The sequence below is a fragment of the Echinicola salinicaeni genome (assembly GCF_014280965.1).
In the GTDB taxonomy this organism is placed as follows: Bacteria; Bacteroidota; Bacteroidia; order Cytophagales; family Cyclobacteriaceae; genus Echinicola; species Echinicola salinicaeni.
On the sequence record NZ_JACODZ010000002.1, the window covers coordinates 1 to 57,671 of the forward strand.

Below are 57,671 nucleotides of genomic sequence, written 5' to 3' on the forward strand. Positions count from 1 at the left end.
TTAACCTGTTGAGATAATGAAAAGCTATTGTCGAGAAATGAATAATTGTTTTGCAAAGAGAAAGCCAAGCGGTAAAATGAAAAAGGTTTTAGTTTATACATTGATATTGCTGCTGTCTGCACCTATGCTGGTACAGGGGCAGTCGAGGAAATATATCAGCCAGTTCAACTTTTTCCAGAGTTATTATAACCCTGGACTGACCGCCTATGAGGGCAGTGCGCTGAGGGGCTTTGTCCGGAACCAGTGGAGCGGTTTTGAGGGGGCACCGCGGACGATGTTCTTCAGTGCGGAGCTGGACTTCGGTGAGATGAAAGGGGAGGAGGACCCGGCCCTGATGGGCAAGAATGCGGCGAGCCTGAACCTATTGTTCGATGAGTACGGTGCCTTCAGGGAAACCTCGCTGGTGCTGGGCTATGCGAGCAGGATCAGGCTGACAGAAAAGCACAACCTGCGCCTGGGAGCAGGGGTAAGCTATACCAATGTCAAGCTGGACGGCACGGCTATGACCGTGGAGCAGCAGAACGACGAACTGCTGGGGCAGTATATCGGAGGTTTTTCCGATATGCAGATCATCGACTTCAATGTAGGCCTGGCGCTGACGCATGAAAAGTACTACCTGTCCTATGCGATGCACCAGGTTAACGGAGGAGGCTTTTCCAGCGGGGATGAGTTCATGGACGGCAGGCCGATCAATTATATTGTACAGGCCGGCTACCGGGAAGCGATCAGCGACAAGGTTGCGGTGATCGGGAATTTCTTTTACCGGAACCAGGAAGATCTTCCGGATAATGTCGAGTTCAACCTGAAGGCCCTGTTGATGGACAAATTATGGTTGGGAGCGGGGCACCGGGTGGACTATGCGAACAACCTGCAGCTGGGCTTTCTGTTGAAGCGGGTGAAGGTGGGCTATGTCTATGAGTTCCCTACCAATGGGAGCTATCTCTTGCCCGGCAATACCCACGAGTTCATGGCCATATTCAGCCTGTTCAGGACCAACGAAAGGAAACATGCCAAGGAGGTATTGATCTGGTAGGGATATGATGGGGTGGAGTTACTTCCCCCTTTAGGGGGCTAGGGGGTGAGGGTAGTTTAATCGGTTAATTGTTGAATTGTTGAATTGTTGAATCGTGGGATTGGGGGATTGAGAATTGGGAGGGGAGTTCGGTAAGGGGGGGGGATTGTGTTGGAAGATGGATGGAAGTAGCTGAGTCGGAGACTCAGTTTTAGGTGGTCCTGCACCTGTGCGCCGTGGCGTAGCACAGCTGACAGGACAACAGGTTGTTATGATGAGGTTTGGGAAAGGGACCTTATAGGGGGCAAAGAGGAGACGTCATGGGAACGTCCATAGAAGATTTCGGTTTTATAGAGTGATATTGAAGGGTAATTTCCAGGGGAATAGTTTTTTTGTAGCGTTTTGAATGGGGATCACGTATTGTGATAGAACAAGCTTTTAGCAAAATGAAAAGACTAGCCCTACTGATATTACTGATCTTTACTTTTTTTTCCTGCAATGATGATGAAATCAAGCCTTTGGGAATGCATTTTAATGGGACTTATGAACAGACCATGTATTCCGAAGAAGTTGAGGTTTGGTATGTACATAGCCTGGTATTCCAGGATAATGGTGATCTGGAGCAACGGATTACTATACGTGAAAGCGAGGAAGGGGATGAATTGGGCTACACAAGCTTAATGCTAGGGACTTATGAGCTTAATGAAGAGGAACTGACTGTGGTATGGGATGAATTTTATGCTTTGGAGGACCCAGAGGAGCTGTATGCTCCCAGAGCTGGATTGAAAGCCGATGAGGAGCCCTCTAATATTACGCAAACAGGCATCCTTGAGCAAATAGATGGTGGTCAGAGAATAGCCATTGAATTTCCTTGTAATGATGTACTCTCAAATTGTACAGGGAAAATAGTCTATACAAAAGTGGACTAATTTCATGTTACCTCCAAGGTTAAAAACCAAATCATAAAATGAATAAATTGTAAAATAGAAAATGGAAAGTATACAACAGATTAATTATATAAAATCCCCAATTTCAACCGTGTTAAAGCATTTACATCAGAAGAAGGCTTAGCTGAGGTTTGGACAAAAAAACTTAAGGTAAAGTCTGAAATTGGATTTGTTAATGAATTTGATTTTGATGAAGGTTATACTACCAAAATGAAAATAACGGAATTACTGGAGAACAATAAAATTGTGTGGGAGTGTATAGATTCTGATGAAGAATGGATTTGAACAAAAATAGCTTTCGAACTTATTGAAAAAGACAATGTGACAACCATTACTCTTAAACACTTTGATTGGAGGGAACTAAGCGACTTTTACCGATGGTATAGCTATAATTAGGCGATGTTCTTATTTAGCTTAAAAACGTATTGCGAAAATCAAAAAGGATTACCTTTTCAGGAACGGGAGTTTTGAAAAAGAAAATCAAAAAAGAAATTTCACTTTTAAATGCAGCCTATGAAAAAGCAAATTATAACTTTTCTGACATTCCAGGATGACAATGCTGAACAAGCAATGAACTTTTATGTGGAGTTATTTGAAAATTCGAAAATTATAGATATCCAACGATATGGGAAAGACGGTCCTGGAAAAGAAGGGACGCTTATTAGAGCGATATTTGAACTAAATGGCAAGCAGTTTATCTGCAGTGACAGTTATATAACACATGAATGGACTTTCACCCCTGCTGTTTCAAATTGGGTAGAATGTGAATCTGAAAAAGAGATTGAAAGTCTTTTTGAAAAGTTATCAGAAGATGGTGATATAAAGATGCCCTTAGATAATTATGGCTTTAGTCAAAGATTTGGTTTTACAGAAGACAAATTTGGAGTTTCGTGGCAACTGAATTTAGAATAAATTGATATTAAACAATAGCCCCAAATAAGCAAGCTGCCAGGTAAAAATGAATATGGGGAATTGGCGAAATTATGAGTGAGGTCAAATCATTTGGTTCGTTTCAAATATTGAACTTAATTGAAATCCAATATTTTAGGTGATTTATTGATTTTCATATACTAGGCATTGTAGAGAAAAAGGCTAAAGTAAAATATAGTTTGAGTTGAGATGAGATATAATAGAATATCCCCTCCCAAATCTATTAGTTGGCTAGTACGCTTTTTTTGGGAATTTGAAGGTGATTTTTCATCTCTGAATCCCTACAAGCAAACTATATCAGCTTCCGTCTGTCCAAAGCTGGCTTTCCAATATGAAGGAGGAATGTTTTTATCTGAAAATGGAAATGAAATTCAACTTTTTAAGAGTGGGTTTCAAAGTCAATCCAATTTATACAGTCAAATTTCAGCGCACCAAAAGATTGGCGTTTTTGGTGCTTACTTTCATCCATACGCGCTGTCTATAATTTTTAATTTGCCTGCGAGTAATTTTACCAATAAAAATATTGAAATATCTGAACTGCTTGGAAATGAGGGGAGAATATTAGAAGAACAAGTATTAGCTGCAACCAATACGCAGCAAAGGGTTAGAATTATAAGCAGGTACATTGAACATAGACTGAGACGTTCTTCTTTGGAGGATATCAATTTAATAGCTGCTGTGCAATCAATAGTTATGCAAAGAGGAGCTGTAAACATTCCTAATCTTAGTGACTCACTCTTTTTGTCCCAACGACATTTAGAAAGAAAGTTTAAGAATTTGACCGGGTTTAACCCAAAAACATTTGCAAGAATAGTCAGATTTGAAGAATGCATATCAAAAGCTATATCACAGTGTACATCATTGACCGAACTCACCTATGAACTGGGCTACTATGATCAATCACATATGATAAAAGATTTTAAGGGGTTTTCAGGATATAGCCCACAAAATCTGTTAAGAGAAGACCTTTCAATTTTTTTTGACTAGAGAACAGAGAAAGTCGATTTTTTACAATTCCTCTTCTTTACGGTACTATAGTTTTGCATAATGAAACATAGACTAATAATAATAGGCCTGATTTGTGGTTTGATAATTGGTAGTTGTAAGGAGAATAGCAAAAAAATGAAAGTAATAAAAACAAATGGGATTGAACTTTATACAGAAAGTTTTGGGATTGAAACCAATCCTGCAATTCTATTAGTAGCAGGAGCAACCGTTTCTATGCTTTACTGGGATGCGGAATTTTGTGAGAGACTGGCAGAAAAAGGTTTTTTTGTTATTCGCTATGATAACAGAGACGTTGGGAAATCAACTTTTTACGAACCAGGAAAAGCACCCTATGACATTGTGGATTTGACTGATGACGCTATTGCAATATTGGATGGTTATAAAATTGGTCAAGCACATTTTGTGGGGATGTCATTGGGTGGGCTAATTACGCAAATAGCAGCAATAAATTATCCTAGTAGAGTCCAGACACTGACACTACTTTCTACAGGACCTTGGGGTGATTCCGATCCAAGTATTCCAGAAATGGACACAAGTATATTAGATTTCCATAGTAAAGCAGGCACGGTCAATTGGACGAATGAAGATAGTGTTGTACACTACTTAATTCAGGGTGCACAATTAATGAGTGGGAGGAAGCAATTTGACAAACAAAGGAGCGAAAACCTAATAAGGGCTGAATTCATAAGAGCCAATAATTTTATAAGTATGTTCAATCATGCTACTTTGGGTGGTGGGGAAGAATTTTGGAATAGATTAGACGAAATCAAACAACCTACTTTAATTATACACGGGACAGAAGATAAAATTTGGCATTACCAGCATGCAGGTGTTTTACTTGAAAAATTAAATGATGCTAAACTTATTACACTTGAAGGAACAGGTCACGAATTACATTTTGATGATTGGGATACGATAATTGAAGGCATAACGAAACTGATAAAAAAATAAATGAACGACTTACTATTCGAGTAGATGGCCGTGAACCATAGGCCCACAGCCTGTCTCCTCTAACGGGAGTACGCCCCTTTCTCAAGGGACAGGTACCTGTTTGCAGAGTAGACAGGTAAGGCTGTTCATCAGATCAAATCTTCACTTTTTGGTAGTAGTCCAACATAATTTATCTCTCCTTTGACTTCTAAAAAGGGTTAGCTTAAAAACCATACATTTCAAACAAATTAGGTATGCGAAGAATTGTTCCAAATATTTATTCGAATGATATAGAAAAAAGTAAGGCGTTCTATATAGATTATTTAGGGATGGAATTGGCAATGGATATGGGGTGGATTTTAACTTTCGCATCCAAGGAAAATGCAACTGCCCAAATATCCATATTCCGAAATGAAAGTAATAAACCTTTAGATAACTCGGCAATTTTTTTATCAATTGAGGTTTCGGATATTGACAATTGGTATGAAAAAGCAAAGGAACAAAAGATCGAGATTATATACCCAATCACAAATGAAGATTGGGGAGTAAGGCGATTTTTTGTTAAAGACCCCAATGGAGTTACCATTAACTTATTAATGCATCATTAGACGAATATCAGTGATTATAATGGATCAATCAATATTTCTGGGGGTAAATAATTTCAAACTTAAATTTAGTCTATCCTTGTCAGATTAAGTGTAGTTGAAGTAACAGACCTGCCTAGACAGTCAATTGCGTAAAAGGAAACACAGATGCATTATAAATAAATATCCGTGTTCATCTTTATCCATCTGTGGTTAATAAATAGCGCATATCAAAGCTAAAATAGACTGTTTTTCCCCGACTTTTAGGCTTGGTCCAACCTTACCCTAAACTAATACCAAAGCTGGGGCAAAGCTGTATCAAAGCTGGGGTAAAGCTGGGGCAAAGCTGGGTTTAGCCCTCTTTTTTGTTCATAAACTCTCTTCCTGATCCAGATTTGAAATTTGGATCCATAAATAAACGGTATTTAATAAATAGCGCATATCAAAGCTAAAATAGACTGTTTTCCCCCAGCTTTTCGGCTTGGTGCATTTTAATAGTAAGAAATAAGTAATTAAAGGAATCATTTGTTATCCAATATAAAATCGTGGTTTATGATTTTCAATACCAATAATTTATACTATTGACGGATAACAAGTGGTTGATTTTCAATTAGAAAGTTGTTGGTTTTATCCTTTAGACTGTTTCTGCTACTTTTTCCCTGTTGGAGAATACTTTTGGACCAAATAGAGAAAGACCAATCAAGAACCCTATCGGAAAGGAGTATAAGAAAAAATCACATAGGGTTTAATCAAGGGAGGGATGTTTTATTTTCATTTTCCGGAAATAAACAGGGCGAAAACTTGTGTAGCCAAATAGCTTCAGTTAAATTGTAGCCAAATAACTACATAATGAAATTAAGAAGAGATATATTTCAAGCTATTTCCGACCCTACAAGACGGGCAATTTTGGTTTTGCTTACCTCACAAGCTATGACTGCAGGAGCCATTGCCGAAAACTTTGATGCGGCAAGACCAACTATTTCAAAGCACATTCAGGTTCTAAACGAATGTGATCTTGTAGAAGCCAACCAAAAAGGGAGAGAAATCTTCTATGAGCTGAAAATTGAAAAAATGAAAGAAATCGATAATTGGTTGGAACAGTTCAGAAAAATATGGGAAAACCGTTTTGACCAACTTGACAATTTATTATCAAATCTTAAAAAATAGAAAAATGAAAAGCAATCTGTTATTCGACTTTACTGTTGATAAAAAAACGAGTACCGTTTTCATAAACCGAGAATTTGATGCGGCACAACCATTGGTTTGGGACGCTTTCACCAAACAAGAACTCCTTGATCAATGGTGGGCACCGCAGCCTTGGAAATCGAAAACAAAGTATATGAACTTTGAAGAAGGCGGACGAAGGTTTTATGCTATGGTGAGTCCCGAAGGGGAGGAACATTGGTCGATTCAGGACTATACTTCAATTTCACCAAAGGACAATTTGCAATTCAAGGATGCTTTTGCCGACAAGGATGAAAACATCAACGAGCAATTTCCATCTGCCAGGTGGAACTTAGACTTTAGTGAAAACAAAGGAACTACAACAGTGAAAATTTCCATTAAACACGAAAAGCTTGAAGACCTTGAAATGCATATAAAAATGGGCTTCAAGGAAGGGGTTACAGCAACTTTAAACCATTTAGCGGAATTATTATCAAATTTTAAAATTTAGGATCATGAAAAGGAATGTAATCATTTTTTGGACAGCTATTATTATCATTGCACTTTGGGAAGCCGTTATGCCAATGACCACTTGGATTTTTGCACCTGAGTATATGACTGTTGGGACAAAAGCCTTAGGTTATCCTGATTATTTTGCTTACTCATTAGCAATAGCAAAAGTCCTTGGGGTTATTGCAATCATTTACCCCAAAACACCTGGAAAGCTAAAAGAATGGGCTTATGCAGGACTTTCGTTTACGCTTATTTTTGCATTCATTAGCCACACACTTGTCGACAAAAACTTAGGATATATGATCATGCCCTTGGTTTTCTTGGGCATACTTGCGCTATCCTACTATTACAAAAGTAAAATTCCCACAATGAACTAAAAATCGAAATAAAATGGTAAAACAAATCTTTATCAACTTAGCGGTAAATGACGTGGGCAAATCTATGGATTTTTACATGGCTAAAGGATTTGCAAATAATCCACACTTTTCAGATGACAATACAAAATGTATGCTTTATAATTCCAATTCAATCTGGTATGATCAAGGTCCTATTGACGAATCCAGTTGACCAATAATGTGCAATTAAATATATAGATGGAAGAAAATAATTTTATGCCAGAAAGAACAAATGTTGGTATACTCATTTTTAATGAGGTGGAAGTACTTGATTTTGCAGGACCATTTGAAGTTTTTTCAATCACAGAAAATGATAACCAAAAATTATTCAACGTAACCACCATAAGTGAAACGGGGGAAATGGTAAGTGCCAAAAACGGACTGAAAATACAACCTGATGCTGATTTTACCCATTGCCCGGAATTAGACATATTAATTGTCCCAGGAGGCTATGGAGCGGAAGAAATTGAGATCAAAAATAAAAATGTCATTGAATGGATTAAGTCCCAAAAAGAAACCGTTAAGATCATTGCCTCTGTCTGCACGGGTGCATTTTTATTAGCGGAATGCGGATTACTCGATCATAAGAAGGCCACTACCCACTGGATGGATCTTCTCAGGCTCGAAAAGGACTACCCAAAAATTGAGGTCGTAAAGAACACTAGGTTCGTTGATGAGAATGATATAATCACATCAGGGGGTATATCATCAGGTATTAATATGTCATTCCATATAATTAAAAGATTATTTGGATTCCAAATTGCAGCGACAACAGCAAAAAGGATGGAGTATGATATTGATATTACCTGATAAATAATGGCGTTTTTTCCTTTCAGTTGAAGCAAACGGGAACTTAGATGGACTAAATGTGCTTGCAACAGAGTGAAGAACATCATTTCAGTCTAGTACCATTGGAATCAGCAATCCTTGGTATGTTAAATGAATTGTAATCTTGATTTCTGATTGGAGTAAAGAGGAGATATAGACGGAACACCGAGGAGACGTCGTGGGAACGTCCAGGGGACGTCCCAATTTTATTTGGTGGATTTTTTTATAGCTATACAAACAACCCATAATGAATTCTGTTTCTTTAAGTATCTGAAGTCAATTTGATCATGGGTCTTGAAGAAATAGGATTTATCTTTCTATATGGAAAGTAAAATAGCAGCTTGAGAAACTGAGCCAGGAGCAAGGAAGAGAAAGAAAAAATTAGAATGACGAAAACCTGTTGGATCGTCAGGGAAGTCAAGGACAATATTTCCCGGCTTAGTTCAATTTTGAAGTTGACAAAAATAATTAGCATACACAGCACGATGGAGGCCCAAACCCATCCATTGGTGATTACATTGTTTTTGAAAAATGAGGGGCTATGGAAAGGAATATTGAAGACATTTAGTAGCTGGGCAAGAATTAGTGTGTAGAAGCCCATATTATTGATAACCGCATCTGATAATTTCAAAACATGGGTGGCATAAAATATAATTCCACTGACAGCACATGTAATTGATAAACCTAATAGGGCAGTAAGCAGCCATAATGGTCGTGTCAGAATAGGCTCATTGGCTTTACGTGGTGGATCCTTCATGAGCGTCTCTTCCCCTTTTCCCAAGCCCAAAGCAAGTGCGGGAAAAACGTCAGTTACTAGGTTGAGGAACAGGATTTGTAAAGGTAAAAGAGGAGTGGCTACATTACTGATATAGGCAATGAATACAGAAAATATTTCTGCTAGGTTACTGGATAGGAGATACACCACAAACTGCCGAATATTATTGAATATTATTCGGCCTTGCTCTATGGCCAATTTTGTAGAGGTAAACTTATCGTCCTTCAAAATGATATCCGATGCATCTCTAGCCGCATCTGTACCCCGTATTCCCATTGCTATCCCTATATCCGCCATTTTTAATGCCGGCACATCATTGATGCCATCTCCTATCATACCCACTACATAATTATGTGTTTGGTAAAACTCAATCAAGTTTAATTTTTGCTCAGGTGTGACCCGGGCAACTACCTTTGCATTCATCAGGATTTTTTCTCCTTTTGAATTTTTACTTGAGCGTTTTTGTAGCACATTTGAATTTACCACTGTTTCGGAATCAGAATTTATTCCCAATAAGCCAATTTCTTCGGCGATTTTTTGTGAAGTAGCCATATGGTCACCCGTTACCATCACAACTTGGACCCCCGCTTTATGGTACTCTTTAATGGTGGGGGATATATCCTTTCGGGGAGGATCCAAAAAACCTATTAAACCGAGAAGTGTCAGGTCATTGAGAAAGTTAAGCGCTGAAGGAGGAGAGTCCACTTGTTTATAGGCAAAAGTCAGGACCCGTAAACCTTGCTCGGCTAAACTTTCGACCTTTTTATTCCAAAGGTCTATATCCAGTTTTTCCTTGCCGTTATGGGCTAAAACGGTAGTACAATGTGCTATTATATTTTCGAAAGCCCCTTTGATAAAAACGAAATAACTGGATTCCTTTTGATGAACAGTGGCCATTAGTTTTGTTCGGTTATCAAATGGAAATTCCTTGATTTCCGGATATTCCTCTTTGATGGCGTTTATGCTTAAACCTGTCTTTTTCACAAGGTTAAGTAGGCTTATTTCCATTGGATCCCAATTTCTGGATTTATCAAGCAAATCAGCATTATTACATAAAGCAGCAGTTTCCATGGTTTTGATGAAAGCACTGTTGGCAAGATGGTCTTTAAAATCATCAGTGCTTAGATTGGGGATAGGGGAAATGTTTTGGTTGTCATAATTGATGGAATAGGTCTCCATTTCATTTTCTGTAAGCGTGCCCGTTTTGTCGGTACATAAAATTCCCACTTCCCCTAAGGTTTGGACTGCCTCCAGTCTTTTGACAATGACATTTTGCTGAGACAGTTTGATCACACCACGGGCAAGGGCAATGGTCGCGACAATGGGAAGCCCTTCGGGAATAGCTGCTACAGAGAGTGCTATTCCTGTTTTTAATGCAAAGACAAGGTCTTTTTGTTGTAAAATTCCTAATAGGATAATCAGTAAAGTAAGCCCAACAGTGAGGATAACCAGGTGCCTGCTTAATTTATTCAGCTTTTTCTCTAAGGGAGTTTTTCTCTGCTTGAGACCTAAGCCTAATTGGCTGATTTTTCCTAGCTCTGTTTGATCTCCAATGGCCGTTACCATTGCTTTGGCACTTCCTCTTGTGACGATGGTTCCTTTAAAAATCATGTTTGAACGATTGGCCAAAACAGTACTTTCAGGCAAAGGCGTTGATTGTTTGGCGATGTGTTCACTTTCTCCAGTAAGAATGGATTCCTTTACACTTAGGTTTTCTGTTGAGCAAATCCGTGCATCTGCAGGAACCTTATTGCCTTCTTCGATAATAAGGATGTCTCCTACGACCAGGTGGCGGGCATCAATTCGATTGGTTTTTCCGTCCCTCAAAATCGTTGCATGTATATAAGATAAAGATTTTAAGGCTTCCATCGATTTGGTGGCCTTAAACTCCATGAAAAAGCCAATTATTGTCGTCAGCAATATTACTGTAATGATCGCCATCCCTTCCAGAAATTCCCCAAAGGATAGGGCCAAAATAGTGGCTGCGAACATCAAATAGATCACAGGATCCAAGAACTGTTCAAGATATATTTTCCAAATGCTTTTAGGTTTTTGAACAGATATCTCATTATAGCCGTGTTGTTGTAGACGCAGTTTTGCCTCACGTGAAGAAAGCCCATTTTCTAAAGAGGTGTTCAATTGTGAAGCTAAAGCATCAATAGATATTTGATAAGGGGCTTTCATGGATAAAAATTAGGGGCTTATATATTGATGATAATTATAGCTTAAGTCTGCATTAAATTGGAGCGAACACTAATGTCAATAATAGCTCAAATTACTCTAGTTTATGGAGTGGTACAATGATGGTTGACATGGGTTGTGCTTTACAATTCCGATTTATACATCACTTTTTGATGATTCTTATCATGGTAGTAATATAATCATATACCTATATTCCATAATCCTTATGAAAATATTGAATGGGTTGATAGAAAAGGACTTCAGGCCGTAAGCTGAAAATGCCATAGCATGTGGGGTGACAGGGAGTAAAATAGTGTTTTGTGTATGGAGCCTTCATTTTATGAATTCGCTTCGGCTGAAAAAGCAAAAAGGGAGGTGTAAAAGAAAATCAGCAAGGGCCCAGTTAAAGATTAAATAATCACCTCAATTTGGAACCTGCCTTTTGAGATTTACAGTGCGGCTTCGGATATTGATTTGAATACGTAAAGGCTAATTGAAAGCATGTTTCCAAACAGGAAAAGAAAATCATCTTATTCCCATTTCAAATGAATAAGCTTTCCAAAAATGCCAATTTAGTGCTTGAGCAAAGATACCTGTTGCGAGGAGGGGATAATCAATTGCTAGAAAGTCCTGATGATATGTTCATGCGGGTAGCAAAAGCTGTAGCCCAGGCTGAGATAATCTGGGGTGATAAAAAAGAAGTTGATCGATATACCGATGCTTATTATAAGTTGATAAGTGATCTGATTTTTTTACCTAATTCCCCCACTTTAATGAATGCAGGTGCTTCACAGCAACAACTAAGTGCTTGTTTTGTCCTTCCTGTGGAGGATAGCTTGGATGAGATTTTCCATACCTTAAAAAGCGCAGCTAAAATCCACCAAAGGGGAGGAGGAACTGGTTTTAATTTTTCCAAAATACGTCCAAAAGGTGATTGGGTCGGTACTAAACGGAATGTAGCATTGGGCCCGGTCGATGTTATTGAGATTTTTGATCGTGCAACTGAAAAAATTAAGCAGGGAGGAAAAAGAAGGGGAGCCAACATGGGTATATTGAACATTGATCATCCAGATATTTTGGAATTTATTCGTTTAAAGGGAGCAGGAGGAAAAGTGAATAATTTCAATTTGTCCCTTGGTATTACAGATCAATTCATGATGGCTGTGGAAGAAGGAAAAGAATGGTCATTGGTCAATCCCCGTGATGCGTCAATTGCAGAGAAAGTGTTAGCCAGGGAGCTTTGGGAAGGCATTGTGGAAAATGCTTGGAAATGCGGTGACCCTGGGTTGATATTTTTGGATACTATTAATGGGATGAACCCTCTTGCTAGGCTGGGGAAAATAATAGCGACTAATCCATGTGGGGAGGTACCTTTATTTCCCAATGAAGCTTGTAATTTGGGCTCAATAAATATATCGAAATGTGTTCGAAAGCATGAAAATAAAATGGTTGTTGATTGGGAGAAATTGGAAGAGGTAGTCATTCTGGCCGTAAGGTTTTTAGATAATGTGATTGAAGTCAATGATTACCCTGATGAGCTTATTGAAAAGGCCACGAAGTCCAACCGTAAAATAGGTTTGGGAGTAATGGCTTGGGCGGATTTGTTGGTGCTGCTGAAAATCCCCTATGCTTCAGAACAAGCCGTCCAATTGGCCGAGAAATTAATGAACTTCATTGCTGAAAAGAGTAGGGCTGCTTCATCAGCACTGGCAAAAGTAAGGGGGAATTTCCCTAATTGGCCTCGAAGTGCTTTTTCACCAAAGGAACCTATGCGAAATGCCACCCGGACCAGTATTGCCCCTACAGGTAGTATTTCTATTATTGCAGATGTTTCCGCTTCCATAGAGCCTATTTATGCGCTGGCTTTTGAAAGGGAAAATGTACTGGGTGGACTGAACTTAAGCAGTTCCCATCAACTGTTCTTAGAATATTTGGATCGAAAAGGTTTGGATAAGCATTCAATTCTTCAAAAAGTTAGACGAACAGGCAGCTGTAAAGATATAGATGAGCTTGGCGAAGATATTCGAGAAATTTTTAAAACCGCCTTAGAGATCGAACCTTATTGGCATTTAAGACACCAGGAAGCTTTTCAGCGCTATACTGATAATGCCGTTTCTAAAACGATCAATTTACCAAACACGGCGACAATAGAAACTGTAGCATCAATTTATAAGGATGCTTGGAAAATGAAATTAAAAGGGATCACCCTTTTCAGAAATAATACAGGGAGTCAACAAGTTTTGATAAGTGGGATAGCAGATGATAGTGCTATCTGCAAAGTATGTATTTAAGGAAATTCGAAATGAGGACAATTGATTAACAGATCAGGTACTTTATTGTTGTTGAGGGCTCTGAGGCGATAACTTTAGCTGACTGTATGATTACACTTTTTTAAATTGAGTGGAGTTCCCTTAAGAAAATATTGATATTTGCTGGTCTCAAGGGAATCAAAATAGAATAGGTTATTAAATACTCTGAAAAATTGCTGTGGCTTCTTGGTCTGTTACAGGACTAAAATCCATATAATAAGGTCCAATCGCGTGAAAGTTTTCGGGTTGCTCTAAAACCAATACTTCACTTACCAGTGGAGATTCTTCAATTTTTAATATTGCAGATAAGGGAGATACCGGTGCTGCAACCAATATATGTTTGGGGCTCTCTTGGTCGATGAGTTTGATGGTGGCCAATAGGGTGTTGCCCGTAGCTATTCCATCATCTACCAATATTACTGTTTTATTCTTAAGTGAGGTAGGCGATTTGTTTTTATAGTAAGCATCACGTCTTTCTTGGAGCAGATGTCTTATGTTTTCTGTCTCCTCCTCAATGTATTCTGGGGATATATCTCTTGCTCCTTCTCCTAGAACGATGCTTTTTAAGCTTACAGCCCCTATAGCATATTCTTTATTGAATGGATGGCCTATTTTTTTTGTCAATGCGATATCCAATGGTAAGTCCAAGGCCTTAGCAATAACAGCACCAATGGGGAGCCCGCCACGGGGAATGGCGATTACTACAGCATCCTTTCCTTTATAGTTAGCTAATTCTTCAGCTAATAGTTTTCCCGCTTCATCTCTATCTGTAAACATTTATTTTCAATTAATCCGTTAAATATTTTTTAAACCAATGAACAGACAAGGCTGTGACTTGTTCGAGTTTGCCCGGCTCTTCAAAAAGGTGGGTAGCTTCAGGTACGATTTCCAGCTTTTTAGTAGTGCTCATTTTATTAAAGACCAATTGGTTTAAGGGAATCACATTACTATCCCAGCCACCTACAATGAAAATTGTAGGCGACACCACTTTTGCTAATTCTCTGTCTCCTGCTAAATCAGGCCTTCCCCCACGGGAAACAATGGCGTTGATTTTATCACCTAAGCTTGCAGCAGCGTTCAGCGCCGAAGCTGCGCCCGTGCTAGCACCAAAATATCCTAATTTTAACTTTGAAATATTTTTTTGGGTATGTGTCCATTTCGATACTTTAATTAACCTTTCGGTCAGTAAGGAGATGTCAAATCTATTTTCATAAACTATATCTTCTTCTTCCGTTAATAGATCAAACAGCAAAGTGGAAAAGCCATTAGTGTTTAAATTATCAGCGACATAATTGTTTCTGGGACTTAATCGACTGCTACCACTTCCATGAGAAAATATGACCAAACTATTTGTATTATTAGGAATGGTTAATATTCCTTTTAAAATCACGGTGTCTATGGGGATATTGATCTCATGTGAAGTAAGGGCCATCTTTTTCTATTCTAAGGTTAAATAAGTCCAAAGAAATCATGCTTTTAAAGGTTTTAAAAGAAATTCTCTCATCAAAAAATATGATGTATGGTATATTGTTCATCCCTGAAAGTAAAGCTGTCTCCACTGTGCTTCCCCCTCATGACCTTGAATAAGGGGCTTTGGGTAGAAATACCATAATACCGTTTACCTTCCACATAAAACTCCTCAATACTTACGGAAATAAAGAAAGTCCCATGATTTGTTTCCACTACAGCACCCAACTCTGGACTATCATGTGTTTTGTTTAGGTTTTTCCCTAGGTAATTGAGCAGTTTTAATTCCTCTTCGGCAAATTCCAATGTGTCAAACACCGCATCGTATTCTTTTTTACTGGTATTCTTTTTACTAGCTCCGCTCATTTCTTGGGTTTCCAAATCTCTGGCTTGTATCAACTCCTCCAATCGGGATTTGAAATCTTTGATTAATGACTGTTGCTTAACCACACATGCTTCAAACATTTTTTGTTTGATTAGGATATTGTCTGTTGATGTCTTCATAATACTTAAAGTAAATACAAAATATCCTAAAGGGTAATAATTGGGGTCAGGGTATGTATATGATTTTCATCATGTTATGATTGTTTTGATGTCATGGAATTAAAGCCGTGATTTTTAGAAATTAAGGGAAACAAAGCATAAGGGGATCATGCTGATTATGGTAATGGGACTTCCTGGAACTGGAAAAAGCTACTTGGCTGCGAAGATAGCAAGAGCATTGGGTGCAGTGCATTTGAAAACCGATGTGATCAGGAAAGACTTGGGCCTTTCAAATCAATACAGCAAAAAAGATAAAATGAAGGTGTATAAGGAAATGGAGCGAAGGGCCAAGTTGATCTTAGGGAAAGGAGATTTTTTGGTTTTGGACGCAACATTTTACCTTATGGAAACCAGGAAGCCATTCTTTAATTTGGCTGCCAAACAACATGTTTCTTTAGTTAAATTATTGGTAGAAGCAGATGAGTCAGTGGTGTCAAAAAGGATGGCAATGACTCGGGAGGATAGTGAAGCAGATTTTGATGTTTATTTGAAAATAAAGGAAGTTTTTGATCCCGTTTTGCATCCCTATCTTTCTTTAATATCTCATCGCTCAAATATCAACGAAATACTACAACAAGCGCTTAACTATATCAAATTGGGAGAAGATAAAGCATAACGATATTAGTATTTTATTCATATAAAATCAATCAGCAATATTTCCTTTTTTGATGATGGCTATCATTAGCCTTTAGGGATGTCCCTTGTATATTTAATTAAGTGGTCTATAATGGATAACGCTATCATTTAAATCATAATGAATGGGGGAGGGAGTTAAATCTTATGGCTTTTAATTTCATCATGGGGCCTGTAAAAATCTATAGGCATATTGTTCTTCTTAGAGAAAATCCCAGAGTGACTTCAAGTTTTCGTGTTCTATTTGATAAGGAATAGTGTAATCGTTTTAGTAAACCCACAGTCATTCTAGGAATATTATCATATCTATATTTTTAATATTATGGAACAGGATAATTATATAGGTAAAGTTACTCGGGTAAGGGGGAGTGTGGTGGATATTAGTTTTAAGGATAGACTTCCCCCACTACACAGCGTGCTGTATGCTGGAATAAATTCCAATGTGATCATTGAAGTGTTATTGCAGCTGGATGCTCACCAGGTCAGGGGAGTTGCCTTGACACCTACTCAGGGACTTGCCAGAGGAATGCGGGTAAAACACCCAGAGAAATCTCTTGAAGTTCCTGTAGGAGATAATACCCTTTCCAGGATGTTTGATGTGTTTGGCAAAGCAATAGATGGACTCCCTGAGCCTAAAGATGTAGCTTGGCGTCCCGTTCTACAGGATCCTCCCAGTTTAGCGAGCAGGACCAATCGTTCGGAAATTTTTGAAACTGGAATTAAAACCATCGATGTACTGATGCCATTGGAAAGAGGGGGCAAGGCAGGACTTTTTGGAGGAGCAGGAGTAGGGAAGACCGTTTTATTGACGGAAATGATCCATCATTTAGTAGGGAAAAGTAAAGGTGTTAGCATTTTTTGCGGAATAGGGGAAAGATGCAGGGAAGGCGAGGAATTGTATAGGGAAATGAAAGCTGCTGGCGTCTTGCCTGGTATGGTACTGGTCTTCGGTCAGATGAATGAACCACCTGGAAATCGCTTTAGGGTGGGACATGCAGCCCTGACCATGGCAGAGTATTTTAGGGATGACCAGAATAAGGATGTTTTGCTTTTAATAGATAATGTTTTCAGGTTTATACAAGCGGGTATGGAGGTATCCGGTTTGATGGGACAAATGCCGTCTAGAATGGGGTATCAGCCTACTTTGAGTACAGAGTTATCCAAATTACAGGAAAGAATATCCAGTACAGATAAAGGTGCTATCACTTCCATACAAGCTGTCTATGTACCAGCAGATGATCTGACAGACCCTTCAGCAGTACATACCTTTAGCCACCTTTCTGCCTCCATTGTATTATCTCGAAAAAGGGCTGGGGAAGGATTATTTCCGGCCATTGATCCTTTGCACTCTGCCTCCAAAATGTGTAACCCTGAGATAATTGGTAAAAGGCATTATCAATTGGCGCAGGAAATACGTAAAAACTTGGCCCAATATGAGGACTTGAAAGACATTATTGCCATGTTGGGAACTGAACAATTGTCTCCAGAGGACCGCAAGACCGTAAATCGTGCCAGAAGGCTGGAACGGTTTCTAACGCAGCCATTTTTTACTACTGAAGTTTTCAGCGGCATTCCAGGAAAGGTTACTCCGTTGGAAGAAACTTTGAATGGGTTTGAAAGAATCTTGAATGATGAGTTTGCTGATGTACCTGAAAATCACTTATACATGATTGGGGGTATCAATGAGGCAATGGATAAGGAAAAAGAAAAACCTAATAATAGCAGTGAAGAAGGTTCCCTATATGAAGCTTAAGGTACTTTTACCTAATGAAGTAGTAGTCAGTGCCGATAATATAAGCCGGGTAGTGTTAGAAACCTGGCAGGGAGCTTATGGATTATTACCCAATCGCCTAGACGGTACGGCAGCATTGGCGCCAGGAATTTTAATGTATGAAATTCCAGAAGAAGGCGCTCAATATATAGCTGTCGGGGAAGGGATAATGGTAAAAACAGGAAATGAGGTTGTCATCTCCGTCAGAAGGTGCATCAGTGGGAAAAAATTGGGGGAATTACATCAGGCTATTGAAATCGAATTTGCCCATCATAGAGAGCATGAAAGTCGGATAAGAACGGCATTGGCTAAGCTTGAAAGCGGATTTATTAGGAATTTCCAGGAACTCCTTAAAACATGAAACCGGGGAATAATGAAAAGTTTAAGCAGACTGTTGCTGAAAAAGAAGGTCGAAAAATAAAAGCCCAAAAAGAACCGCTACGAAGTATTTGGTTTGGCTTTAGTCTTTTTGGGATTGTAGGATGGTCTGTAATGGTACCAGCTGTTCTAGGCGTATTGTTAGGGATTTGGCTGGATGCTAAGATTCCAGGTCAATATTCCTGGACCTTATCCTTATTGATTTTAGGGGTTGGGCTTGGAGCCATGAATGCCTGGTATTGGATCAGTAAAGAGGGTAAGGGAATAAAAGAAGATAGTAATCAGAAGGAGAAAAACTGAACAATAATGGAAGCGTTTATTATCATAATCCTTAAAATACTAGGGGGAGCTGCATTGGGCCTTGTTTTCTGGCTCGGCTTATTGTGGACTATTCAATATGGTCTCAGGTCAAAATACTATGCACTCCTGTTTCCTTTAAGTTTCTTTTTCCGATTGGCCATTACGGTGCTAGGATTCTATTATTTGGCCGAAACAAATTGGGTTAATCTCATGGTGGTCTTTTTGGGCTTTTTCAGTATTAGATTGGTCTTTTTGAGAAGGTTCAAGAACCCAATGAAATATAAAGTCAATGATGGAGAGGAGGTGAGCGATGAGGTTAAGTCCTGATGATTGGATATTCTGGGAATATGGAGTGTTCAAGTTAAATGCTACTATCGTGTTCACTTGGTTGATCATGTTCATCATAGTATTGGGATCTGTTTTGATCACCCGAAATTTGAAAAGAGGTATTAAAATTTCCAGCTGGCAATGTGTTTTGGAAATAATTATCCTTCAAATTCAAAAACAGATTAAGGAAATTGGGATGGCTAAGCCGGAAAAATACCTGGATTTTTTGGGAACACTGTTCCTCTTTATTGCTATCTCTAATTTGTTTACCCTTATTCCTGGATATGAACCACCCACTGGATCACTTTCTACTACAGCGGCTTTGGCATTGACAGTATTTGTGGCAGTGCCCGTTTATGGGGTGGCTGAATTGGGTTTCAAGAAGTACCTGAAATCCTACCAAAAGCCTAGCTGGCTAATGTTGCCATTTAATATTATCAGTGAATTGACCAGGACCCTTTCACTTGCGGTGAGGTTGTTTGGAAATATGATGAGCGGGGCCATGATTGTGGCCATTCTGATTTCCATAGTGCCCTTCTTCTTTCCGGTAATTATGGAAGTGCTGGGTTTGCTTACTGGAATGGTCCAGGCGTATATATTCAGCATTTTGGCGAGTGTGTATATAGCTGCTGCTACGCGGCGTGATGATATTTGATGTTTTATAAAATAAATATGGCATTATGGATGCGATCACAATGATAGGAATGGTATCAATTATTACGGCAGGTCTTACCACTGCCATTGGATGTATTGCCCCTGCATTGGCAGAGGGAAAGGCAGTTGCTTCAGCCATGAGTTCTTTGGCCCAGCAACCAGACGCTGCCTCGACCATGACCAGGACCCTCTTTGTAGGTTTGGCAATGATCGAGTCTACGGCGATCTATGCCTTGGTGGTGACCATGATCCTCATTTTTGCCAACCCTTTTTGGAATTATTTTATCACCAATGCCCCAGGCGGATAGGTTGTGCTGATAGATTGGTTTACCATATTGGCTCAGGCAATAAATTTCTTGGTTTTGGTATTGCTGTTAAAACGTTTCCTGTATCGACCAATACTCAAGGTGGTGCATGAAAGGGAGGAAAAAATCAGCCAAGAATTAGAAAAATCTGAAAAAGTATTAAATGATGCCAATAATGAGCTGAAGCACTATCAGGAGAAAAATGCGGAATTTGAACAAGAAAAGCAGGGAATGCTCCGGGAAGCAGAAGAAGAGGCAAGAAAGAAAAAAGAGGAACTCATAAAACTGGCGAGAGAAGAAGTAAAAATATTGAGTGAAAGATTAAAGAATTCCTTAGCTAGGGAACAGCGAGGACTTCAAGTCGAACTCCATAAAAAAATGGTCAGGGAAATTTTCCTTATATGCAAAAAGTTACTGAGCGAACTGGCTAATGTGGAATTAGAAGCCCTAATGGCCGAGGTCTTTTTAGAACGTATTAGCAATAAGGAGCATCAGGAGGATGGGGCGCTTTTTGAAGGTCTTAAGGCTAGTACAGGTCCAATAATCCTACAAAGTAGCTTTGAACTTCCAGAAAGCCTTAAGGAAAGTTTTAAAGAAAAACTGGAAGTATTGATCGGTCATGCTGTGAATTTGAAATTTGAAACCTCTACTGAAGATCTGAGTGGATTTTCACTTAAAACCCACAACTATCAATATAGCTGGAACTTGAAGGAATACTTGGAACGGTGGGAAGAAAAAGTCCAGGATACTTTGAAAACTGAAAATTTGGGTGGGGCGAGCCATGTAGAACCTAAAGACCAAGCGAATGGAAAATCTATATGATCCATTGTTCACGAATTTGGAAAAAATCAGGGCCGAATATGCTCCAGGTGTTATTAGCAAAGAAATCGGTAAGGTCAAAGCGGTTTACCAAGGGGTGGTTTTAGTAGATGGGCTGCCTGGAACTGGAAATGAGGAGTTATTGAAATTTCCTGGGGGACTTTATGGGATGGCCTTTAACCTGGATCCAGATGCCATTGGGGTAGTGTTGCTGGGTGAAATTAAGGATTTGCAGGTAGGAGATAAAGTGGAAAGGACAGGAAAGGTAGTAGATGTACCCGTTGGATCAGCCTTGTTGGGGAGGGTAATAGATCCCCTTGGATTTGCATTGGATAATAAAGGAGCAGTGGAACAAAGTTCCCGCTTGCCAGTTGAGAGGCCTTCTCCTCCGATTACAGATCGGGCTCCTGTAAGCAAGCCTTTGCAAACAGGAATTAAGGCTGTTGATGCTTTTATTCCTGTGGGAAGGGGGCAGCGCGAATTGATACTGGGAGATCGACAAACAGGCAAAACCGCCATAGCAGTTAATACAATTATCAATCAAAAGGATAAGAATGTTATCTGCATATATAGTGCTATAGGTCAGCAGGCTGCCTCGGTAGCCAAAACTTTGGCTATCTTACAGGCCCACCAGGCAATGGATTATACTATTGTGATGATCAGTCAAGGAAATGATCCGCCAGGCATGATTTATTTGGCACCTTATGCTGCTACCAGTATCGGGGAATATTTTATGGAAATGGGAAAGGATGTACTTATAGTTTATGATGATTTGACCCATCATGCGAGGGCCTATAGGGAGATTTCATTATTGCTGAGAAGACCACCCGGTAGGGAGGCATTTCCGGGAGATATTTTTTATATCCATGCCCGGTTACTGGAAAGGGCTACACAGCTTAAAAATGAAAGAGGAGGAGGAACATTGACCGCTTTACCGATTATTGAAACGGAAGGACAGAACCTTGCTGCTTATATTCCTACTAACCTTATCAGTATTACCGATGGTCAAATTTATCTTTCTCCAAAGCTATTTGAACAAGGGATGCTACCTGCGGTGGAAGTGGAAAAATCGGTCTCTCGGGTAGGGGATAAGGCTCAAAGACCTGCTTATAGAGGAGTGGCAGCCCAGCTTAAGTTAGCTTATATCCAGTTTAAAGAGTTGGAGATATTTATGCGTTTTGGTACCCGCATGGATGAGCAAACCAAGAAATATATAGCCCATGGGCAAAGGATTCAAGCATTTCTTTTTCAGAAGGAATTTGATCCCTTTTCCCTTCCAGAACAAATAATTTTGTTAAATGCGTTATCTGCTGGCTTTTTGGATCAGGTTCCTATGGGGAAGTTAAAACAAGCTGAGAAAACCCTTAGGGAAGCTGTTAAATTATTACCAGAAGATTTATTAAATAGGATAAATTCATCTGAACCCTTCTCCAAAAAGGACAGGGATATACTTCTGGAATTGGCCGATAAGTGGCTTAAAAGGTTCTATATCGAATAAAGTAATCATGAGTGAATATTTGGAAGTCATAGCAAATAAGATCAATAAGGCAGAAGAAATTTCTACCTTGGTGCGATCCATGAAGGCTTTGGCATCCACTAATATTAGACAATATGAACGGGCTATGGAGGCCTTGTCGGATTATTATAGGACCGTCCAGTTGGGCTTATCCATCAGCCTTAAGGAAATGCATCATTTCAACTTCCAAGATGGGGGCTTTATAAAAAGTAAAGCAGTTCAGATTTTGGTTTTTGGTTCGGATCAAGGGCTAGTAGGGCAATTCAATGAACAAATAGCTGAAAAAGTACTCGGTTTTTTTAATGATTTTCCAATAGATCGAAGTAAGATTTGGGCCGTTGGGGATAGGATCGCTGGCCATTTGATAGATCGCGATTTTGATTTGGAGGGGGTATTGGACATTCCTACTTCTGTACATGGAATCACTGACTTGGTTACGGAAATATTGGATACCATTCCATTAAGCACCATCTATGTTTTTTACAACCGGCCAGGATTGAAAAACTTTGTATTTCAGCCTTATCATGAGCGTTTACTTCCCTTGGACAAGGAATGGTTGGAAAAACTTGAGGAAGTCACTTGGCCAAGCAATAGGGTGCCTGAGGTTTTGGGAGATAGAGAAAAGACTCTCGGCCTATTGGTAAGGGAATACCTCTTTGTTTCCCTTTACAGGGCTTGCACTAGTTCCCTTACCAGTGAAAATGCAAGTCGCCTAGCTTCCATGCAAAGGGCCGAAAAGAATATCCGTGAATTTTTGGAAAACCTTCAGCAACGCTATCACCAAAAGCGACAGGAAGTTACAGACAATGAGTTGTTTGACCTGGTATCTGGCTTTGAAGCCTTGAAAGATGAACTCGATAAATCAAACTTGTTTTAAAAGAAGTTTTGGTTAGTTCAATTTTATGAGACATGCAATTTAAGCCTGATATAAATTTCTAAGAACTAGCACGCCCAAGTGAGCAGAATATCGGTTTTAGATGATGGATGTCATTCTATTAGTCCTTATTTAATAGGAGATTAAGAGAAAAAGTCATGGAAAAGGAAAATGAATTTAGTAAAGTTTCAGCTTCAAATGCCAAAGAGCAAGCTGAAAGAAATTGGGGGAAACTATATGATGAAGCAGCATACTTTAAGTCTAATATAGCTTTCATTGCAGATGAATTAAGCTTTTTCAAAATATTGATCAATAAATATTTTATTTGGTTGAACGCTCCGAAGTTTCTCGCTAGGAACCGTTATTATGTAGAGACTATGTCCACTATAGAAAAACGACAATTGAATTTAAGTAAACGGTTGAAAAAGCACATGAGTGATATAAGTGGACAATTAAAAAACAATAAGGAAAATCCTTCCCAAGAAATTATTGAGGACCATTTGGAATTAAAAATTATGGAGGAAGAGCTAGTTAAGGAAGTTCGCTTATTGAAAAAGGATATATTCGACTTGACCGAAAAAAGTTTGGAAGATATAAAAGGAGGCCATTTGCTAGGATAGAAAACAATGCGGCTAATTATACGGATTTTGAAATAAGAAGCTAGGTTATACATATTGAGGACATTAATTAGAAGATTAATTTTGCCATATCTTCAAAAATTGGCCGCTTGAAAAATACTTTAAATTAGTAATTATAGGATTTAAGGATAAGGCGATGAAATCACTTAAAGTTAGCAGTCCTGTATTCGAGCAAGGGCAAATCATTCCTGACATGTATACCTGTCAGGGTAAGGATATCAATCCACCAATTGAAATTGGTGAAATCCCAAATGAGACACGAAGCCTCGCAATTATTGTGGATGATCCGGATGCCCCAAATAAGACATGGCTTCATTGGTTGGTATGGAATATTGCTCCTCATGAATCGATCAGAGAAGATACCGTACCCGGTATTCAGGGAATGAATGATTTCAATAGGATAAACTATGGTGGACCTTGCCCTCCTTCGGAAATTCACCGTTATTTTTTTAAGGTTTATGCCTTGGACCAATTATTGGAATTAGAAGAAGGGGCAAGTTTAAAAGAGCTAAATATGGCGATGAAGGATCATATTATTGCTTATGGAGAGCTTATTGGAAACTATAAGATGGCTGAATAAAAAGAATCCATTCAACACTAATTTTTATGAAGGCTTTTGTGATTTCAGGAAAAGTTGATTTGAATAAGGAAAGGAATCCTCTTAAGGAAGTAGATCTTCCTAAGCCAATAATCAATGAAGACGAAATTTTGATCAAGGTTTCCTGCTGTGGCGTTTGCCATACTGAATTGGACCAATTGAAGGTAGGACACCTCCTTCGCGTTTTCCAATGGTTCCTGGTCACGAAGTAGTTGGAATAATTGAAAAATGTGGTGCTAAGGTGAGTACTTTTAAACCAGGTGATCGGGTAGGTGTGGCTTGGATATTTTCATCATGTGGTAAATGTGAATTTTGTAAGGCTGGTTTAGAAAATTTATGTTTCGAATTTAAAGGGACTGGTCGGGATGAAAACGGTGGCTATGCTGAATTTATGCGAGTTCCTGCTGAATCAGCTTGTTTCATTCCTGATGTTTTTACGGATGAAGAGGCCGCACCATTAATGTGCGCAGGAGCTATCGGATACCGATCTTTCCATTTGACTGGACTTGAAAATGGTCAGCCTCTGGGCTTGATGGGATTTGGTGCTTCAGGTCATTTGGTATTGAAAATGGTAAGGGAATTAATGCATGATACAGAAGTACTGGTATTTACCAGAACCATTGAAGAACAGGAATTCGCAATATCTTTGGGAGCAAAATGGGCAGGAGGTATTGAAGATAATCCTCCGTTTTTGCTAAATGCCATTATTGATACCACTCCCGTATGGAAAACGATGGTTCAGTCTTTATTGTACCTTAAGCCTGGAGGGAGGCTGATCATCAATGCGATCAGAATAGAGCATTTAGACCAATCGGCCCTTGCAAGTATTGATTACGAAAAGCACCTGTGGATGGAAAAAGAAATTAAATCTGTGGCCAATATTACCCATAATGATGTAAAGGCATTTCTTGAATTTGCAGGCAAGGTTTCTTTGAAATCCGCAGTACAGAAATACCCCTTTGAAAGGGCCAATGAGGCCATATGGGATTTAAAGCACAAGCATGTTCAAGGAGGAAAAGTACTTGTTTGGTAAATATCATTAATTCCTCCGAGAAAGAGAATAGAAAGACTTTGAGAGCAATTACTCAATCAACGTATGCCATTCAATTTTTTAATGAATAGCATCTAAGTTCACCACTTTTTCAGCAAGCGCACTAAGGTGTTGGTCGACAGTTTTTTCCTCCTGTAGACTTAAGTGAAGCGCTTTTTTTGAATCATCCAAATTTAACTCTTTGGCATAAGTGGAAAGGATTCCATAGCTGGCAATATTATAATGATTATAGTGCTGGATAGAGGCGATGATACCTGCATCCCTAGCTGCTGGGTCCGTGCATCTTTGGGCCAGTTCAATGGCTTCTTGAATAAGGCCTTTTACGGCTAAATTTTCTTCTCCATGCCTGTTTCGGTTCAAGGAGTTGAAAATATGATCAATGCGTTCCATTTGATTTCTAGCATGTCCAATATGAAAATCAATGGCTTCCTGCAAACTGCTATTGCTAGTCTTATCTCTGAGTTTTGGATAGGTCTCAAATTGTTCTCTGGTAGCGTGATATTGTTCCTTTAATTGTTCAAAGAACAGTTCCTCTAGGTTGTGTATGCTTTTCATGATTTATAAAATTTGGCCTTTGTTGATTTAACAAAGATGGGTTTAACATATAATTAAGTTAATTGATTATCTCCCCATAAATAATAAGCTAAATTGTGTGATACCTATGATTCTGGTCATTACTAAATATTGAAGTCTTCAATACCTTTATTTCATGGAAGAAATTGTCAGAATACATGTCAAATTGCTGTCCAAGGAGACAGGGAAGCCTTTAAGCGGTAAAGCTTATAGGGTGAAATTTTATGATAAGGATGCTTTCAAGGATGATTTGTTGGGTGAATCGGACTTAACGGCCCAAGGCATGGCAATTTTATCCATTAGCAAGAAGGATTATACTTCTCTGGATTCTCCTTTTGAGGAGCACCCGGATATTTATTTTGTATTGTACAAGGAGGGAAAAGAAATATATAAAAGTCCTGTGGCCGAGAGTGTTCATCTGGAGGATCAATTAGGTTATCCTGATACCCTCGGATTGGATTTTGATATGGGATCTTTTTTGGTTTAAATTAAACCAATAACCCTTAGTTTTTATCAATAAAGGAGGTATAGGCCATTGGATGGATTTTCAAAAACAAACAAATCTTTGGATTTCTCCTCAGTTCGAAATGACAAATTTTGAGACCGCCTCTTTTCATGCTTATGAATCAGTGAAGGGTGCGCTACGCTGGATTTATTAAATAAGCAGGTGAGACATCAAAATCTTTAATTTGGATGATTTCCATCATTCTATGTTCTTATCAAGTTTTCTAATTTGATAATGATAAGCATTGGGGACATATTCCATTTGTCTGCCTCCCTAAAGTACAGTAATGATTTTTCCTTGAACTAAGTCGAAGGTAATTTTGATGCTTGTAATAGAGGTGGATTCGTTGCTGCTTTATTTTAAACGGTAAAATGTTTATTTACTAAAAAGGAGTAGGATTTGGATCAATTAAGTAGAGGGTCCCAATGGTTTATTTAAATCTATAGCAATTCCATTTTGTCATGGTAAATCCAAACCTCACAGATTATAGTAAGACCTACAAGGCTTTTGATTGGGAGAAGGAAAGTCAATATTTTAATGGACCTTCAGCTGGATTAGGACTTAATATTGCCCACGAAGCGGTTGATCGCCATGCAAATGGAGGATTAGGGGATACCACAGCCATTCGTTTTGTGCGAAAAGATCAAAAAAGGGAGAACATCAGTTATGTTAAGCTTCAAGAACTGACCTCAAGATTTGCCAATGTTTTGGATCGTTTAGGGATTGCTAAGGGGGAAACGGTGTATTCGCTTTTGGGACGGGTTCCGGAATTATATATTACTGCCTTGGGGAGTTTAAAAAGGCTAGCGGTTTTTTGTCCTTTATTCTCTGTATTTGGTCCAGAACCAATTTTCCAGCGACTTTCAAAAGGAGAGGCTTCCCTATTGGTGACGAACAAATTGTTTTATGAAAAAAAGGTGGAAAAACTCATCGACCGATTACCTCATCTGAGGTACATTTTCTTGATAGACGTGGAAGAAGATTTGTCCAAAAAGGTATTATCCTTTGATCGATGGATGAAAAAAGCTTCTTCCTCATTCAGTATTCCATTTACTTCTCCTGAAGACCCTGCGCTTCTCCATTTTACCAGTGGAACTACTGGTATGCCCAAGGGGGCACTTCATGTACATAAAGCAGTTTATACGCATTATTTAACAGGAAAGCTGGTTTTAGATTTTCATAAAAATGATGTGTTCTGGTGTACGGCAGACCCCGGTTGGGTAACCGGAACATCTTATGGGATTATTTCACCTTTGGTTAACGGAGTTACCAGTATTGTGGATGAGCAGGAGTTTGATGCCATGAGATGGTATCAAATCCTCGAAAAGGAGAAGGTGAATATTTGGTATACCGCCCCCACGGCCATCCGGAGATTGATGAGGACCGAAATGGATCCCAAAAAGGAGTTTGACTTAAGTAAATTACGTCTAGTGCTTAGTGTAGGAGAGCCATTGCATGCTGCTGAGGTGATATGGGCCCAGCAGGCATTTGGAGTACCTGTTTTGGATAATTGGTGGCAAACGGAAACAGGAGGAATTATGATTGCCAATTACAGAAGTATGGAGGTAGCGCCAGGATCCATGGGGAAACCTTTGCCTGGGATAGAAGCTGCAGTGGCGGAGATTGATGGAGATGGCATTGAATTGATTACGGATACTGAAGCCCAAGGGCATTTGGTTTTGAAAAAAGGCTTTCCTTCTATGTTCAGGGCCTATCTGCATGAGCAGGAACGTTATAATAAATGTTTCATAGGGGATTGGTATATCACAGGTGATTTGGCTAGAAGAGATCGCAAGGGCTATTTCTGGTTTGTGGGCCGGGCTGATGATATTATCAAGACTTCTGGGCATATGGTGGGACCTTTTGAAGTGGAAAGTTCTCTGATGAAGCATCCTTCTGTGGCAGAAGCAGCGGTAATAGGTAAGCCTGAAGCATCGGTTGGTGAGATGGTAAAAGCTTTTGTGGTTTTGAAAGAGGGGGTAAAGGAGAATAGCGAAACCAAACTGGATATTATTGGTTTTGCCCGAAAGGAATTAGGGCCAGCTGTAGCGCCCAAGGAAATAGCATTTGTGCAGCGATTGCCCAAAACCCGGAGCGGGAAAATTTTGAGAAGACTTTTGAAAGCCCGTGAGCTGGGATTACCTGAGGGTGATCTTTCAACCTTAGAACCTAGTTAGTTGACTTGTTTTAATGCCAATATAAACCCCATAATTAACTTGAACCCTTATAAATATGAAACGTAATCCTTCCCGAAAAAAAAGTTCATCAGGTGAAGAAGAGCGAGCTTTACTCTCTAAAATGATGCTCATTAGAAAGTTTGAGGAAAAAGCAGCTGAACAATATACCAAAGAAAAAATCAGGGGGTTTTTACATTTATATATTGGAGAGGAGGCTGTGGCTGTGGGAGTCATTCAGGCCTTGTCCGAGGAAGATAATATTTTATGTACCTATCGGGAACATGGACATGCTTTGATGAGAGGATTGAATCCAGGAGTCATTATGGCGGAAATGTATGGAAAGGTGGAGGGGTGCAGCAAAGGAAGAGGGGGTTCCATGCATCTGTTTGATGTAGATAAGCATTTTTTTGGAGGAAGTGCCATAGTTGGAGGACACTTGGCCATGGCAGTGGGATTGGCATTGGCTTCTAAGAAACAGAAAAAAAACAATGTAACCTGTTGCTTTTTTGGAGAAGGTGCTGCAGCTGAGGGAGAATTCCATGAAGCGATGAACCTAGCAGCTTTATGGAAGGTGCCTGTATTGTTTGTTTGTGAAAACAACCTTTATGCAATGGGGACAGCATTAAAGTATACACATGCTATGCAGGATTTGGAAAAAAAAGGTGCTGCTTATGGAATTCCTTCTGTGGCGGTGGATGGTATGGATATTATTGCTGTCAAAAAGGCTGCAGAAGAGGCCATCAATTATATCAAAGAAAGTGGAATGCCTTATTTCTTGGTTTGTAATACCTATCGGTTTAGGGCTCATTCCATGTTTGATGCTGAACTATACCGGGATAAAAAAGAAGTGGAAGAATGGAAGAAGAAAGATCCCATTATCAATTACCATCAGGTTTTAAAAAGGAAACGACTAATCACAAAGGTGCAATATGATCAAATAGAAGCCCAGATTAAAGAGGAGATCGATAAGGCGGTTTCATTTGCCGAAAAAGGGAGCTGGGAAGCAGTAGAAGACCTTGGAAAGTTCGTTTACAGTGAATGACAATGATCTTTTAGATTAATTATCAATAGCATGGGAGAACAGGGTGAATGTTTCTAATTAACTACTCCACTATAATAAAGGAAAATGGCAGATGAGAATACCCATAAAATAACCTATCGAGAAGCTTTAAAACAGGCTCACTGGGAAGCCTTGCGGGATGATGATCGAATATTTCTTATGGGGGAGGATGTTGGTCGTTATGGAGGAGCTTTTGCCGTAAGTAAAGGCTTATTAAAAGAGTTTGGTCCTGAAAGGGTCATGGATGTGCCCTTGTCCGAATCTGGTTTTGTGGGAGCAGGTATTGGATCAGCGATGGCTGGGATGAAGCCCATCGTGGAAATCATGACCGTCAATTTTAGTTTATTGGCCATGGACCAGATTATCAATAATGCAGCTACCTTACTGCATATGTCAGGGGGACAGGTGAATGTTCCCTTGGTGATCAGGATTGGTTGTGGGATAGGCCGGCAATTAGCAGCACAGCATTCTCATAGTTGGGAGCCTTTTTTCGCTCATGTACCGGGATTGATTGTATTGTCAGTGGGCACTCATGAGGATGCTAGAGGAATGCTTGCTGCATCACTGAAAAGCCCTGACCCAGTAGTTATGTTGGAATATACTTTTATGTTGAATAGGGAGGGGGAAATCCCTGCTGATCCTTTTACGGTGGACATTAGTAAAGCAAAAGTAAGAAGGGAAGGCAGGGATATAAGCCTGATAACATATGGTAATGGGGTATATAAATGCTTGGAAGCGGCTGAAAGGCTTTTTGAATTGGGCATTGAAGTGGAGGTGCTTGATTTACGGGTATTAAGGCCCTTGGATGAAGAGAGTATTCTTTCGACTGTCAGCAAAACGCATAGAGCCATAGTTGTAGAGGATGCTTGGAAATCGGTGGGGATAGCTTCGGAGGTTTTGGCCAGAATTAGTGAAAAGGCCTTTTTTGAATTGGATGCTCCTTTGTATCGACTTTGCGGAGCAGAAGTTCCTATCCCATATCCCAAACACCTTGAAGACGCATCTGTTCCCCAAAGTGAGGATATTATTGTTGCAATAAAAAAAATATTAGGCCATGATAGCGTTTAAAATGCCCAGTTTAGGGGCGGATATGGAAGCGGGTACCTTAGTAGAATGGAGGAAAAGTGTAGGGGATCAGATAAGTCATGGAGATATCATTGCTGATGTGGAAACCCAAAAAGGCTTGATAGAAATTGAAGTCTTTGATGATGGAATAATTGAACGATTTATGGTTGAGGAGGGGGCGAAAGTCCCTGTGGGAACCGTTTTGGCAATGATCAGACCAGTGGATGAAAAACCACAAAAATTAGAAGTGTCCGAAGCACCTGAAGAAATAAAGAAAAAAAGCGTTGAGCAAGCCCATCAGACTAATGCAAAACGGCTAAAGATTACTCCTCTAGCGAAACGAATGGCTACAGACAATAAAATTGATTATGGCAAATTAAAGGGGACTGGTCCAGAAGGGGAAATTGTGAAAAAGGATGTGGAAAAGGCCATTGAAGAATTGGCAGTGTCAGGGACCTCTCCCAAGGTATCACCTATTGAAAAGCAGCCTATTCCCTCTAGTACTAGTCAAATTAATGTGCCATCCCAAAAGTCGATTAGAGCAGCCGTAGCAGCGGCGATGACTAAGTCCAAGAGAGAGATTCCTCATTACTATTTAGAGAAAAAAATTGATATGAGTAAATCCTTGGACTGGTTGAGAAAAACAAATGAGGATAGGCCCATCCAAAAAAGGTTATTATCAGCAGTACTTTTCATTAAGGCAGTAGCCAGTTCAATTGAAGAAGTTCCTGAAATCAATGGGGTTTGGGAAGATGAGCTAGTGATAAAAAATGAGATCAATATTGGTTTTGTACTGTCCTTAAGGGGAGGTGGAATTATTGTGCCTGCCATTAAAAACGCTGATTTGAAAAGTATTGATGAGATCATGGAATGGCTTAATGAAATAATTCCCAGAGCAAGGGCTTTTAAACTACGGAGTTCCGACTTATCAGAGGCTACAATTACCCTTACCAGTATTGGAGAAGGAGGTGCTGATAAGGTGTTTGGAATTATTTATCCCCCCCAGATAGCAATTATAGGATTAGGAAATGTCATAGATGAGGCCATTGTAGAAAATGGAATGGTTGGGATTCGTCCAGTACTTCATGCTACATTGGCCGGGGACCATAGGGCTACTGATGGACTTGTCGGTAGCCGATTCCTGGATGCTCTTAATAAAAACTTACAAAATCCTGAAGAATTATGAAGGAAGCAGAAATATTAAATATTGTTTATGGTTTATTAAAACAGGTGGCACCGGAAACTGATCCAAGCAGTTTGACTTTAGATGAAAACATTAGAGAGTCCTTAAATATAGACTCTTATGATGCCCTACAGTTTATAGTTGCCTTGAGTGAGAAATTGGGAGTGGATATCCCTGAAAAGGATTATGGTCAGACGGGCAATTTGAAAAACCTACTGATTTATTTAGAAAAAAGACTCCATTGATAGTGATTTTATAATGAAATCAATAGTTAAAGGATAGAATGATTGAAAATGAATACGGCTCAATAAGTATCAATTTATAAGTAAAAGAGATTCTCTATCCTCTTTACCGACTTTACCGTATGGGATTTTTTAAACCTGACCTTCCTACTCTTTGTCTTTATTTCTAATTTATTATTGTATTTCAAGGGGGGTATTGTAAGTAATTGTTAATCAGTGATAAGTATCATTGAAAGCTGAGGTTTTTATCATCTGAATTTCTCTCGTTTTTCCTTAACATTATAGGGAAAATAGAATGGATAATCTTAATACCCTTAGGGGAAAATAATGAGAATTGCACAAGTAGCTCCGCTGTATGAAAGTGTACCTCCTAAAACCTATGGGGGTACAGAAAGGGTGGTTTCTTATCTCACTGAAGAATTAGTTAGAAAAGGCCATGAAGTAACACTTTTTGCTTCAGCCGACTCCAATACTAATGCTCGATTTATACCTGTAGTAGATGAATCTTTACGTTTGAGTGAAAAGTATACTGATCCCTTGGTACACCATGTTTTATTATTACAAAAGGTGCTTGACCATATTCATGAGTTTGATATTGTGCACTACCATATTGATTACTTTCACTATCCCTTGAGTAGAATGTGTGGTTATCCTCAAATTTCAACTTTGCATGGGCGTCTGGATATTCCTGATCTACAATCCTTATACAGGGAATATGATGAAATGCCACTAGTGTCTATTTCAGATAACCAGCGATTACCATTAGCCTTTGCTAATTGGATATCAACTGTTTATCATGGGTTGCCCAATGAGTATGTCTATTTTCCAGATAGCGGTGATTATTTGGCATTTGTTGGCAGAATTTCTCCAGAGAAAGGCGTGGATCGGGCAATTAAGATCGCACAGCAAACCAATATTAAATTGAAAATTGCTGCAAAAATTGAAAAAGCAGATATTAATTATTTTGAAAATTCCATAAGGCCCTTATTGGATGATCCGCTTGTTGAATTTGTTGGGGAAATTCGAGAAGATCAAAAAGATAGATTTTATGGGAATGCAAAGGCATTATTATTCCCTATTGCTTGGCCTGAGCCTTTTGGATTGGTCATGATAGAAGCCATCGCCTGTGGTACACCAGTCGTTGCTTTTAATAACGGTTCGGTCCCAGAAATCATACGTCACGAAAAAACGGGGTTTATTGTTAATTCCATTGAAGAGGCAGTAAATGCCGTTAATAATATAGGGATAATTGAGAGGCGTAATTGCCGAAAAGATTTCGAGGAACGTTTTTTAGTGAGTCGAATGGCCAATGATTATTTGAAGGTCTATGAAATTGTTCTTGAGGAAAATTCAATGGTCCCGTTTTCCAATCAATTAATGAGGAAACAATGATTACAGAAAAAGAGAAACGATATGATATTTCGCCTTATGTTAATCTTGAAAAGATTGTATTAAACCAAGCGGATACTTTTGGCGTTTTTCATCCTTCCGGAGATATTATTTATATAAGTAATGGGGAACAAGGGCTTTACCATAAAGATACCAGATTTATATCTCATTATATTCTAAAAATCAATGGTTTCAATCCTGTGTTGCTTGGGGCATCTATCGGTGAGTCCAATGAAGTGTTGCATTCGGCTTTAACCAATCCCAAAATCAAGGGGACTGGTAGTACTATTCCTGCTGGAACCATTTCATTAAATAGAAGTAAATTTTTGCAAAAGGGTGAATGTCATGAAAAAATAGTTTTGACGAATCACAGTAATGAAGAATGCTTTTTGGATATTAACTTTTTTATCAGTAGTGATTTCCAAGATATTTTTGAGGTGCGTGGAATGGAAAGAGAGCAGAAAGGAAATAGGTACCCTTTCAGTACCAATGGAGACAATAGCCTTCATTTGGCTTATGAGGGGCTTGATAAAGTGACTCGAAAAACCATATTAGATTTTGAACCAAAACCCCAAATTATTGCAGAAAACGGTTTTGAATACAGGTTTTCTTTAGCTCCAAAAGCGAGCTTTGAAATCCATATCTTGATGCGTTTTGATATTAATGGCGAAATCATTGAAAAAAAACAATATGGGGAAGCCTTGATGGGCCTAATGAAGAATATTAATGAAACGAACCAGTATCTGGCGGAAATCACCACTAATAATGAGATATTTGATCATTGGATAAAACGGTCGAAGATTGATCTGATTTCATTGATGAATCTTACAGATTTTGGCTATTATCCCTATGCTGGAGTGCCTTGGTTTAATACCACTTTTGGTCGGGATGGAATAATCACTGCCTTTGAGATGTTATGGGCTGCGCCTGCAATCGCCAAGGGGGTCCTCTTATATCTTGCACATACGCAATCGAAGACCTTGGATGAACGGAATGATTCTGAGCCTGGAAAAATATTGCATGAAGCCAGGAGTGGTGAAATGGTGAATACAGGTGAAGTACCCTTTAAAAAATATTATGGAACCATTGATGCTACACCACTATTTATCATTCTTGCTGGCAAATATTTTAAGCGTACCGGAGATTTTACCTTGATCAAAAAGATTTGGGATAATATAAAAGCCGCTCTGGATTGGATTGATAATTATGGAGATATTGATCAAGATGGATTTGTAGAATATCAAAAACGTTCGGAATCAGGCCTGGTCAATCAAGGCTGGAAAGATTCCAACGATTCAATAAGCCATGAAGATGGGAGCTTGGCAGAACCACCCATAGTGCTATGCGAGGTACAGGCTTATGTGTATGAAGCCAAGATTCAAGCTGGTTATTTAGCCCAGCAGCTTAATGATGGGGAAATAGCAGAAAGCTTGGTGAAGGAGGCAGAGATCCTTAAAGAAAAATTCAATAAAGCTTTTTGGGATGATAGAATAGGTTGTTACTGTTTGGCCTTGGATGCCAATAAAACGCCCTGCAAGGTGATTTCCTCCAATGCCGGTCAATGCCTGATTACGGGAATTGTAAAAGAAGAATATGTCCAACGGCTTACAGAGACATTATTCAGTAAAAAAATGTTCTCTGGTTGGGGAATCAGGACCTTATCAGCCAATGAAGTAAGGTATAACCCTATGTCTTACCATAATGGCTCTATATGGCCACATGATATCGCTTTGATCGCTTATGGATTGTCCAAGTATGGTAAAAGTGAGTATGCACTTAAAATATTTAAATCATTGACCGATTTTTCTATGTTCGGAGATTCTTTCCGTTTGCCTGAACTTTTCTGTGGATTTGATAGGGTAGAAGGCGAAGGTCCTATAGCCTATCCAGTAGCTTGTTCCCCCCAGGCTTGGTCAGTGGCCGGATTATATATGTTATTTCAATCTATCCTCGGATTGGAAATAGATGCAGTCAATAAAGTATTACATTTTAAACAAACCTTATTACCTGATTTTATTAATGCTATGACCATTAGGAATTTGAAGCTGGGTGATGAAAGTGCTCATATTGAATTGGTTCGCCATAAAACAGATGTGGGGATCAATATAGTAAGCAAAGGGGATGATTGGGAAGTGATTGTGATCAAATAGTTTTAAAATGTCCTGACTTTTTTAGCTTTATGGAAGGGCTTGAAATTGCGCCTTTTTTTAAATACGAAAAGTCCAAATTGGGCATTTACTATGTTGTAGTGTGTCCTCAGTTATACTTCCATAAAATGCATGACTAAGTCCCTTTCTCACATGGGTAGACATGGCGATCAAATCAATTTTATGTGATGATTGAAATGCTATAATGCCTTTTTCTTCGGTCCAATGATTGGTGAAATATGGTTGGCAGTTTTGGAGGCGGTGATGTTTTACAAAATTGTCCAACTCCATCTTGCCTTCTGCTTCAGGTTGGAAGTGCATAGGAGTGTTGATTAGGAGCAGATGGATATGAGCATCAAAAAATGCTTGTAGTGCTTTGACTTTTTGAATAAAATTTTCCTGCCCCAATTCCAGATTTGATGGAAGGAGAATGTGTTTTATTTCGGAAACCTTAGCCTCATTTTCCAATGCTAAAACAGGAACATTTGATTTCCTAATGATTTTTTTTGTGATTGAACCAAAGAGAAAACCATCTAAGCCCTCATTTCCTGAAGTCCCCATAACAACTAGATCAATTCCTAGTTCTGCTATTTTTTCTAAAATGGCCGCTACTATACTTCCATTTGTACTGATGATCTTTGTGCTAATATTCGGTTTGGTTTGAAGCTTCGAATTGCTTAAAAGGTCCTTTTGTATGGATTCCTGCATTTCTTGGATAAAATTAAGGTTACCATCATGGCCTCTTAAATAAATAGTTTCATACATGGGAGAGGTATAGATTACATGAATTATAACTACCTCACCACCCGTTTTGCTAGCTATTTCAGCAGCAAAATTAAAGGCATTTTTTGCAGGTTTCGAAAAATCATATGGGACGAGGATTTTATTCATGGTCTATTTTGAAAATTGATGAATTTTTTAAGTTCATTATTGTTGCTTATTCTTACTATAAGAAGGAATTGATGAGTATTATTTTGCTACAAACCCTCCATCTACTGCCAAGGCATGTCCTGTAACAAAGGAAGATTGATCAGACAAAAGCCATAATACAGCATCGGCTATTTCTTGGGGCAAACCTAGGCGACCTATAGGTTCCATATTCTCAAATTCTTTCAGTACTTTTTCATCATTTCCGGTAAATCGATCTATCATAGCTGTTTTAATTACACCAGGACATACAGCATTTACCCTGATACCTTCTTGGGCATATTCCAAAGCAGCGGTTTTAGTTAGGCCTATAACGCCATGTTTGGAGGCCACATAGGGAGCGATATTGGCGAAGCCCACCAGGCCTGCGACAGAAGAGTTATTGACAATAGCTCCTTTCCCATTTTTTAGCATATGCTCTATTTCATATTGCATACAAAGCCAAACCCCTTTAAGATTGGTGTTGATGACCTTGTCCCAATTGTTTTGGGTGGATTCATGGGTGGGAGCAGAAAGGCCTTCGATACCGGCATTATTAAATGCATAATCCAGCTTTCCAAAGGTTGCTATCGACTTGTTTATTAAGTTCATCACTTGCTGATCATTGGAGACATCACAAGAAATAAAGATGGTTTTACCACCTGACTTCTTTACCAATTCTTCTGTCTCCTTACTTTCTGATAAATCAGCTATTACCACATTGGCACCGGCTTTCCCAAGGCTAATAGCTGTAGCATGACCAATACCACTGTTGCCTCCGGTGACCAATACAGTTTTGTTTTTGAGAGATTCATACATGACAGTTCTATTTTTAGGTTTATATGTTCAAGGAGGTTTTTTGATGTTTCTTTTCTGCTTTCGTAATATTTTCTATTCCGCTTATCAGGGCATCTGGATTAAAGGAGATACTATCTATTCCCTCTGAAACCAAAAATTGGGTGAATTCAGGGAAATCACTGGGAGCTTGACCACATAGGCCTACTTTAATGCCATTGGAATGGGCTGCCTGGATCAGTTGAGATATCATGCTTTTTACGGCTTGATTTTTTTCATCAAATAAGTGATGAATGATCGTGGAATCCCTGTCTACCCCAAGTACCAATTGGGTAAGATCATTTGAGCCAATGGAAAAACCATCAAACAGGCCCGCAAATTCATTGGCCAATATGGCATTACTGGGAAGCTCGGCCATTACATATATTTCTAGTCCATTTTTGCCTCTTTCCAAACCAAAATGTTTCATAGTTTCAAGCACTTTTTTACCTTCTTCTGGGCTGCGGCAAAATGGTATCATTATTTTAATATTGGTCATTCCCATATCGTCCCTAAGGATTCTGATGGCCTCACATTCCAGGGCAAAGCCTTCTCTATAATCCACGTGGTAATATCTGGAAGCTCCCCTGAACCCTAGCATAGGGTTTTCTTCATCAGGTTCGAAATTTTTTCCGCCCAATAGCCTCGCATATTCATTACTTTTGAAATCACTCATCCGCACGATGACTTCTTTGGGATAAAATGCGGCCGCAACCAATCCCAAATGTTGGGAAAGGGTAGCAGTGAAAAAGTTCTTTTTGTTAGTATAATAGGCTGTTTTCTTTTCGATTTCCTTTTTTTCCGGTCCTTCTGGCAGATCATTGAATCGTGCCAAAGCGATGGGATGAATGCCTATGACATCTGCCACTATAAATTCCATTCTTAGTAGGCCTACCCCTAGGTTTGGATAGTTGGATAGGCGGAAAGCTTGAAAAGGGTTGGCCAAAATGAATTTAGGTTCGGTTTTGGTGTTGATATCTTTCGATAGCGTAACTTGTTTTTCCTCCCATTTGATTTCACCATCATATATATAGCCTGTATCCCCTTCAATGCAGGAAACAGTGATGAGTTGCCCATCTTTTAATTTTTTAGTAGCATTTTGAGCGCCTACCACGGCATGTATTCCCAGTTCTCTGGCTACTATGCTGGCATGACTGGTTCTTCCTCCTTTGTTGGTGACTATGCTTACCGCTTTGCGAAGCATGGGGTTCCAGTCAGGACTGGTGATGTCTGCAACAATAATATCCCCTTCTTGCACTTTATGTTCATCCTGAAGACTTTGTACCAATCTCACCCTCCCTGAAATAATAGACCTACCTACGGCAGTTCCTGAACAGAGAGGCTTTGGTTTTGATAAGAGTTTAAATTCCTTTTCCTGTATTTTATTTTTGTCCTTTTGGGAATGAATGGTCTCTGGCCTGGCCTGAACAATAAAGATTTTCCCGGTATTACCGTCTTTTGCCCATTCAATGTCCATCGGCATCTTATAATGCTTTTCAATTTGATAACAATCCATACCTAATTTTTTGACTTCTTCATCAGAAAGGGAAAAGCTATTCTTTTCTTCTTTGGTGCACGGAATGTTTTTAATTGGCTTAGAGTTGTTTTTAGTATAGACCATTTTGTGTTGCTTAAACCCCAGCTTTTTGTAAAGTATTTGGGCTTTATTTTGAGCCAGAAATGGTTTGAAGAGATAAAATTCATCAGGATTCACCGCACCCTGTACAATATTTTCTCCCAATCCATAAATGGAAGTGATATAGATGACATTTTCAAAACCACTTTCTGGATCTAGAGTAAAGGCTATGCCGGCAGCTCCAATATCCGATCTGACCATTTTTTGAACCCCTACAGAAAGTGCCACTTTCATATGATCAAATCCATTGTCAATTCTGTATTTAATGGCTCGATCATTAAAAAGAGAAACATAACAGGCATGGACAGCTTCGATGAGATTTTTTGTGCCACTAATATTTAGAAAACTATCATGCTGACCTGCAAAACTTGCGGAAGGAAGGTCTTCTGCTGTAGCACTACTGCGCACAGCAAAAGTATCCCCATTTTGGTTGAGTTGATGGTAGTTTTCGATTATGGCAGTGACGATTGATTCCGGGAATTTGCCTTGGGCAATTATTTTTCGACAATTTTTCCCGATTGCTGCAAGATTACTTAATCCTTCGCTATCCAATTGGCCCAATTGTTCAATAAGCAGTGGCTCTAGTAGATTGGCGTCAATAAATTCTTGATAGGAAGTGGCCGTAATGGCAAAGCCCTCAGGGATATTGATTCCCAATGGTTGAAGTCTTTGTGTCATTTCTCCCAGAGAGGCATTTTTCCCTCCAACTTTCTGTACGTCTTTATTTGAAATTTGAGAGAAAGGGATGCAATATGAAAGCGAGGATGTTGCCATACGAAAATTGGTTTATTGATGAAGTTTAACCAGGTTGTTATATTTAGAAAACCTTTAACAATAGAGTTATAATACAGGCGAATTCTTTCATTATTGATTCAATCTAATACCATTTTATCCTATAAAAAATGATGGTAATTGTTCTTTGGGATGATCAGTATCATGCTATTAAAACGAGCCGCTTAGAAATTGGATATCAGTTCGTTTCACGATGATTTTATTGGTTGTTGAAGGTGTGAGTGAAAAAACTATATCGGTGGAGTGAGGGTAGACAGCATTAGCCAAAGTAAAAAAATCCACAAACTATTTATGCTCTAATGGAGTAGACATATGTGTTAAGCTTGAATATTTGGTCTCAGTAAAATAGGCAGTTTAAGAGATGAGTCAAAGCCTTGATTGTTAACTGCTTAAGTTATCTCAATAAACTGCCCATTTGGACTTATCAAACTAAGAGTTTTGATTAAGATAATAGGTCAAAATCTTGGAGAGTTGATTGTAAAAAATAAGATTAACTCGCCAAGTTGTGTGTTTGGGTATGGACTTTATAATAATCAGAGGGGGTATATCCAGTGATCAATTTGAATTGTCTATTGAAATAGGATACGTTATAATATCCATTATCATATGCGACCTCTTTTATACTATATTTTTCTTCAATTAATTGTTTGCAAGCATGGCCTATCCGTATTTCGTTAAGGAATTGGGAGAATGTTTTTCTTGTATGTTGTTTGAAAAAACGGCAAAATGAATTTACACTTAGGTTCGCCACTTCTGATGCATCTGCCAGCGTAATATCGTTAGCAAAGTTTTCCATAATATAGGATATAACTTCATTTACTTTTTTGGTGTCATTTGGACTGGTCTCTTGATTGAAATTTATATGACTAATGGATGTTAACTCATCTGATTTCGACAGTTTGTTTAACCACTTGAACAAGTATATTATTCTACTCAACCTGTCTTTTTGACCTATTTTGTGTGCAGCTTTGTAAAGTCCCTTTCTTGAATTACCAAGTACCACCAAACCTTTTTTGCTGTTGTACAATAGTTTTTTAATCGCATAAAACTCCGGTAAGTTCAATAATTTTTCTCCAAGACTTTCTAATGAAAACAGTATAGAGATATTCTTAGACCTCAGAGAAGACCCTTCTTGGTAGTAGGGTTTGTCACTGCGGAAGAAATGTGGAAGGTTAGAACCTAAAATAAAGATGTCTCCTGCTTGAAAGTTTCCGATAGAATCACCTATAAAATAGGTGCCTTTTCCTTCTGTAATTACCATGATCTGGGTTTCTTCATGATAATGCAAATTATCATAGAAGTAGGGATAGTCTTCTTGTAAGATTTTTACAGCTTCTTCTTCTGTTTTAGCGATTTTGAATAATAACGGTTTCATAAGATAATTGTTAGGGTTGTTCTATGGGCTATTTTTGGGTTTTCTTGTCTTTCAAATGACAGAACTTAGGCTTCAATTGAATATGGTAGTAAACAAAAATAATTTCATTCAATTGATTAATGTGTTTTTCACACTTTTAGTGTTTTAAGTCTAACCACTATTTTTCATAAATGCATCAGAGATGTTAATAATGTATAAGTATTGAATAAATCTGTATAATAGTTTTTGTTGATTAGAAGAATATTTTGTTAGACTGATGATGTGATGCTTGGTGTTTTTAGGTTGTGGTGTATAATGATTAAATAATATATCAAATAGGTGAGGGTTTGACTTGAGTCATGAAAAGTGGGGTTAAAAAATATCCGTTTATACATTGAATATCATTTGATCACCAGCTTTCGCATCATTTTTCCACTCATTCGATTCATGATAATTCTGTATTAGGATAGGGTATTATGGTTTAATTTTTTCGGAAATGCATTGGCTAGATTTACATTGTTGATTTTATATGATTGACTTACAGTTGATTGTATTTGTTTTTTAACTCTATTCAAACCATTTAATAAACTATATGAAAAATTTTACAAAAAAAATGACATTGCTCGGAGTAATGTGTTTTTTAGGGCACTATTTAGGGGGTACAGACCTATTAGCTAGGCCCTATTTAACCTACTCAAGTAATGCTGCTTTCAACCAATTAAGGGAGCACACTGTTACAGGTACGGTTATTAGCGATGAGGATGGTCTCTCTTTGCCTGGAGTTTCAATAATCATCAAAGGAACTACCAAAGGAGTTACTACGGATATCAATGGAAAATTTTCAATAGATATTCCAGAGGAAGGGGCCACATTGGTCTTTAGTTTTATTGGTTTTGGAACTAAGGAAGTAGATGTATTTACTGATAAGGACTTATCTATCATCCTTGAACCAGAGACTACTTCAATGACCGAAGTCGTAGTTGTTGGGTATGGTACGATGCGAAAAGGTGATGTAACCAGTTCTATTGGAGGGGTTAAAGAAGAAGATTTTGTAAAAGGTGCTGTAAGGGATGCTGCTCAGTTGATCCAAGGAAAGGTTGCCGGTCTTCGCGTGACTACTCCTAGTGGTGACCCTGGTTCCAACACACAAATTAACCTTAGGGGGATAAATAGTATTAATGGTACCTCTGATCCTTTGGTCTTGATTGATGGTATTCCCGGAAACCTCAATACAGTACCACCTGAAGATATTGAATCAGTGGATGTTCTCAAGGATGGTTCAGCTGCTGCTATCTATGGCACACGAGCTACAGGAGGAGTTATTTTGATCACGACGAAGAAAAATTCGGGAGGGGCAAAAAATTCCATTAACTACAGTAGTTATTTAAGTGTTCAGACCATCGCAAGAAAACCAGAATTACTTACTGGTGATGATTATAGAAGATTGATTGAAGAGGAAGGCATAGGTTATACCGATTATGGAGGGAATACAGACTGGGTGGATGAAATGACCCGAAACCCGATTAGTCACAATCATAATTTGAGTTTTTATGGTGGTGATAGGACCACGAATTTTACTGCATCGGTTAATTACCGGAACTGGCAAGGAATATTTTTAAGGTCAAATCAAGAACGTTTTAACATTCGGGCGGATTTAAATCATAGCATGTATGATGATAAATTACGGGCTAATATCCAGCTGATCAATAGGGTGTTTACACGTGATCAAGGTGGAGCTGATGGGTATGCGTACAGACAGGCCATTATTCGTAACCCGACTGACCGTGTCAGGACAGAAGATGGAAATTGGCAAGAGCGGGATGGTTATTTTTATGAAAATCCAATATCGAGAATTTATGAAGCCAATGCTGAATCTAAGTTTAAGGAAATGCGGGTAAATGGTAGTTTGAACTATAATCCAATAGATAATTTGGATATGAAACTTATGGTTTCTAATGTTCAAAATAGTAATCTCACCGGGTATGCGACGACATTTAATCACACTAACACTTGGCTTAATAACCAAAACGGAACAGCTTCAAGATCAACAAGTGCTTACAATGAAAACTTGTTGGAATTTACGACCAATTATAACAAAGCCATAGGGGATCATTTTTTTACTTTGCTAGGAGGCTATAGCTGGCAAGATGCCACATATGAAGATTTTAATGCTTCCAACTGGGACTTTCCCACTGATTTATACGGTTGGAATAACTTGGGGGCTGGTGCTGCGCTACAAGCTGGACAAGCAGGTATGGGAAGCTCTAAAAACAAGTGGCAGCTTGCAGGTTTTTTTGGTAGAGCAACCTATAGTTATAATGACAAATATTTGTTTATGGCCAGTGTTCGAAGAGAAGGATCCTCTCGTTTTGGAGAAAATAGTCAATGGGGAACCTTTCCCGCTGTTTCTTTGGGTTGGAGAATCAGTAATGAACCATTTTTTGAAAATATCAACAATATAGATGAGATAAAGATAAGAGCAGGCTTTGGCGTTACTGGTACAATAGCCAATTCTCCCTATTTATCACAAATAAGTTATGACTTTACTAGAGCACAAGGAGCTTTTATTGGTGGTAAATGGGTCCAAGGTTTTGTTCCTGCAAGGAACTTTAACCCAGATTTAAGGTGGGAAAGAAAAGAGGAATACAATTTCGGGATTGATTATAGTTTTTTTGGAGACAGGCTTAGTGGTTCCATTGATGTATATAGAAGAGACATTAAGGACCTATTGTATAACTTCCCAGTGCCAGTACCTCCATACTTGACCAGTTCGATGACCATCAATGCCGGTGTGTTGCAAAATGATGGAATGGAGGTATTGGTTAATGTTGTACCTGTCCAAAATAAAAATTTCAATTGGAATACCGCTATTACCTATTCTACTAATCGGAACAAACTGGTATCCTTATCCAATGACCAATTTGAAGCAACCAATGACTTTTTTACAGCAGGTTATACAGGAGAGCCCATTCAGGATTATACCCACCGTGTAGAAGTAGGAGGAGCTATTGGAAGGTTCTATGTTTGGAAAACAGTGGGTTTGACAGAGACTGGCGAATGGATGGTAGAAAATACTGAAGGCGAAGCCATTCCAATCAGCCAAGCTTCACAAGAGGACCGTCAGTTTTATGGAAACGGGATACCCTTACATATCCTAGGGTTCAATAATAGTTTCCGTTATAAGAACTTCGATATGCAGGCAAACTTCAGAGGAGCTTTTGGTCACGAGATACTGAATTTTCAGCGAATGTTTTATGAAAACCCCTATAATCCTGCCTATAACATGCTGAAAACTGCTTACGATCCAGTATATGGGCAAAGACTCAACAGTGATTTGGCCTTGGTGAGTCATTATATCGAAGATGGCGATTATTTAAAACTGGACAACCTGACCATAGGGTATACAATTCCAAAATTAGGCTTTCTTAAGAATGCACGAGTATATGCATCTGGCCTTAATTTGTTCACGATTACCAATTACAAAGGCATCGACCCGGAAGGGGTGAGTATTACTGGATTTGATCCAGGAAATGATCAAAGGGATAAATATCCAACAACCCGTACTTACACACTAGGCCTTAATGTAACTTTCTAAACAAGACATTTATGATAATCAATAAAAAATCTATCCAGTGGCTTTTGACGGCTGGCATTTTGAGCACTGGCTTGTATTCTTGCCTTGACTTGGAAGAAGAGGTGTTTTCTGAAGTTGTAGCCAGTAATTTTCAACCTACGGAAAAAGATATTCCGTCTATTATAGCCCCAGTATATGGCTCTTTTAGGAGCTTAATGATGGGCTGGCAGGGTTATTTGGATACACAAGAAGAATCTGCTGATGCTATTATCACTCCCGCCAGACCTAACGGATGGTATGATGGAGGTACTTATTTGAGAATGCACCAACACAACTGGACATCGCTTCAGTGGCAGCCAACCAATATTTGGCAAAGCGCTTATAGAAGCATCACGACGGCAAACCGGGTAATGTCCCAAATTGAGGATGGAGAAATTCCTATCACGAATGGTAAAGATGAAGTGATAGCCGAACTTCGTGCTGCTAGAGCTTTTGCCTACTACCTTCTATTGGACAACCATGGTAATGTTCCAATTGTGACAGATTTTAAAGATGTATCTCTTCCAGAGCAAAAGAGTAGATCTGAAGTATATGATTTTGTAGTGAGCGAATTGGAAGAAACGATGCCATTACTGAGTGAGGATGCCAGTGCCACTTATGGTCAACTCAATAAATGGGGTGTTCAAACACTTCTAGCTAAGATTTACCTTAATGCAATAGTATATACAGGAACACCCGAGTGGGAAAAGTGCATTGCCGCATGTGATGCAGTCATCGCTAGTGCTAACTATGAATTGGATGATAATTATTCGGAAATATTTAATTGGGAAAATCATACTTCTCCAGAAATAATTTTTGCGGTACCTTATGATGAAATCTATGGGACTGGAAACTTGGTACATATGAAAACACTTGATCCCCTAAGCAGATTTGTTTATAATATGCAAGCAGGCCCTTGGGGAGGAAACTGTGCAGTACCTCAATTTATTGATACCTATGAGGAAGGAGATACCCGATTACAGGATACTTGGATCATGGGACCTCAATATAATGCGAGTACCGGTGAAGAGATGATAAACTACCAAAAAGAGGTACCTAGCATGGATGGAACAGCATCCAACGATGGTTTTAGAATTGGTAAATATGCGATTAAAGATGGAGCAACTGGCTCTTTGGATAATGATTATCCTATGTTCCGTTTTGCTGATGTTCTTATGATGAAGGCAGAGGCATTGTTAAGAACTGGAAATGCCGATCAAGCAGCATTATTGGTTACTCAAGTTAGAGAGCGGGCTTTTAGGAATACGGATCCAAGTCAAGCACAAGTAACAGGAGCAGAGCTAATGCAAGGAAGTAGTTATAATTATGGAATACAACAAGAAGATGGAACCATTGAAGGCTCCGGGGGAGCAGATATTCCATATGGAAGGTTTTTGGATGAGCTTGGTTGGGAATTTGCAGTAGAAGCCCATAGAAGACAGGACCTGATACGTTTTGGTGTTTTCCAAACCAAAAGTTGGTTTAATCATAGCCCACATGCACAGGCTGAAACCAGAACCATTTTCCCCATACCAAATGATGAGATCAATAAAAACCCTAATCTTTCACAGAATCCAGGGTATTCCAATTAATAAATTGGTTTTCTAAGTCTAAAAGCTCGTTCAAGTGAAATCTTGAACGAGCTTTTTTTTTTATGATTTTATGGAAATGCACTTTTTTGATTTGGCTGATTTCCTCTTCATTTAAGGCATAGTCATACATTTGAAATGAGGAAATTAAGCCGGAAAAGTATTCACCAATATCTGAAGCCCCGATAATTATTTCGGCATCTTCTGTAGCGGAGGAAAGGTTCATTTTCTGCGAATTATCCAAGTGTCCATCAATGTATATCTTCTCCATAACTCCATCAAAAGTCAATACAATATGATGCCTTTGGTCAGTAGTGGGCAAGTTGCTATATGGCATATCAAAATGGCCATCCAATTGAATGGCAGCGACATAAGGGCAATTATTGTAAACCATGGCATTGTAAGAGTTGGCCAAGCCATAAATGAAACGGTTACACCATGATACGAGAACTTCTTCTTTTGGAGAAATTTCTGGATTTTTTACCCATGTGGTTATTGTAAATGCTCCGTTCCATGATAAATTTTTCTGGAACAGGCCGGCCCAAAACTAATTTTCCCTGCTTAATAAAATCAAATACATTTAGATTGGTCTGTTCATCATGGCCAAAATTTACTTGACCCTGCTTTTTTAAACTACCTGAAAGTTTTCCGTTGTTGGTGATTTTTGAAAAATGAATATCTTAAGAAGGAAACCCATCTCTGGGGAAATTATGGGTGTATCATCTTCATTAAGCTTTTTCCATGGCCCTAAAGGCATATCAGCAACATATCCATATATATTGCAGCCAGCTTGACAGTTTCCAAAGTATAAATAATATTTTTCATCTTTACCTTTCACAATATCAGGAGCCCAAAAGTGCCTAAGGTTAAAAGATGATAATGAGGGTATATCCATGATTTGTATTTGATATAAATTGAAAAAAAAGATCCCCAAAGAAAAATAATCAATGGGGATCAAATATGGCGTTATAATGACTGGTTTGAAACTTTTATAAGCTCACTTCAATTGCTTTATCATCCAAAGGGATTTTATAAGCCCCTCTTACTAAGTCAAAAGGTAGTTTGTTAGATTCCCCTTGAATTCTTAAATAAGCGTTTGGCGTAAACTTGTCCTTTTCTTCAAATGTAATCGTCATTCTTCCTGTTTTGGAATTGTAGCTCACTTCTCTGAATGTACCTGCATCCAAACTCAGCCAAATCTTGGCAGGAGCAATAAAGATCTTGGATTTAGCCGCTGTAGTAAGCTTTACCTTGATGATATCACCTTTTCTGCTTAGGTTTCCCCCATATGCAAGCCAGCCTAGATCTTCGTCTTTGGTAATATAGGTGGCCGTATTGACTGCATAACCATAAAAGCCCGATCCATAATCTCCAGATAAATAATCAATCCTCAAGGTGGAAGGATAGGAATGGAAGGCTGCAGGTCCGAATCCATCTTGGGTGATATTGGCAATTCCACCCAAAAGTCCACCATAACCTACTTGTAGCAAATAGTTGTCTTCGGGGGTTTTCCGGAATTGTTTTAAAACGGGGATGGCATTTAAGGAAGAACCATAATGATGGATTTGTCGCTCTACCCTTGATAGTTTCCCTCCATATAGGAAATCCCAATAGCGTCGGGCATTGCCATTATAAGCCCAATGAGGCATTGTAGGCATATAAGCCAAGATAGCCCTTAGTGTTACCCAAGCCTTATGATCATAGCCAAAATAGTCAGACCACATATAGACTTCTTCTTGGCCTGTAGAGTCCCATGGCATTTCACTTCCGAATGGATATTCCAAAGCTTTCCAATGAATGGCCCTACTTTGCATTTTGGTCTCTAGATCAACCGCCATTTCTTTGAAACTTTCATGTTTTAGATCTTCCAAGATAAATAGAAAAACAGATCCTTCCATTTGACCAAACTGGGCATAATAAGGGGCTTGCTCCACCATGGCAATACTGGTATGGTAAGCCTGCTCCAAATACCATTTCCAAGGCCTGTTATCAACCAGTCCTTCATGGTACCGGGCAAGTCTATACATTACCCAATAGGCTGCAGCAACATGGGGATAGTTATAGGACCTTCCTGGATCATTGGAGTGTTTGTGGTCCCATGCGGCCCAAGTATCATAATTTATACTATCTTCATAGGTACCAGTCGGCAATGAGTCTGGTTCATAATAGAAAACACTTTTTTTGACGCCATATTGGTTTTCACCCTCGCTGTATTGGATATTCCCCCAAAGGGTATGGTCAATAAAGTTTTGCAACTTGTTGATTTCTGCTTTGTCCGGTTGTATCAATTGTTTCATGATGGCAGCCAACCAACTGCCTGCCCCGCCTTCATCACTGAGCCCGGCTACCCAAGCCCTACTGTCTTGTGTCAGTTGTTGTTTGGTTTCATAATCGTAACTGATGACTGAGGGGTTTCTCTTGAAAATAGGGTCTGCTTGGTCAAACCATTGCTCGGTCATTAGGAACTTCCCGAAGTCTTTGATGACTTCCGATTCGGGTTTAATGACTTTATAATTGATGGATTGTTTGGTGCCATTTTCATAAGTAATGATGGCTTTTGCCCGGCCCCATTTTAGGCCTTCTATCGCATATTTTTTTATGCCTTTTTCGGTTTGGCCATTTTCCTTGATACTAAGGGCTCCTTTAGGGGCTATTTCGATGGATTTGATATTACTATGATAATCAATGAATAATTGAGCCTCGGTATCCTGGGGAATGACATAGCCTGGTATACCTGTGACATGGGGCTTTTGCTCCTCTTTCAACTTATCTTGAATTCCTTCTATGCCTTCAGCAAGCACCAGTTTTATGGAAAAGTTTTTTGTTTCATTGGCTTCTAAAATATGAGAAGTAGGGTTATTCCATTGTTCTACACCCTTCCATTCATTTTCTGCATAGGCTTTACTATGGGCCATCCATTCATGGAACCCTTCGAAAACAATACTCCTTGGTGTCGCGTCGTCCAATAGGGGTCTATATGCCTCAAAGGCCATGTTTTCTTCAGGTAGTACTAATAATGCCGGTCCTAGTCCATTCAGCCGCTTTACCTCCAGATAACCTGCATCCAAACCAATATAGGGGTCGTAAAACACATTTTGGGCATGGGTTTCCTGGAGCGATTTCCCTTCCAAAATATTATTGAAAATCATGGGAATACCTAAGGCGCCTATTTCTATAGCATCTTTGGATTTATTGGTAATTTCAAAGCGCAGCACCAATTCATCTTGTATAAGCTCATAATAACGTTTAATGCGGACAGGAATATCTTTGGGCAAGGTATTCGCTAAATCCGCAGCGGCCAGTATATTTCCTGTGGACTCCAAAGGACTGATCGCGCCTCTCTGAGTGGCAGTAGAATAGGATACCCATTCTTGGTTGGCCGTCCTGATTCTGAGATTGATATCCCCCAAATGGTATAATCCATCTTTATCTCTAAGTTCCAAGCGATCGCCAGGAGTGAAATCAAATCGAGCATCTTTTTTGGGACTTAAACTTGCTACAGTTTGAGAAGATTTAACTAGCTTAAGGTGAAATTGGGGAGTTTCAAATTTCTGATAGACTTCAGCTATCCCTAAGGTAGGTTCTTTTTCTTCGATCTCACTCCAATAACCTTGGCCTTGGGTTTTTAATGTAGCTAGTAAAGTGATTAAGAAGATGAATTTTATGAATAATGGTTTCATAGTTTTGATAGAATTGTTATTGATCTTAGTTGAAATTGGTGGAGAATTTCCAGCTGGACTGATAATCTTTAGATAAGTCCAAATCCAATAAAATTGCCCTTAGAATTTCAACTGGTAAAAAGTTCTCTTGCATGACGCGATCATGAAATGCTTTTTCTGTCCACCCTTCTTTGAGCATTTCATCTCTTAATGCATAAAATTGTAATCCCCCAATCATATAAGCTATTTGGTAAAGTGGAGGCGTGTAGCTTGTGGCAAAGGAGCGGCGAACTTCAGCCTCAGCATTGGCATATTCATGGCCGACTTCATTTACCAACATGTCAATACATTGCTGAGGAGTCCAATTTTCCAATTGGTAATTCAATGAAAATATAATTCTTGCGCAGCGATGGATTCGCCAAAAAAGCATCCCCATCTTTTGTTCAGGTGTTTGGGGAAAATCTTTGTTCCATAGGATAATTTCCCAGTACAAAGCCCAGCCCTCCATCCAAAAAGGGGTGTTAAATGTTCTTCGATAATTACGATGTCGTGCATTCATAAAATACTGCAGGTTATGTCCTGGGTGTAATTCATGTTGAACTGTGGGAAAAGAAAAATTAGGGTTATTGCCCCGCATGCTCATCATTTTATCTTCATATGACATGTCCACAGTGGGATAGGAGATACTTATTTCCCACCCTCCAGTAAAAAATGGGTTGATTTTTTGCCGTTCAGGAGTCATCATTATCATGCCCCATGTTTCTTTTGCTAAGTCGGGAATGGTGATCAAATCCCTGTCCTCAATAAAATTTATGCTATGATCATATAAATCTTTAATGGCTTCCGGCTGTTTGCCAGGTGCTACATAGGTGTCTTTAACATGCTCCAAAGCCGCTTTCCAATCATTGCCGAAGCCCATTTCTTGAGATGCTTTTATCATTTCCTCCTTGCACCATTCAAATTGCTTTTCTGCAGTAGCAATCAATTCTTCTGGCGAATAAGGAATAAATTCAAATGACAATTCTTCGATCAAAGTCTCTCGTCCAACAGGTTTTCCAATGATGCCAGACCCATCATCTTTCTGACTGCTTTTTGAATAATTTTCTTTCAAGAAATCATGATAGTTGTTTAAAGCCTCCTCTAATTCTGTGTAAGATGATTTTACCCACCAAGTGAATTCAGGATCATAGTTATAATAAAACTTAAACGCCTCTTTTAAGCCAAACTGTAAAGAAGAAACTACCCGCGCTGCGTGATCTGCTTCAATCCAAGTTTTGAATGGCTGTTTGCTCAGCTCAGTCGTTTTGGATAGAATCATTTCTTTTATATTACTGAAGGTTCCCGCGAGCTCCTTTGAATCGGGCTGATTACCTCGTCTTCTTTTTCTGATGAAAGTGTAGAGGGGGCTGGCAAAATCTGCTACATAAGCTACTTCTTCATAAGCTGAATAGCTCTTTGTGAGTTGGTATTTTTCTTTTTCTATCAGGTTTTTAAGGAGAATAAAATCAGCTTTTCCCTCCTTACCCAATTTTTCAAATGGGATATGTGCTACCTGATCTTCCCAATCTTCAAAGAACTGAAATAGTCGTTGATAATATTCCTCCGATTCTTTGACGGTATAAGCCCGTTCAAGTGCTCTTTTGTCTGCACTATAGGAATTGATAAGGTCGATCAGTTCGCTTGCCTGCAGCCAAGAAGAGCTTAATAATAACAGGATAATACAACTGGATATTTTCTTCATGTATGAGATGGTTTATAGGAGAATGATATCATATAGACACCAGGAAGTATTTTTATTTTAAGCTTATATCAAGGTATACCGAATGTCTGCCATAGGTATTGTAAAATGGCTTAAAGCTTACATCATCAATGGTGAACTCCAATGTTTTTGGATCTCCTTTAATGGAGCTACCGATGTCATTGGCATTTAAGCTGATCTTTCTCCAATCATTCCGAGGTTCATTTTCTTGTGCGGCCAATAAAATCGGACCATAAAATAAGCTGGCGATGTTTTGTTGATCCATTACTGATTCTATACGGAATTGGAAAGGAATTTTAATATCAATGATATCCCCGTCTTTCCATTTCCTCGATATTGTTGCATAAGTCCCTGGTTTTGGATCGATATGCTGTTCCTTGCCATTTACCTTTACGTAAAACCCTTTTGTGGCCCATTGAGGTACTCTTAATTTGAACTCAAATTTTCCTCCATTTCCTTTTACCTTTAATTGGGTATGGTCTTCTTTAGGAAAGGAGGTTGATTGAACTATTTGTATGTCTCGTTCCTCCCAATTCAAAGTAGATGGGATAAAAAGGTTGACAAAAAGGCTATTATTGTCTTTGCTCTTAAAATAGATGGAGTTTTGAAGTTTTGTGCTACTTTCAATGGCAGTTCCGTTGCAGCAAGTGAAACCTTTCATGTCAGGGTTACTGAAGTGTTTATGGGATCCTGGCCGAAGGGGGACATGGTAAGTGTTGGCAGGAGTGTTTTCTGCTACTGAAGCTAATATATGGTTGTAGAGCCCTCTTTCATAATAGTCCATAAACGCCGGGTCTTGTACAAAGAAAAAGAGGTTTCTGCTTAATTTGAGCATATTATAGGTGGCGCAGGTTTCATTTTGCCCTCCTGCTGAAAATCCGTTTTCATAAAGGGTGGCCGGCTCACTGATAAAACACTCAGCATTGGCTGGATTTCTGGCACCTGCTACACCGCCAATGCTATACATATAGTCATTGGTGGTCATATACCAAAAATTATTAGCTATATCGAAATATTTGGGAGATCCGGTATCTCTGTACATTTCTAGGGCTCCCATGATTTGTGGTATATGTTGATTGGCATGAAGTCCACGGAATGTGTCCACATTTTTTGCCAGGCCATGGCTATGATTGGCATCTCCATAGAAAACTTTAATATTGTCAAATAAGGCAGCAGCTTCCAGATAATGTGGCTCATCCGTTAACCTGTAAAGCCTGGCCATGGCTTCGTTCATCCCACCAAACTCTCCTGCAATATAGCTGTTCCACATATGGATAAGGGTGTCAGTGGACAGCTGACTCAACCTGCGGTATACCCAAGTACCCATGCCAGAAGCTATATCAAGAGCTTTCTCATTGCCACTGACCTCATAAATATCCATTAGCCCTGCTAAAATTTTGTGAAGTGTGTAATATGGAGCCCAAACTTGATTTTCTTGGCCACCATAGGTAGCTCCTTGTTCTAGCATGATAAACTGGTCAGGGGGATAAGCACTTATATACCCTTCTCCCCAATTCCAATAATCGGTTCGGATGCCTTTTTCACTTAAGTCCGAGTCGTAGGATGATTTTCCAGGGCCAAAAGGAATTGCCGTTGGATTAGCAACAAAAGCTCCATTACTGTTTTTGGGGCGACCAGACATCTTTGATAATTTATGGAGGCTGTTGACCATATATTCCATTTTTTCCTTAAAAGTTTCTTGAAGAGCAGGATCATAAGATGTGCTGGCATAAGCTTGAGCGATTGCTGTAAGGTAATGGCCTGTTGCGTGGCCACGCAGCTTAGTTTCTTGGGTGTCCCAAACTCCAAGTGCTTTTGCTCCATCTGGTTGAACTTGGCCAAAGGCATTTCGAAACATATAAAGGAAATCATCAGGATTGGTCTTGGTTAAAGTTGAGATGAATTTATCCCTGTTTTCCATTAGCTTGGACCTTAGCCCATTTGAATTAGGATCAAGGGATACTTCCTTTAATTTGAATGGTTCAATATTACGCTTTGGAGTAGAATTGCTTCGATCATTTGTTGTTTTTATTAAGGCTTTGGGCTGTAAGTCAGTTCCCGATACCCTTCCCGTGATGGTATAATTTCCTGCTTGAAGAACTTGGTCATTGTTTTTTGGAGCAGGCCATATTACCCTTACCTTGGGGCCATTGAGACCATTGCGGTAGGTACCTTCTATGTATCTAGGAAGTTGGGGAAGATAGCCTACTTCCGTTTCCACTATGATATCTTTTACTCCTGTCAAAAATTCATTATACAATTGGGGGTGATTATCGGCGAAATTGGGAAAATTATCATTTGGCTGGATTCTTTCGTTTACTTGACTGGAATTGTCTTGATTCCTAGAATTACGATAGATACTGGCTATTTGACCATCACTTAGAGGAACTCGGTAAATTCTGAAATCATAAAGCTTAGCATTAAGGAAATTGGCAGTATCACTGATTGATCTACCTATATAAAGCTTTTTTTGTCCGGTTGAAGGATTGATTAGATTATGAATTTCCAGGGATGCTGTATTGATTTGATCACTCAGTTTCCCATTAAGATAAATGCTTAAGGTTTTAGAGGGCAGGTCTAATATAATTGCCAAGTGATTCCAATTGTTTGGCCTGAGGTCACTTGAATGGACAGTGAATTCTTTTTCTATTTCGTTTTTGATTTGGGCTCGAAAGCAGATACCATTTTTTGTTTCAACAGACACTACAGCCAAGTTGCCATTATTTTGATTTCCGAAATCGAAGAATACTTGATCAGGCTTATTTGAATGCAAATAAATCCAACCTGATATACTGAATGATTCCAGACCGTTTAAAGCTTCTTTCGGAAGGATGATGAAACCTTTACTGTTTTCAGGTAGCGAGATGACATTCTTGAATTTTTTATCTTGTACATAAGTTTCATTGGAGCCCATGAATTGGCCATGAAGATTGTTTCTTGACCAATCCTGCAAATTTCCATTTAAAATATAGCGTGCTATAAGGTCAGTTTCTCCTATTCCATCAAGGATTTGATCTCCACTTTGAGCTTTTGTATCGATTGTAAGTGTCAACAAAAGAAAAAGCTGTAAAATAAGTACTTTATTAAATTTCATGTTTATTGTTTTGTTAGGGGATTTCCGAAAATTACCTTCATACCTTACTTTTTAGAGATATTATTACATTAAAACTTTTTTAGGATATATAGGTAAGAGTTTTACTTATAGGTTGTTGCATTTCATACAAGAAAAGGAATATGTTCAAAAGTAAATTTTATCTACCAATTGGAATTGATTTATTTAGGCATACATTAATACTATATTAACTGTAGTTTTTCTAGCATTGGAATTCCTTAAAGGCCAATGATGTAAATTTCCATCCAATATATGGCATCGCTGCTTGGTGCTTTTTAGTGTCGGGCTTTTTAATGGGCTTGGCTTTCCTTTGTAATAACTTTATATGGAAGCCTAATTCGTTTATACTGTAGACGTCATACTTTGATCATACTAGTTGTTGTATGCTTAATGATTCACCAATATGAGATCATCCTGTTTGGAGTATTATAGGAAAGCTCCGACGAGGAACTATAGGAAAATGAGTATAGTAAAATATACATAGTCTGCGTGTAGAAGTATTTAAAAGATGGATTGGGGATTTTCAATATGACCCAAAATTTTGAAATAAGGAAAGTAAAAAGGTAAGGTATCAGATGGAAAAATGGAATGGTGGAATATACTATCTCTCTATCAAATCTAGAATCAAATTGATTTTTATTATTATTTAAATTAAATCTAAATAAAGTTGTTTTGGTTGTTCATTGCATATACTTTTGTCGAAGACATAAAGTAATGGAACTCCAGAAATGATAACATTAGCGGCTTTATTGGCCTTTACAGGCTTTTTTTGTTTCTACAATACTTCCAAAAGACAAAAGTTGTCTCAGTCTTTGGGGATAGAAGTATGGCTACAGCAAAATCCCAATAGGGCAAAATACTTGGGAGGAGCACAGTTCTTGATTGCCTTATTGCTATGCTTAGCAGCCGCAGGTTTTGGGGCTGGGATTTTTTCCTTTTTTATTCTTCTGATGACTGCAGGAAGCCTTGTAGTAGTTCTTGCCCCAATAAGGTTTCTCAATTATAAAATCCTGACTTTGATATTTGTCTTATCGCTGATATTTGAATTGATATAATATGCCAGCCAATAAAAAATACCTTAGCACTTCCAATACACAGCGTTTTGCCAAGATAACAGCTGGTTTTTTTGGAGGCTATGCAGTAACAGTTACTCTGTTTATGGCCATAGGATTTTGGCTAGATCATGTCAATGTCCTTACCACTTTGAGGTTTGGGGGCTTTATGCTTTGGGCCACGCTTTTCCTTTTGGCTTTTCTTTTTAAAAATGGTTGGAAGGCTTGGGGAGTTTACCTTTTGGCGACAGTGTTTTTCTCAGCAATTATTTATATCAGTAAAATTTATCATCCCATCATTTGATTATGAGCAATCGGGTTTACAATATTCTTTTCCACACCCATACCATAAGTGGTATAATCATAAGCGCGGCTTTGTATGTTATATTCTTTGCAGGTTCATTTTCATTCTTTAGGGATGAAATAGTGGGTTGGGAAAGAAATGAACCCGTCAGCGAAGCAAGTCGACTTCAAGCAGTGGACTTGGATATCATGTTGGATACTTTAGCTGCGCAAAAAGAACTATATGGTAGGGATATTTCTTTTACCAAATATTTCAATGAACGTAGGATCAACGTTAATTTGTCCGCTTCAAAAGACACAACAGCTAGCGAAGAAGCTAAAAAGAGAAGCTTCTTTTATATGGATACTGATAATTTTAGCACTTATACTTATGCCAGTAATTATAGTATTGGTGAGTTTCTTTATCGTTTGCACTTTTTTGCACAGCTTAATTTATGGGGCACAACGGGCTATATATTAGCAGGTTTTGTAGCTTTCTTTTTTCTTTTTGCTATCATCACGGGTGTTTTGGTGCACTGGAAAAAAATCGTTTCTAATTTTTACGTTTTTAGACCGATGGCAAGTCTAAAAAATATATGGACTGATGCCCATACTGCATTGGGAATAATAGGTTTACCCTATCAGTTTGTTTATGCAGTAACCGGGGCATGTTTGATCATAGGTACCAGCGTGATGTCGCCTGCAGTGGTGAATTTTATGTATGATGGAGATACCAACCAATTGTACGAGGATTTCGGTTTTAATCCCCCTAAATTTAAAATGGCTAATGAACACCTTTTGGAAACGCCCGAGATCAACCAATTTTTAGAAAAGGCTACTTCTAAATGGGAAGGATTTGAAGTGACTACTTTACAGGTATTTAATTATGGGGATGCTAATATGAAGGTTGGCCTCGAAGGACATACCCAATATGACTTAAAGTTTGCCGGAAGGGGAGAAATTATCTATAATGTCCTTACAGGTGATGAGGAGCATGTTGTGAATCCATTTACGGAGACTTCTTATTTGGATGCTGCTACTGCGGTGATTACGCAACTGCATTTTGGAGACTACGGAGGAGTACCTTTGAAAGTGATTTATTTTATACTTGGAATAGTATCATGTTTTGTGATCATTTCAGGTGTAATGATCTGGTTGGTGGCCAGGGATAAAAAACATATAGCCGAGAAGAAAAGAAAGTTCAATGCCTGGTTGGTTTGGATATATCTTGCTGCTTGTCTCAGTCTGTTTCCAGTCACGGCACTTACTTTTGTATTGGTCAAAGTATTTTT

Annotated in this window: 53 protein-coding genes (1 of these 53 running past the window's edge); 39 read left to right on the forward strand and 14 right to left on the reverse strand. The window is 38.8% G+C overall.

All coding sequences use genetic code 11. The features are described from left to right. Positions 1 to 16: 16 nt before the first annotated feature. The 11 genes from H7U17_RS03565 to H7U17_RS03615 all read left to right on the forward strand — a co-directional run bounded on the left by H7U17_RS03565 (position 17) and on the right by H7U17_RS03615 (position 8,293). Complete coding sequence (locus H7U17_RS03565) at positions 17 to 1,033, forward strand: PorP/SprF family type IX secretion system membrane protein (RefSeq protein WP_230981249.1); 1,017 nt, start codon at positions 17 to 19, stop codon at positions 1,031 to 1,033. 425 nt (positions 1,034 to 1,458) lie between these two features. Next, positions 1,459 to 1,941 (forward strand): hypothetical protein, encoded by a 483-nt coding sequence (locus H7U17_RS03570; protein ID WP_186754943.1) that lies wholly within the window; start codon positions 1,459 to 1,461, stop codon positions 1,939 to 1,941. A 531-nt stretch (positions 1,942 to 2,472) separates the two neighbouring features. Further along, the gene (locus tag H7U17_RS03575; protein ID WP_186754945.1) at positions 2,473 to 2,871 is read left to right on the forward strand and encodes a VOC family protein; all 399 of its coding nucleotides are present in this window, start codon (positions 2,473 to 2,475) and stop codon (positions 2,869 to 2,871) included. A gap of 207 nt (positions 2,872 to 3,078) precedes the next feature. Further along, positions 3,079 to 3,876: a helix-turn-helix domain-containing protein gene (locus H7U17_RS03580; RefSeq protein WP_186754947.1), complete on the forward strand. Its 798-nt coding sequence runs from the start codon at positions 3,079 to 3,081 to the stop codon at positions 3,874 to 3,876. Positions 3,877 to 4,011: 135 nt separating this feature from the next. Next, positions 4,012 to 4,848, forward strand: a complete 837-nt coding sequence (gene estT / locus H7U17_RS03585) for a macrolide hydrolase EstT (protein ID WP_230981250.1) — start codon at positions 4,012 to 4,014, stop codon at positions 4,846 to 4,848. 233 nt (positions 4,849 to 5,081) lie between these two features. Beyond that, complete coding sequence (locus H7U17_RS03590) at positions 5,082 to 5,435, forward strand: VOC family protein (RefSeq protein WP_186754951.1); 354 nt, start codon at positions 5,082 to 5,084, stop codon at positions 5,433 to 5,435. Between the two features lie 825 nt (positions 5,436 to 6,260). Continuing rightward, on the forward strand, positions 6,261 to 6,578 hold the full coding sequence (locus H7U17_RS03595) for a metalloregulator ArsR/SmtB family transcription factor (RefSeq protein WP_186754953.1): 318 nt from the start codon (positions 6,261 to 6,263) through the stop codon (positions 6,576 to 6,578). Positions 6,579 to 6,582: 4 nt separating this feature from the next. After that, positions 6,583 to 7,086, forward strand: coding sequence for an SRPBCC family protein (locus H7U17_RS03600; protein WP_186754954.1), 504 nt, complete (start codon positions 6,583 to 6,585; stop codon positions 7,084 to 7,086). A gap of 4 nt (positions 7,087 to 7,090) precedes the next feature. After that, positions 7,091 to 7,465: a DoxX family protein gene (locus H7U17_RS03605; protein ID WP_186754956.1), complete on the forward strand. Its 375-nt coding sequence runs from the start codon at positions 7,091 to 7,093 to the stop codon at positions 7,463 to 7,465. 13 nt (positions 7,466 to 7,478) lie between these two features. Beyond that, entirely contained in the window at positions 7,479 to 7,655 is a 177-nt protein-coding gene (locus H7U17_RS03610; protein WP_186754958.1) for a hypothetical protein, read from the forward strand. Positions 7,656 to 7,681: 26 nt separating this feature from the next. Beyond that, positions 7,682 to 8,293 (forward strand): DJ-1/PfpI family protein, encoded by a 612-nt coding sequence (locus H7U17_RS03615; RefSeq protein WP_230981251.1) that lies wholly within the window; start codon positions 7,682 to 7,684, stop codon positions 8,291 to 8,293. A gap of 280 nt (positions 8,294 to 8,573) precedes the next feature. Here H7U17_RS03615 and H7U17_RS03620 read toward each other — a convergent pair whose 3' ends face one another. Next, a complete protein-coding gene (locus H7U17_RS03620; RefSeq protein WP_186754960.1) occupies positions 8,574 to 11,270 on the reverse strand; it encodes a cation-translocating P-type ATPase in 2,697 nt (898 codons plus the stop codon). 542 nt (positions 11,271 to 11,812) lie between these two features. Here H7U17_RS03620 and H7U17_RS03625 point away from each other — a divergent pair. Then, positions 11,813 to 13,558, forward strand: coding sequence for an adenosylcobalamin-dependent ribonucleoside-diphosphate reductase (locus H7U17_RS03625; protein WP_186754967.1), 1,746 nt, complete (start codon positions 11,813 to 11,815; stop codon positions 13,556 to 13,558). A 174-nt stretch (positions 13,559 to 13,732) separates the two neighbouring features. On the opposite strand, the gene H7U17_RS03630 is transcribed toward H7U17_RS03625, so the two are convergent. From H7U17_RS03630 to H7U17_RS03640, 3 genes are all read right to left on the reverse strand, one after another. After that, positions 13,733 to 14,353 carry a phosphoribosyltransferase gene (locus tag H7U17_RS03630; RefSeq protein WP_186754969.1) on the reverse strand — a complete coding sequence of 207 codons (621 nt, stop codon included), beginning with the start codon at positions 14,351 to 14,353 and terminating at the stop codon, positions 13,733 to 13,735. A 10-nt stretch (positions 14,354 to 14,363) separates the two neighbouring features. Further along, positions 14,364 to 15,008, reverse strand: coding sequence for a dienelactone hydrolase family protein (locus H7U17_RS03635; RefSeq protein WP_186754971.1), 645 nt, complete (start codon positions 15,006 to 15,008; stop codon positions 14,364 to 14,366). A gap of 71 nt (positions 15,009 to 15,079) precedes the next feature. Then, positions 15,080 to 15,547, reverse strand: a complete 468-nt coding sequence (locus H7U17_RS03640; RefSeq protein WP_186754973.1) for a hypothetical protein — start codon at positions 15,545 to 15,547, stop codon at positions 15,080 to 15,082. Between the two features lie 148 nt (positions 15,548 to 15,695). Between H7U17_RS03640 and H7U17_RS03645 the strand changes: the two genes are divergently transcribed. The 14 genes from H7U17_RS03645 to H7U17_RS03705 all read left to right on the forward strand — a co-directional run bounded on the left by H7U17_RS03645 (position 15,696) and on the right by H7U17_RS03705 (position 25,432). Then, positions 15,696 to 16,202 (forward strand): AAA family ATPase, encoded by a 507-nt coding sequence (locus tag H7U17_RS03645; protein WP_186754975.1) that lies wholly within the window; start codon positions 15,696 to 15,698, stop codon positions 16,200 to 16,202. A gap of 339 nt (positions 16,203 to 16,541) precedes the next feature. After that, a complete protein-coding gene (gene atpD / locus H7U17_RS03650; RefSeq protein ID WP_186754976.1) occupies positions 16,542 to 17,972 on the forward strand; it encodes a F0F1 ATP synthase subunit beta in 1,431 nt (476 codons plus the stop codon). Beyond that, positions 17,962 to 18,351, forward strand: a complete 390-nt coding sequence (locus tag H7U17_RS03655) for a F0F1 ATP synthase subunit epsilon (RefSeq protein WP_186754978.1) — start codon at positions 17,962 to 17,964, stop codon at positions 18,349 to 18,351. The genes atpD and H7U17_RS03655 overlap by 11 nt, the downstream gene beginning before the upstream one ends. Then, complete coding sequence (locus H7U17_RS03660; protein ID WP_186754980.1) at positions 18,348 to 18,668, forward strand: AtpZ/AtpI family protein; 321 nt, start codon at positions 18,348 to 18,350, stop codon at positions 18,666 to 18,668. Before H7U17_RS03655 ends, H7U17_RS03660 begins: the two co-directional genes overlap by 4 nt. Positions 18,669 to 18,674: 6 nt before the next feature. Further along, the gene (locus H7U17_RS03665; RefSeq protein WP_186754982.1) at positions 18,675 to 18,995 is read left to right on the forward strand and encodes an N-ATPase subunit AtpR; all 321 of its coding nucleotides are present in this window, start codon (positions 18,675 to 18,677) and stop codon (positions 18,993 to 18,995) included. Next, on the forward strand, positions 18,979 to 19,650 hold the full coding sequence (locus H7U17_RS03670; RefSeq protein ID WP_186754984.1) for a F0F1 ATP synthase subunit A: 672 nt from the start codon (positions 18,979 to 18,981) through the stop codon (positions 19,648 to 19,650). Before H7U17_RS03665 ends, H7U17_RS03670 begins: the two co-directional genes overlap by 17 nt. A gap of 25 nt (positions 19,651 to 19,675) precedes the next feature. Further along, positions 19,676 to 19,957 carry a F0F1 ATP synthase subunit C gene (locus H7U17_RS03675; protein ID WP_186754986.1) on the forward strand — a complete coding sequence of 94 codons (282 nt, stop codon included), beginning with the start codon at positions 19,676 to 19,678 and terminating at the stop codon, positions 19,955 to 19,957. Between the two features lie 27 nt (positions 19,958 to 19,984). After that, positions 19,985 to 20,776 (forward strand): F0F1 ATP synthase subunit B family protein, encoded by a 792-nt coding sequence (locus H7U17_RS03680; protein ID WP_186754988.1) that lies wholly within the window; start codon positions 19,985 to 19,987, stop codon positions 20,774 to 20,776. Next, the gene (locus H7U17_RS03685; RefSeq protein ID WP_186754990.1) at positions 20,760 to 22,271 is read left to right on the forward strand and encodes an alternate F1F0 ATPase, F1 subunit alpha; all 1,512 of its coding nucleotides are present in this window, start codon (positions 20,760 to 20,762) and stop codon (positions 22,269 to 22,271) included. Before H7U17_RS03680 ends, H7U17_RS03685 begins: the two co-directional genes overlap by 17 nt. Positions 22,272 to 22,278: 7 nt before the next feature. Next, on the forward strand, positions 22,279 to 23,166 hold the full coding sequence (locus tag H7U17_RS03690; protein WP_186754992.1) for a F0F1 ATP synthase subunit gamma: 888 nt from the start codon (positions 22,279 to 22,281) through the stop codon (positions 23,164 to 23,166). Positions 23,167 to 23,321: 155 nt separating this feature from the next. Beyond that, the gene (locus H7U17_RS03695; protein ID WP_186754993.1) at positions 23,322 to 23,783 is read left to right on the forward strand and encodes a hypothetical protein; all 462 of its coding nucleotides are present in this window, start codon (positions 23,322 to 23,324) and stop codon (positions 23,781 to 23,783) included. 154 nt (positions 23,784 to 23,937) lie between these two features. Beyond that, positions 23,938 to 24,381, forward strand: coding sequence for a YbhB/YbcL family Raf kinase inhibitor-like protein (locus H7U17_RS03700; RefSeq protein ID WP_186754995.1), 444 nt, complete (start codon positions 23,938 to 23,940; stop codon positions 24,379 to 24,381). Between the two features lie 26 nt (positions 24,382 to 24,407). Beyond that, on the forward strand, positions 24,408 to 24,611 hold the full coding sequence (locus H7U17_RS20605) for a hypothetical protein (protein WP_230981252.1): 204 nt from the start codon (positions 24,408 to 24,410) through the stop codon (positions 24,609 to 24,611). Then, positions 24,590 to 25,432, forward strand: a complete 843-nt coding sequence (locus H7U17_RS03705) for an alcohol dehydrogenase catalytic domain-containing protein (RefSeq protein WP_230981253.1) — start codon at positions 24,590 to 24,592, stop codon at positions 25,430 to 25,432. Before H7U17_RS20605 ends, H7U17_RS03705 begins: the two co-directional genes overlap by 22 nt. A gap of 78 nt (positions 25,433 to 25,510) precedes the next feature. Here H7U17_RS03705 and H7U17_RS03710 read toward each other — a convergent pair whose 3' ends face one another. Continuing rightward, positions 25,511 to 26,005 carry a YciE/YciF ferroxidase family protein gene (locus tag H7U17_RS03710; protein ID WP_186754997.1) on the reverse strand — a complete coding sequence of 165 codons (495 nt, stop codon included), beginning with the start codon at positions 26,003 to 26,005 and terminating at the stop codon, positions 25,511 to 25,513. A 154-nt stretch (positions 26,006 to 26,159) separates the two neighbouring features. On the opposite strand from H7U17_RS03710, the gene H7U17_RS03715 reads away from it, so the two are divergent. From H7U17_RS03715 to H7U17_RS03750, 8 genes are all read left to right on the forward strand, one after another. Beyond that, positions 26,160 to 26,510, forward strand: a complete 351-nt coding sequence (locus H7U17_RS03715) for a hypothetical protein (protein ID WP_186754999.1) — start codon at positions 26,160 to 26,162, stop codon at positions 26,508 to 26,510. A gap of 479 nt (positions 26,511 to 26,989) precedes the next feature. Continuing rightward, positions 26,990 to 28,705, forward strand: a complete 1,716-nt coding sequence (gene acsA / locus H7U17_RS03720) for an acetate--CoA ligase (RefSeq protein WP_186755001.1) — start codon at positions 26,990 to 26,992, stop codon at positions 28,703 to 28,705. Between the two features lie 55 nt (positions 28,706 to 28,760). Beyond that, complete coding sequence (gene pdhA, locus H7U17_RS03725) at positions 28,761 to 29,747, forward strand: pyruvate dehydrogenase (acetyl-transferring) E1 component subunit alpha (protein ID WP_186755003.1); 987 nt, start codon at positions 28,761 to 28,763, stop codon at positions 29,745 to 29,747. Positions 29,748 to 29,831: 84 nt separating this feature from the next. Beyond that, positions 29,832 to 30,833, forward strand: coding sequence for an alpha-ketoacid dehydrogenase subunit beta (locus tag H7U17_RS03730; protein WP_186755005.1), 1,002 nt, complete (start codon positions 29,832 to 29,834; stop codon positions 30,831 to 30,833). Next, positions 30,820 to 32,016: a dihydrolipoamide acetyltransferase family protein gene (locus H7U17_RS03735; protein ID WP_186755007.1), complete on the forward strand. Its 1,197-nt coding sequence runs from the start codon at positions 30,820 to 30,822 to the stop codon at positions 32,014 to 32,016. Before H7U17_RS03730 ends, H7U17_RS03735 begins: the two co-directional genes overlap by 14 nt. After that, positions 32,013 to 32,258, forward strand: a complete 246-nt coding sequence (locus H7U17_RS03740; RefSeq protein WP_186755009.1) for an acyl carrier protein — start codon at positions 32,013 to 32,015, stop codon at positions 32,256 to 32,258. Before H7U17_RS03735 ends, H7U17_RS03740 begins: the two co-directional genes overlap by 4 nt. Before the next feature lie 324 nt (positions 32,259 to 32,582). After that, complete coding sequence (locus H7U17_RS03745) at positions 32,583 to 33,647, forward strand: glycosyltransferase family 4 protein (protein ID WP_186755011.1); 1,065 nt, start codon at positions 32,583 to 32,585, stop codon at positions 33,645 to 33,647. Further along, positions 33,644 to 35,794, forward strand: a complete 2,151-nt coding sequence (locus H7U17_RS03750) for an amylo-alpha-1,6-glucosidase (protein WP_186755013.1) — start codon at positions 33,644 to 33,646, stop codon at positions 35,792 to 35,794. Before H7U17_RS03745 ends, H7U17_RS03750 begins: the two co-directional genes overlap by 4 nt. 57 nt (positions 35,795 to 35,851) lie before the next feature. On the opposite strand, the gene H7U17_RS03755 is transcribed toward H7U17_RS03750, so the two are convergent. The 4 genes from H7U17_RS03755 to H7U17_RS03770 all read right to left on the reverse strand — a co-directional run bounded on the left by H7U17_RS03755 (position 35,852) and on the right by H7U17_RS03770 (position 41,334). Next, positions 35,852 to 36,682, reverse strand: coding sequence for a universal stress protein (locus tag H7U17_RS03755; RefSeq protein WP_186755014.1), 831 nt, complete (start codon positions 36,680 to 36,682; stop codon positions 35,852 to 35,854). A 78-nt stretch (positions 36,683 to 36,760) separates the two neighbouring features. Then, positions 36,761 to 37,516 (reverse strand): SDR family oxidoreductase, encoded by a 756-nt coding sequence (locus H7U17_RS03760; protein ID WP_186755016.1) that lies wholly within the window; start codon positions 37,514 to 37,516, stop codon positions 36,761 to 36,763. Positions 37,517 to 37,535: 19 nt separating this feature from the next. Next, positions 37,536 to 39,941, reverse strand: coding sequence for a phosphoenolpyruvate synthase (gene ppsA, locus H7U17_RS03765; protein ID WP_186755018.1), 2,406 nt, complete (start codon positions 39,939 to 39,941; stop codon positions 37,536 to 37,538). A gap of 508 nt (positions 39,942 to 40,449) precedes the next feature. Then, positions 40,450 to 41,334, reverse strand: coding sequence for an AraC family transcriptional regulator (locus tag H7U17_RS03770; protein WP_186755020.1), 885 nt, complete (start codon positions 41,332 to 41,334; stop codon positions 40,450 to 40,452). A gap of 571 nt (positions 41,335 to 41,905) precedes the next feature. Here H7U17_RS03770 and H7U17_RS03775 point away from each other — a divergent pair. Then, positions 41,906 to 44,908 carry a SusC/RagA family TonB-linked outer membrane protein gene (locus H7U17_RS03775; RefSeq protein WP_186755022.1) on the forward strand — a complete coding sequence of 1,001 codons (3,003 nt, stop codon included), beginning with the start codon at positions 41,906 to 41,908 and terminating at the stop codon, positions 44,906 to 44,908. Between the two features lie 11 nt (positions 44,909 to 44,919). Beyond that, positions 44,920 to 46,518: a RagB/SusD family nutrient uptake outer membrane protein gene (locus H7U17_RS03780; RefSeq protein ID WP_186755024.1), complete on the forward strand. Its 1,599-nt coding sequence runs from the start codon at positions 44,920 to 44,922 to the stop codon at positions 46,516 to 46,518. Here the strand turns inward: H7U17_RS03780 and H7U17_RS03785 are convergent. From H7U17_RS03785 to H7U17_RS03805, 5 genes are all read right to left on the reverse strand, one after another. Further along, on the reverse strand, positions 46,484 to 47,050 hold the full coding sequence (locus H7U17_RS03785) for a LamG domain-containing protein (RefSeq protein ID WP_222439145.1): 567 nt from the start codon (positions 47,048 to 47,050) through the stop codon (positions 46,484 to 46,486). The genes H7U17_RS03780 and H7U17_RS03785 overlap by 35 nt on opposite strands. Before the next feature lie 93 nt (positions 47,051 to 47,143). Further along, a complete protein-coding gene (locus tag H7U17_RS03790) occupies positions 47,144 to 47,410 on the reverse strand; it encodes a glycoside hydrolase family protein (RefSeq protein WP_186755026.1) in 267 nt (88 codons plus the stop codon). Positions 47,411 to 47,504: 94 nt separating this feature from the next. After that, complete coding sequence (locus H7U17_RS03795) at positions 47,505 to 50,195, reverse strand: DUF5695 domain-containing protein (RefSeq protein ID WP_222439130.1); 2,691 nt, start codon at positions 50,193 to 50,195, stop codon at positions 47,505 to 47,507. Positions 50,196 to 50,220: 25 nt separating this feature from the next. Then, positions 50,221 to 51,915, reverse strand: a complete 1,695-nt coding sequence (locus tag H7U17_RS03800) for a DUF885 family protein (protein WP_186755028.1) — start codon at positions 51,913 to 51,915, stop codon at positions 50,221 to 50,223. A gap of 52 nt (positions 51,916 to 51,967) precedes the next feature. After that, a complete protein-coding gene (locus H7U17_RS03805; RefSeq protein ID WP_186755030.1) occupies positions 51,968 to 55,027 on the reverse strand; it encodes a beta-L-arabinofuranosidase domain-containing protein in 3,060 nt (1,019 codons plus the stop codon). Positions 55,028 to 55,773: 746 nt separating this feature from the next. Between H7U17_RS03805 and H7U17_RS03810 the strand changes: the two genes are divergently transcribed. The 3 genes in view from H7U17_RS03810 to H7U17_RS03820 are tightly spaced (at most 2 nt apart) and all read left to right on the forward strand, a layout consistent with a single transcriptional unit that may run on beyond the window. Beyond that, complete coding sequence (locus H7U17_RS03810; RefSeq protein WP_186755033.1) at positions 55,774 to 56,100, forward strand: DUF3325 family protein; 327 nt, start codon at positions 55,774 to 55,776, stop codon at positions 56,098 to 56,100. Between the two features lies 1 nt (position 56,101). Then, positions 56,102 to 56,401: a hypothetical protein gene (locus tag H7U17_RS03815; protein WP_186755035.1), complete on the forward strand. Its 300-nt coding sequence runs from the start codon at positions 56,102 to 56,104 to the stop codon at positions 56,399 to 56,401. 2 nt (positions 56,402 to 56,403) lie between these two features. Beyond that, positions 56,404 to 57,671 carry the 5' portion of a PepSY-associated TM helix domain-containing protein gene (locus H7U17_RS03820; RefSeq protein WP_186755037.1) on the forward strand. It continues 385 nt past the right edge of the window, so the window shows 1,268 of its 1,653 coding nt (coding positions 1–1,268); the start codon lies at positions 56,404 to 56,406; the stop codon falls past the right edge of the window.

What these genes read in the sequence shown, in the direction of transcription:
- H7U17_RS03620 (WP_186754960.1), bottom strand. Translation starts at nt 11,270, where the DNA reads ATGAAAGCCCCTTATCAAATATCTATTGATGCTTTAGCTTCACAATTG.
- H7U17_RS03710 (WP_186754997.1), bottom strand. Translation starts at nt 26,005, where the DNA reads ATGAAAAGCATACACAACCTAGAGGAACTGTTCTTTGAACAATTAAAG.
- H7U17_RS03730 (WP_186755005.1), top strand. Translation starts at nt 29,832, where the DNA reads ATGGCAGATGAGAATACCCATAAAATAACCTATCGAGAAGCTTTAAAA.
- H7U17_RS03640 (WP_186754973.1), bottom strand. Translation starts at nt 15,547, where the DNA reads ATGAAGACATCAACAGACAATATCCTAATCAAACAAAAAATGTTTGAA.
- H7U17_RS03615 (WP_230981251.1), top strand. Translation starts at nt 7,682, where the DNA reads ATGGAAGAAAATAATTTTATGCCAGAAAGAACAAATGTTGGTATACTC.
- H7U17_RS03655 (WP_186754978.1), top strand. Translation starts at nt 17,962, where the DNA reads ATGAAGCTTAAGGTACTTTTACCTAATGAAGTAGTAGTCAGTGCCGAT.
- H7U17_RS03575 (WP_186754945.1), top strand. Translation starts at nt 2,473, where the DNA reads ATGAAAAAGCAAATTATAACTTTTCTGACATTCCAGGATGACAATGCT.
- H7U17_RS03660 (WP_186754980.1), top strand. Translation starts at nt 18,348, where the DNA reads ATGAAACCGGGGAATAATGAAAAGTTTAAGCAGACTGTTGCTGAAAAA.
- H7U17_RS03625 (WP_186754967.1), top strand. Translation starts at nt 11,813, where the DNA reads ATGAATAAGCTTTCCAAAAATGCCAATTTAGTGCTTGAGCAAAGATAC.
- H7U17_RS03630 (WP_186754969.1), bottom strand. Translation starts at nt 14,353, where the DNA reads ATGTTTACAGATAGAGATGAAGCGGGAAAACTATTAGCTGAAGAATTA.
- acsA (WP_186755001.1), top strand. Translation starts at nt 26,990, where the DNA reads ATGGTAAATCCAAACCTCACAGATTATAGTAAGACCTACAAGGCTTTT.
- H7U17_RS03735 (WP_186755007.1), top strand. Translation starts at nt 30,820, where the DNA reads ATGATAGCGTTTAAAATGCCCAGTTTAGGGGCGGATATGGAAGCGGGT.
- H7U17_RS03780 (WP_186755024.1), top strand. Translation starts at nt 44,920, where the DNA reads ATGATAATCAATAAAAAATCTATCCAGTGGCTTTTGACGGCTGGCATT.
- H7U17_RS03635 (WP_186754971.1), bottom strand. Translation starts at nt 15,008, where the DNA reads ATGGCCCTTACTTCACATGAGATCAATATCCCCATAGACACCGTGATT.
- ppsA (WP_186755018.1), bottom strand. Translation starts at nt 39,941, where the DNA reads ATGGCAACATCCTCGCTTTCATATTGCATCCCTTTCTCTCAAATTTCA.
- H7U17_RS03760 (WP_186755016.1), bottom strand. Translation starts at nt 37,516, where the DNA reads ATGTATGAATCTCTCAAAAACAAAACTGTATTGGTCACCGGAGGCAAC.
- estT (WP_230981250.1), top strand. Translation starts at nt 4,012, where the DNA reads ATGAAAGTAATAAAAACAAATGGGATTGAACTTTATACAGAAAGTTTT.
- H7U17_RS03745 (WP_186755011.1), top strand. Translation starts at nt 32,583, where the DNA reads ATGAGAATTGCACAAGTAGCTCCGCTGTATGAAAGTGTACCTCCTAAA.
- H7U17_RS03715 (WP_186754999.1), top strand. Translation starts at nt 26,160, where the DNA reads ATGGAAGAAATTGTCAGAATACATGTCAAATTGCTGTCCAAGGAGACA.
- H7U17_RS03700 (WP_186754995.1), top strand. Translation starts at nt 23,938, where the DNA reads ATGAAATCACTTAAAGTTAGCAGTCCTGTATTCGAGCAAGGGCAAATC.
- H7U17_RS03690 (WP_186754992.1), top strand. Translation starts at nt 22,279, where the DNA reads ATGAGTGAATATTTGGAAGTCATAGCAAATAAGATCAATAAGGCAGAA.
- H7U17_RS03595 (WP_186754953.1), top strand. Translation starts at nt 6,261, where the DNA reads ATGAAATTAAGAAGAGATATATTTCAAGCTATTTCCGACCCTACAAGA.
- H7U17_RS03775 (WP_186755022.1), top strand. Translation starts at nt 41,906, where the DNA reads ATGAAAAATTTTACAAAAAAAATGACATTGCTCGGAGTAATGTGTTTT.
- H7U17_RS03750 (WP_186755013.1), top strand. Translation starts at nt 33,644, where the DNA reads ATGATTACAGAAAAAGAGAAACGATATGATATTTCGCCTTATGTTAAT.
- H7U17_RS03675 (WP_186754986.1), top strand. Translation starts at nt 19,676, where the DNA reads ATGGATGCGATCACAATGATAGGAATGGTATCAATTATTACGGCAGGT.
- H7U17_RS03645 (WP_186754975.1), top strand. Translation starts at nt 15,696, where the DNA reads ATGCTGATTATGGTAATGGGACTTCCTGGAACTGGAAAAAGCTACTTG.
- H7U17_RS03610 (WP_186754958.1), top strand. Translation starts at nt 7,479, where the DNA reads ATGGTAAAACAAATCTTTATCAACTTAGCGGTAAATGACGTGGGCAAA.
- H7U17_RS03590 (WP_186754951.1), top strand. Translation starts at nt 5,082, where the DNA reads ATGCGAAGAATTGTTCCAAATATTTATTCGAATGATATAGAAAAAAGT.
- H7U17_RS03695 (WP_186754993.1), top strand. Translation starts at nt 23,322, where the DNA reads ATGGAAAAGGAAAATGAATTTAGTAAAGTTTCAGCTTCAAATGCCAAA.
- H7U17_RS03790 (WP_186755026.1), bottom strand. Translation starts at nt 47,410, where the DNA reads ATGGATATACCCTCATTATCATCTTTTAACCTTAGGCACTTTTGGGCT.
- H7U17_RS03600 (WP_186754954.1), top strand. Translation starts at nt 6,583, where the DNA reads ATGAAAAGCAATCTGTTATTCGACTTTACTGTTGATAAAAAAACGAGT.
- H7U17_RS03685 (WP_186754990.1), top strand. Translation starts at nt 20,760, where the DNA reads ATGGAAAATCTATATGATCCATTGTTCACGAATTTGGAAAAAATCAGG.
- H7U17_RS03670 (WP_186754984.1), top strand. Translation starts at nt 18,979, where the DNA reads ATGAGGTTAAGTCCTGATGATTGGATATTCTGGGAATATGGAGTGTTC.
- H7U17_RS03705 (WP_230981253.1), top strand. Translation starts at nt 24,590, where the DNA reads ATGGTTCCTGGTCACGAAGTAGTTGGAATAATTGAAAAATGTGGTGCT.
- H7U17_RS03665 (WP_186754982.1), top strand. Translation starts at nt 18,675, where the DNA reads ATGGAAGCGTTTATTATCATAATCCTTAAAATACTAGGGGGAGCTGCA.
- H7U17_RS03565 (WP_230981249.1), top strand. Translation starts at nt 17, where the DNA reads ATGAAAAGCTATTGTCGAGAAATGAATAATTGTTTTGCAAAGAGAAAG.
- H7U17_RS03795 (WP_222439130.1), bottom strand. Translation starts at nt 50,195, where the DNA reads ATGAAACCATTATTCATAAAATTCATCTTCTTAATCACTTTACTAGCT.
- H7U17_RS03740 (WP_186755009.1), top strand. Translation starts at nt 32,013, where the DNA reads ATGAAGGAAGCAGAAATATTAAATATTGTTTATGGTTTATTAAAACAG.
- H7U17_RS03755 (WP_186755014.1), bottom strand. Translation starts at nt 36,682, where the DNA reads ATGAATAAAATCCTCGTCCCATATGATTTTTCGAAACCTGCAAAAAAT.
- H7U17_RS20605 (WP_230981252.1), top strand. Translation starts at nt 24,408, where the DNA reads ATGAAGGCTTTTGTGATTTCAGGAAAAGTTGATTTGAATAAGGAAAGG.
- H7U17_RS03770 (WP_186755020.1), bottom strand. Translation starts at nt 41,334, where the DNA reads ATGAAACCGTTATTATTCAAAATCGCTAAAACAGAAGAAGAAGCTGTA.
- H7U17_RS03570 (WP_186754943.1), top strand. Translation starts at nt 1,459, where the DNA reads ATGAAAAGACTAGCCCTACTGATATTACTGATCTTTACTTTTTTTTCC.
- pdhA (WP_186755003.1), top strand. Translation starts at nt 28,761, where the DNA reads ATGAAACGTAATCCTTCCCGAAAAAAAAGTTCATCAGGTGAAGAAGAG.
- H7U17_RS03810 (WP_186755033.1), top strand. Translation starts at nt 55,774, where the DNA reads ATGATAACATTAGCGGCTTTATTGGCCTTTACAGGCTTTTTTTGTTTC.
- atpD (WP_186754976.1), top strand. Translation starts at nt 16,542, where the DNA reads ATGGAACAGGATAATTATATAGGTAAAGTTACTCGGGTAAGGGGGAGT.
- H7U17_RS03580 (WP_186754947.1), top strand. Translation starts at nt 3,079, where the DNA reads ATGAGATATAATAGAATATCCCCTCCCAAATCTATTAGTTGGCTAGTA.
- H7U17_RS03815 (WP_186755035.1), top strand. Translation starts at nt 56,102, where the DNA reads ATGCCAGCCAATAAAAAATACCTTAGCACTTCCAATACACAGCGTTTT.
- H7U17_RS03805 (WP_186755030.1), bottom strand. Translation starts at nt 55,027, where the DNA reads ATGAAATTTAATAAAGTACTTATTTTACAGCTTTTTCTTTTGTTGACA.
- H7U17_RS03800 (WP_186755028.1), bottom strand. Translation starts at nt 51,915, where the DNA reads ATGAAGAAAATATCCAGTTGTATTATCCTGTTATTATTAAGCTCTTCT.
- H7U17_RS03605 (WP_186754956.1), top strand. Translation starts at nt 7,091, where the DNA reads ATGAAAAGGAATGTAATCATTTTTTGGACAGCTATTATTATCATTGCA.